The following is a 57,488-nucleotide window of genomic DNA, read 5'->3' as shown; positions in this document are numbered from 1 at the left end:
CCGGTGACAGGTTCTGATTGTCGCGCAGCTCCTTATTACAGAACTGCATCATGGAAGACTTGTAGTTGAGATACGACTTCTCCGATACCGCGAGGAAGCGAAGAATCATGCCGCGGTACACCATCCGGTTTCGGAAGTTTTCCTTGCGAACCAACTCGTGAAATACCGGTTCGTCAGCTAATTCGGCCAAGAGCTTAATATAAGCGCCGCGGTACACCGTGTTCCGAATCTCATCCTCGTTGAGCTTTGTAGAACCCGTGTTGAGGCGTTCGAAAATCTCAAACTTTATGTCTTCGTTCGACTCCTTCTTGATGATGATGGAGTGAATGGTGGTGGTACGAATCTTCGTCTGCAGCTCTCTAGAGAGCTGCGAAAAAGTAAGCCGGTTCAGCTCGGTGAGAACAGTTAGGCCGGTGAGTTTGAATTCATCACCGTTGGGATACTTGCCATCAACAAAGGATAGAAAGGAGGTAAGACGCTGCTGACCATCTATTACAGAATAAGTGCCATCGCGCTCCTGAGCAAGGTAAATAACCGGAATAGGCACGTCCATAAGCACGCTTTCAATTAAGCGACTAGAAATAGCAGCTGAGGCCACAAAATTGCGCTGGTACTCGGGTTGCAGCACAAGTTCTCCGTCTGCAGTCATGCTGGCAAACTCGCGGATGGAGAAGTCTTTGGCCTGCCAAATGATTTTGCGCTCATCGGCTTTTACATCCAAGACTTCGTGCTGACTTTCGTCCGCATTGGATTCGTCTTCGATAACGGAAGGGGCAATGTAAAGGTCCTGCATGAAGTGTTGGAAAACTGCTGTATTTATGGATTGCTAATGTATAGACAGCGGCTTGTTGCTGTCGGGCTTACTAAGCGGCTAAAAGCCGTTTTATGGTCTCTACAAAAGCATGCTTGAAGGAGTCATCCTTAGACAGCATCTTGTAGAGGTCTAGTTCTGTTCGACGCTGACTGTTGATTACCTCATCGAATATGCGGTCAAAGGTCATTTCTCGGGTTTGATTGTCTGGGTTGTCCTGAAATTTAGCCTTGAAGTCAGGGTGTGCCTGCATACCGCGGACGATATTCAGAAACTTGACCCGCTGGTCTTCAGGCGTGGCTTCCCAGCCTTGAAACCAACGCTCATTGAAAGCTTTGATTATCAAATCAAGCAAATCCTTCTCAGAGTCCGGATCATGGGCTCCGCGGGGGTTTGGGTTCTGCGGATCAAGTTCTGTTTCGGAATCGTCTAACCCAATGGCTGCATTAAGCTTAACTCGCTCTAAGCCATAAGTGGCTAGGTCAACCGAGTCCATCAGCGCATCCAGCGTGTCTTGGTTGGGGTCTTGAAGCTTAAGGCGAGGAATCAGGAACTTCAGGAACCAGAACAATTGCTCCCACTTGACCACGTTGAACGGCATAATGGAAGCCAGTTGTCCGTAAATCTTGACGAACTGCTTGGCCTTGATCTTGAAGTCAACTTTCTGATTCTCCTCTAAGCTGAGTTCATGGCTGAAACGGTCTTCTGCCAGCTGCAGAATAGGGCTTAGTTCGGTATCGGCATCTTTGCCCAAAAAGTACCTATCGGCAAAATCTACGACCTCATTCCACTCATAGACGCCCACGTCATCCAGGTTACTTTTCAGCTCGTGTAGAACGTTAACGTTTGTGGCCTGACTTAGAGTGGTGGCAGTATAGAAATCGTCAAATGACTTCTTGATGTCTTCAGTCGAATTCCAGAAATCAAGTACAAATAGATCCTCCGTTTTCTTACCCAGCTTGTTTGCCGACCGATTCAGACGGGAGAGGGCCTGAACGGCTAACACGCCCAACAGCTTTTTGTCCACGTACATAGCCGAGAGCTTGGGCTGGTCGAAACCCGTGAGGTATTTGTTGGCTACCACCAGCAGGCGGAACTCGTCGTGGTCGAAAAACCTGGCTATGCGGTCCGTTATATAGCCAGGGTCGGTGGGCTTGGCGGTATCCAGGCTTTCCGGGAAGTCGTTGAGCGAGTCTTCGGTGTGCTCAATGCCGTCCACTTTCTTTTTTCCGGAGAAGGCAATGGCAATCCGGAAAGGGTGGCCGCGGTGATGGAGTTGAGTGCGCAGGGCTTGATAGTACCGGATGGCCGCTTCAATGTTCTGGGTGACGACCATGCCTTTGGCTTTGCCCTTCAGCTTTTTGGTATTCACCACGCTGCTCAGAAAGTGGTCGAGCATTATCTCGGTCTTGGTAGCAATGGTTTCTGGATGACGCTCGACGAAGGCACGAAGCTTTTTCTGTGCCTTTGTAGTATCGAAGAGAGGGTTTTCCGCTATGGATTTTTGAATCTCGTAGTAGCTCTTGTAGGTAGTGTAGTTGGCCACTACATCAAGAATGAAGCCTTCCTCAATTGCTTGCTTCATCGAATACAAGTGGAACGGGCGGAATTTGCCGTCCTCGCCCTTTATACCGAATTTCTCGAGCGTGGCATTCTTGGGGGTAGCCGTAAAGGCCAAATAAGAGGCATTGCCCCGCATCTTGCGGGCTTGCATCGCGGACAAAATCAAGTCCTGAGGATCGGCGGCATCTGCATCTTCCTCACTGGCACTGCCCATTGCCTGGTTCATCTTATCGGCAGTGGAGCCACCCTGCGAGCTGTGGGCCTCATCGATGATGACGGCAAACCGCTTCTCGCTCAGGTCAGCAATACCGTCGACGATGAAGGGAAACTTCTGAATCGTGGTGATGATGATGCGCTTGCCCTGCTCCAGCGCATCCTTCAGCTCGCGGGACGAGTGCGCCGGAGCCACCACATTCTTGACCTCGGAGAAGTCTTTGATGTTTTCGCGCAGCTGCTTGTCGAGCAAGCGGCGGTCTGTGACTACTATCACCGAATCGAACAGTGGGTTGGCAACTCCCCTACCCCCGGCTACCTGCGTGTGCTGCGGGTAGGTTTCGATAAGCTGGTAAGCGGCCCAGGTAATGGAGTTGGACTTGCCCGAGCCCGCCGAATGCTGAATCAGGTAACGCTGTCCGACTCCGTGGTTGGATGCATGTTCGACCAGCTTCCTCACCACCTGCAACTGGTGGTAGCGGGGAAAATACAGGGTGCGCTTGCTGAGTTGATCGGTGTCGCGTCCGTCGAGTCGCACAAAATGCTGCAGGATGTTGGCCACGCTGTGGCGCGTCAGGACTTCCTCCCACAGATAGGTGGTGCGGTGGCCGAAGGGATGGGGTGGATTGCCTTTGCCGTGGTTGTACCCTTTATTGAATGGCAGGAAGAAGGTTTTGGCGCCGTCCAGGCGGGTCGTCATGTATACCTCATCCGTGTCCACGACGAAGTGCACCAGGCAGCGGCCAAACTGCAGCAGTGGTTGCTGCGCGTCGCGCTCGTACCGGTACTGGTTTTGCCCGTTCACCTTGGCGGTCTGACCCGTCCAGGCATTTTTGAGTTCCAGCGTGCTGAAGGGCAAGCCATTGACGAAGAGCACCAAGTCTATTTCCTCTCCCTTGTTGGCCAGACTGTAGCGCACTTGGCGCATGGCGCTGAACTCATTGGTGTTGAAGGAGTCCTTGATTTGCTGGCTGCTCGAGGCCAACGGAAGCGGGTAGAACAGGGTGAAGTGAGCATCGTCTACTTCCAAGCCCTTGCGCAGCACGCGCAGCAGCCCGTACTTCTTGATGAGCCGGTCCAGCCGTTCCAGTATTTTGAGCTTCCAGTCAGATTGCTGGCGAAGCTTGTCCAGTTCTTTGCCCTGTGTGGCCTCCAGAAAATGCCAGAAGCGCCGCTGGTCGATGGCATAGCGGGCATCGAAATCAGTTGCGAAGCCAATGTAATAGCCGTCACCCCCCCGGTATGCCTCAGTTTGCTCCTCTACCAAGGCCGGTAGAGCAGGATTGGCCAGTTCTTCCAGGCAGGTTCCGGTCAGCCGTTTCTGAATTGCGGCTTCTAATGCTTGTTCGTTAGTAAGGGTAGGCATATTATAACAGCGTTGTTAGTACGGCAAGTGAAATACCTTCTCCGGGCCTCTGAGCTAAAAGTAGGTCCTTCATAGCCTGGCCATGGGCCTTGATGGCCTCGACGTTCCAGTCACTATTCTCAGTGGTCAAATCCATCATCAGGCGCTGTTTGAGACTGTCGGACTTGACGTGGTTATAATGCTGTCTCTTGGCCCACGGCAAATGATTACGCAGGAGAGAGTTCTTGGCGGAGCTGATTAGACAGAGGTTGCCAAAGTGGTGCAAATACCGTCCATCCAGTTCCTCAGCGCCAACCGGATGCTGGGGGAAATAATGCTCAACCGAGCTGCGGAAAGTGAACTCGAAGACTTGCTTTTGGTCTCGCTTCCAGAGCAGAAAATCCAGGTAGTTGAAAACGAAATTCTCCACTCCCGTGCCCTGATGCAGCAGCTCCTCGTTCAGAGTTGGCTGCCGGTTCAATCCATAGGGCGTGAAAATCATTTCGTAATAGTCCTGCTTGGCATCCGTCAGGTAGCGGTTGAACAGGAAGCCGTTGGCCAGCCGCTGTAGGTAGTTACGGTACTGCTGGGCCGTGACCCGCTCCTGAGCAAACAGGTAGTTGAGCGCCCCGCTTAACCAGTGTTTATAAATCTGAGTGGGGTTCGACACATGGAACATGGCCAGCAGCATCAGCACCTCCCGGTTCAGGCCCGTTTCATCGTCGCCGAAGGTACCAGTATAGTACGCCGATGCCGACGAGCTCTTTTTCATTGCCTTCAGGCTCCAACCATCCCCTGTGTTGTCGTATTCGCGCTTCAGCACGAATGTGTCCAACAGATTGCGGCCGCGGAGTAGGTTGTAAGCAAAATCCCGAACGAATTTCTGCTGATCCGGAGCCTTGTTGAGTTGGGCATTAAACGCGTTCAGCAAATCCTTATCGTCCAGCCTGACTTGGCTTTGCACGTCAACAGCCTCATTTGTACGCCGCGCTTCATCGGCTACCTGTATCCGCAGGATGTGCAGCAGGAAATTAGGAAAGTTGATGACGGCCGTAAAACGCGAGGCGTCGTCGCTATCGGACTTCGCGGCGCTGTTTTGGAGCGCAGGTGTACGCTCACTAAGGATGGTGTCGAGGTCGTACTCGTCGAGGTGCGAACCAGGCACTTGGCCATTATGGAGTTTTTCAGCCACGTCAGCAAAGTCTTTAGCCCGCAGCAGGCTCCAATCCTCGCCGAAAAGCACGTTGCGCACATTGGGCTCGAACCCGTACTGTACGTAGCGCTCCATGTAGGAGCAGGCCTCCCAAATTCGGTTAAAGCAATGGCTGGCCTGATTGTCTTCTCGCAGCACATTGAGCAGCTGAGCCTTGAGCACTTCGTGTTTTTCGAGCTGCTCCCCCCGGCTGTTCATAATCTCGAAGTAGTGGTTCAAATCGGTGTCGGGGGGCACCGTCACGAACAGGATGGAAACGTTGTCGAGCAAGTAGCCAAAGAACTGGCTCACCGAAATTCCCTTTTCGGCTGGGAGATGGCGCAGACTTCGTATAGCCACTTCGTAGGCTTGCCTGATTTCGGTGTTATAGGTCTTGTCCGAAGAAAAGCGCAGGGAGCCTTCTTGGAAGAGTACGCGTAGCGTCTCCGTGGACGAGGGCCGGCTGTCGTATTGCAGGTTGAGCTGGAAGCGAGTTGTTAGCTGGTCCAGCTGCTGCTTCGACAATTTATCAGCGTATTCGCGCTTCAACGCGCACAATAGAATGTTGAGCGTGGTTAGCCTCTGCTGCCCGTCGATGGTTTCGCGCACGATGCCTTGTTCGCTCTCCCGCTCATAGGCAATGAGCGTCCCAATACGATACCGGGTATCTGGCTTATTGAGCGCGTAATCCGCAACGTCCTGAATTAGCTGGAGCACTTCCTGCTCCGTCCAAGCGTAGTTGCGCTGGTAGAGGGGGATGACGTAGTGGCCGGAGCCAAATAAGTCACGAATAGAATATTCTTCGGGAATACTAGCTGACTTCATAGTGCAATTGCTTGAATAGCTCTTTCAGACTTTCTACCCGGCTGGCAACTGCATTGACAACCGGAGGCAGTGGGGCAGCCAGCACCTCGTGCGGGGCCAGTGCTTCGCGGATGAGCTGGAACATCTGTACGCCTTGTAGGGCGTTATTATCGATGGAGGCCAAGCGCACAGACTGGAGTTCCAGACGCACCCGGTAGGCCCACACAAACAGCACCTCAATAGCGCGGCTCAGCTCGTGGTGGCCAAACCGGTCCACGTAATACAGCAACGCGCACTCGAAGAGCATGCGCACATACTGGTCGCCGGTACGGTGGTGGCCTTCGTACTGGTCGAGGGTGGTCAGAATCCGGTGGGCAGTGCTGGTTTCGGGGAGTTGGTCCCGGAGCTGTTTGAAGTGGCACAGGGCTGCTACCTGCGCCTGGTAGTGTGTCACCAGCTCGAAAAACCGCTGGCCGTCTACTACAGTCTGGTCGAGCTGGAAGGGGTAGGCCAGCTGCTGGCCGTCAATCTGCCGGTCGGGATGCTGGCGGTAGCCGGCTACGTACACGTCGGCCATGCGGTGCAGGCGTTCGTGGGGGTGGGTTTGCGGACCTTGCAGATTTACGCCTTTGAAGACGGCCACGTCGGCGCGGGTGAAGTCGCGGGCCGGGCGGCCTTTGGCCCAATTGCGAATGCGGAACAGGTAATCGTGAAACAGCCGGGCCAGGTCCTGCTGGTCGGCGTCTTGCCAGGGCTGCACGGTGGCCATGCGCACGGCCTCGGGCAGGTGCCCCATTTCGCGCAGGTGAAACGCCTTGAGCAGGTCGTGGGGGGCCAGCTCCTTGCCGCGGGCGTTCTGCGAATCGAAGAACTGGAAGGCTTCCGAGAGGTCGTCGATAACGACCAGCACCACCTCGCACCGCTCAAAAAAGAAGCGGGTGGTGGCCTCGTCGAAGGCGCCGATGCGGCGGCGAATTGCCTGGTAATTGCGGTGTAGGTTTTCCCGCGATACGGGGCCGGTGAAGCGCAGCTGGCTAAGGTCTGGTTTGAACGCCTGCGCATCACCCTCACAGCTGCGCAGTTCGTACAGCGCCCGGGCCACCAACCCCAACGTAACGGTGCGCTGCTGCCCGTCTACCAGGTTGAGCAGGCCGTCCTCGTCCTGGTGCAGCACCACGGTGCCCAAGCGGTAGGCCGATTTGCCCTTGTGTTGGAGCACGTCGTCCAGCAGCTGCCCCACGTGTTGCAGGCTCCACTTGTAGGGACGCTGATACAGGGGAATTCGCAAGTTGGGTTTGGCCAGCAACTGCCTCACCGAAATAATTTCGGCCACGGATTTACGCACCCGGCCAACCGCTGCCGCCGGTCTTTCCACTACGTCCATGTTGTTCATCTAGCACACCTTGATTTTGCCTGTCACGGCAGCGTTGATGAGAGTAGACTTGTATTCGCGGAGCTTTCCTATTTCTCTCTTCTTGCAGCTTATTGCAGCATTAATGCTATCAGATATAATGCCGATGTATGTCGTAATTTCAAACTGCTCTTGAATGGGAGGCATGGGAACAGTAGAGTCTTGAATAGTGCCTAGGTAAACACCAGGCTGAGCAGAAAAGCCAGCATTTAGCCAGAGATACTTTTGAAAACTCTCGCTTCTTATATAATTAAGAAGGAAAACAGGTAAAACACTTTTCTTCTCAACTCTAATAGTTGCTATGCTCCGCTGTGTAACAAACGGCTCATCAACAGACTCAACCACTGCTGCTTTCCCTAGAGTTGCACCTACAATTGCTAATTGAATATCATCTTCTCTAACCAAAAATTTGGAAGAAATTTCTTTGAAATGCCTTGCTGCAACCAAGCTATCATCTTCTCTAAATACAAATTTATTATCAACAATATTTCTAACACTTAGAAGTCTAAACCCCTCGTCGCTCCTTGGATAACTTCCATGAGTTCCATCATAAATAAACTCAGTTAAGTATTTCATTTTCACAGAACGCCAATGCGCCGGTATCTCCCCAATCCACTCTACCCCGCTGTCCTTCATCGGCACATCAGGGTTGAGGCCGCGCGTAACGGCCCGCTGGATGAGAATCTGCCGCCGCTCCTGCAACAGCTCAATTAGGCGCTCCTTTTGGGCAATGGCTTGGTCAATCTGGGCGGTTTTGCGGTCTAGGAAGTTGGCAATGGCTGTTTGCTCTTCAAGCGGGGGGGCTAGAAACTTCAACCTTTTGAAATCCTCATAGCTCAGATTTTGCCTCAAACCTGAACCAAGTGAATAAATCATTTTAGTTATATCCAGCGCATAAAGGAAATAGTGGTAATATCTACCTAAATAGCCCGCGTTTACTTTCATATTGATATAAGCGCTGGTTATTATGCCTTTATCCTTTGCTAAACCAACTCTTAGACTTGTCTTATCATTTTGCAAATCTGTCGGACGAATAATAATGTCGCCAGGATAAACCAACTGGTATGTTTCAAAAGATTCAGGCACTAAACCCACCAGCTTTTCTTCTGGCTTAATTACCACTTTCCCATAGCTCAAAGACAGAACGGTTTTCTCAACCATTCCTTTATTCTTTTCACAACGCTCGTTTGTAATTCTTGAACCAGGTAATAGAAGCCAATGTCCGGGAATTTCTCCTAGCCATTCTACTTCTGAGCTTTTATACACCTCGTACTTCTGAATCCCAATTTCAGTAACAGCAGATTCCATTAGACAAGCGTTAAAATATCGTGGATAAGCCCTTCGCTTTCCTGCTCCAACGCAAGAATTTCTTGAGTTACTAGCTCGATGTCGCGCAGGGGCTTGTGGCAGTAGAAATATTTATTAAAGGAAACCTCATAGCCGATTTTAGTAGTTTCCAGGTTAAGCCAGGCCTCCTCGACGTGGGGCCGCACCTCGCGCATGAAAAAGGAATATATCTCCTCTTTCAGCGGCACCGACTCGGTATCGCGCAGGTCCGATTCGCTTTCGTACTGCAGCCACTCTCCTTTGCGTCCGGTTGGGTAATAGCCAAAGTCCGGCAACTGGGCCTCGGTGCAGCCCAGGCGCTCGAGCAGTGTTTCCAGCTTGGGACCGTTCAGCTTGGCCGTTCCCTTCAACACTTTCTCCGCCGAGGCATCGTACCAGCTTACTGCATTGAGAATGGCGTTGCGGTCGGCGGCCGTTAGCTTGGAGCCCATGCCCATCAGAGCCTCGTGCACGGCGTCGGTGAACTTGTTGAAGTCGCGCCAGATATCGGTGCCTACGCGCTGCATCAGGCGGGTCGCCGTTTGCAGCAGCAGCAGCCCCCGGTTCCAGGTATCGGGGCTGCACAGGGCTTTGGCCTGCTTAGCGCTTAGGTTCAGCTCCTGCTGCTCACACCAGTGCAGCAGCTCCTTTTCGTGCTGGGCCAGCTCGGTGTACACGGCCTCGCCGTACTGGGCGTAGGCCCACTCCATCGGCTCGCGCAGGCCCTTGTCGAAGCGCAGGGTGGCAATGCGCTCCTCCGTGAACTGGGCCATCAGCCGCTTGGGCCGCTCCACGGTTACTTTGTAATAGCCAAAGTCGCGGTTGTCGAAGAGCTTGGCGGCAATGCCCTGGTCCTCGCCGGTGGTCGGGTTCACCTGCTTCTCCACGGCCTCCATCTGCTGGTGCACGCGCACGATTTCGCGGATGTCCTCGGGGGAGAACTCGCAGTTCTTGTTGCCCAGGTTTTTGCGCAGCTTGCGGTAGAGCAGGCTGGCGTCGATAAGCTGCACCTTACCGCGACGCTGGGCCGGCTTGTTGTTGCTCAGCAGCCAGATGTAGGTGGTGATGCCCGTGTTGTAGAACAGGTTGTTGGGCAGTTGGATGATGGCCTCAAGCCAGTCGTTTTCGATGAGGTAACGGCGGATGTTGCTCTCGCCCCCGCCCGCGTCGCCGGTGAAGAGCGAGGAGCCGTTGTGCACCGAGGCAATGCGCGAGCCCACAGGGCTCTGGTCCAGGGGCTTCATCTTGCTCACCATCTCCATCAGAAACAGCAGCTGGCCGTCGCTGGAGCGCGGGGTAGCATCCACCGTCTCTTCCTCGCCCCAGTAGTTGCGCAGCTTCACCACGAAGCGCGGGTCGATAACGTCCTTGCCGTCCTTAATGTATTTCAGCTCCGAAGCCCAGCTTTTGCCGTACGGGGGGTTGGAGAGCATGAAGTTGAACTGCTGCCCGGCAAACTCATTGGTAGCCAGCGTGGAGCCGACGCGGATGTTTTCAGGGTTGTTGCCCTTAATCATCATGTCGCTCTTGCAGATGGCGTAGGTCTCGTCGTTGATTTCCTTGCCAAACAAGTACACGTCGGAAGAGGCCTTGATGATGCCGTCCTCGTCTTTGACGAAGTTCTGCGATTCCGTGAGCATGCCCCCCGAGCCGCAAGCCGGGTCGTATATGGTGATGACTGACGGCAGCGTATCCTTGATGGGCTCAAACACCAAGTGCGTCATCAGGTCGATGACTTCGCGGGGGGTAAAATGTTCCCCGGCTTCCTCGTTATTGTCCTCATTGAAACGGCGAATCAGCTCCTCGAACACGTAGCCCATGCCCAGGTTGCTCAGGGCAGGCAGCTTGCGGCCGTCAGGGTCGCTTGCCTCGAAGGGCGTGAGGTTGATGTAGGGCGAGGTGAACTTCTCCAGCACGTCCAGCAACACGTCCTTGTTGGCCATATGGCGCACCTGGGCCTTGAGCTTGAACTTCTCGATAATCTCCTTGACGTTGCTGCTGAAGCCGTTCAGGTATTCCTCGAAGTTGGCCACCAGGATTTGCTGGTTGTTGGTGGCCGTGTTTTTCAGGCGTTGCAGCGTCCAGGGGCTGGTGTTGTAGAACACGTACCCAGAGGCCTGGCGCAGGCCAGCCTCATCCCACTCGGTTAGGCCGGCGTCATCCCGCTGGAAAGCCAGCTCTTCCATGACGGCGTCTTTGGTCGGTTCCAGCAGCGCATCGAGGCGGCGCAGCACCACCATGGGCAGGATTACATCACGGTACTTGCCGCGGACATAGACGTCGCGCAGGCAGTCGTCTGCTATAGACCAGATAAAGGAAACAAGCTTGTTATGGACGGCAGTATTCATCTAAAGCAAAGAGGAGAAGGAAATCAAAGGAAGTATGAGAGTATATCCTTGCAAGATAAGTTGGGCTATCTAAAAGACTGCAACTAATGTAGAGTTTGTGGACATTAAAGTCTGTAGCTGAGAAGATGTACTCAGAACAGATAAACCTGGGGCATTTCCCCTCGCCTATGTGGCTAGTTGTACATGTAGGAGGCAGCCAGCTCCATTCGGAGAATATTGGGTAACAAAAAAGACACTACAGCTTGTAGTGTCTTTTCTAGTTGGTGTAGAGAGGGTTTTCAGGGAAACGTTTCAGAGACGTAACCAACCGTTAACTACGCGTTACAATACCCGTTTCTGTAACGATACTAACCCTTATTCCAGCAGTCGTTCCCGCAGCTGCTTGCGCCATTTCTTCGTCAGATCGTACCGCGCTTTCTGACCAGTGAAGAAGTTGCTTTGGGCTTCCTGCTGAGTTTCGCGGAGTTCTTGCGCCACGTCCCACAGATCATTCAGGCGCTGACGAACAACGTTCTCCGGTTGGGCCAAACGCGGGTGCTGCTTATAGTCTTCCCGCGCATCAAGGACCACATCCAAGAGTTGCTGCAATTGCTTCACATGGAGGCGCTGGCCTTCGTATTCCAAAAATGGCTCGATGGCCTGCACATAATGCTCGTGCACCTCACGGCACAAGGCTTCTTCATGACGACGTTTTTGGTCGGCTTCCTGCGCTGCCTGTTCCGCCCGGTAGCGGGTCAGATAATCGTTTCCTGGATGGAAAGTCGAACTGACCGGCTGATAAGATACCACGGACAATGGCGGAGCGACGGGCGGGGCCGGCTCCTGCCACGGCAGCAGGCCGGTGACCGGGGCCGCTTTGGCGGAAGAGACGTCTTCAAAGTCCACGTCGATGGATTCTACCTGGCGCTGACGATGGGCGCGCACCCGGCAGGCTGCGCTGCAAAAGGTTTTGTCGGTACGGCCTGCAATCGGCTCACCGCAGACGCTGCATTCTTTTTCGGAGATGTTCATAGGGAAGAAAATCGGATTGAGATGGAATTGCCGGGAGCTATCGTCCTGACGAGAGTTGTGCGGCATTCTTCCCGTGTCAGCCGTGACACGCCCACAATAAGCTTCTAGTGGCCTTATGCCGGCTACTGGTGTCACGTGACGGTCAGACCACGCTACCCGACTAAAAGGCTGCTGGGAGGCACAGGAGCCGCCGTCACGGCTGGCACGGGAAGAAAGAGTAAAAAGGGTGGAATTAAGAAGTCGGACGGGAGGGCTTGTCCGTCCACTCGGCTTGCAGCCGCTCCTGCACCAGATAGCCCCCTACCCGGTGGTCGCTGCCAATACGCCGCTGCACCCGCGGCATTCCCAGGCGGGTCAGGGCCTCCCCCACCGCTTTGTCGCGCAGATTACGCGTGGTCAGGCTAGCCTGCAGGCGCTCCTTGATTTCGGCCAGGGTCAAAAAAACCTCGCCCGGCTCGAAACGCGCCGCCACCAGATCGTATTCCGGTGTATCGTGCTGGAACTTCCGGTTGCGTTCGTGCACCGTCAGCAGCTCTTCATCAGCAAACCAATACTGGAATCCGTTCTTCCAAAGCTGATAGGATTCGCGCCATACCGCGTCGATATCCACCAAGCGGGCCGCCTGAATGTCGATGGCTTCTACCTCGAACGGAAGAAACCGCCGCGAACCGGTCGGATCGGTGAGAAAATCGGCCCCGTTGACGCTACCCATAAAGGACGCCCGCCGTGGCAACTCGGCAATGATGCGCCCATAGGGCCGGCGGATCTTCACCGAAGGCTGGGTGATGAGCGTCTTGAGCGAGTTCTCGTCCTGCTTGTTGAGTGTGCGGAGCTGGTCATCAACATTGATAAAGAGATACTCCGCCAGCAGCAGCTGCGTATCCTTGCTTTCGACGTGCACCTTGCCCGTGAACAGGTACTGTTTCGCCAAGCTGGGTGGGCAGAGCAGTTCCAGCCACGTGGTTTTATACTGGCCCTGCCCACCAGTCAGCACCAGGCACGTATGGTTCTGACAGGCCTCTTCGGTCAATGCGTTGGCCACCACGGCCACCAGCCATTTGGTCAGATACAGCGCGAAAGTAACCGGATCGACCACCGTGACCGTGGCAGCCAGCCGCGTAATATAGCCCGTCACCAGCGGTGTCAGGCCCAGCCCGGTGAAATATTCCTGGATGGGATTGACGCGGGGCGTGAAGTCGGAGGCCAGCAACCGATACAGAGCATCGGTACCCAGGGGGCATTGCTGATGAGCCAGCTCCCGATGGAGGCTGTTCAGCTTATAATCATCCAGCGGTTGGTAGAGAACAGCGTTGCCCGCCGGGCGCCATTCCACTACCTCCTTCACTTCGTTATAGCGGAAGTCGTAGTGCTTGCGCAAGTAGACCTCGGTGGTGTGCAGCTTGGGATTACCCCCCGCCGGCTTTGCCGGCGAATCTGCTTGGGGAAGATTGACCTGTTTCACGCCGCCAGGTCTTCCAAGGGTACTTGGTAGTACAGCATGCCGAAATTCGGCCGCTTCTTCTCTGTCGCACCTTCTTTGAGAATGTATACAAGCACGCCATCAAGCTGCGGATCACCTTTCAGCGTCTGGGCTATGTCTTGCTCAAGCAGCCACCAAAACATCGGGCGCTGCTGGGAGGCCTCCACGGCGCTGTCCGGCAGCATCTCCTGCAATTCGGTCACCAAGCTGAAGATGACCTTTACTGCCCTGCGCAGATACACCTGCCGCTCTTTTGCGCGAGGCGATATCGAGCAGCCCGGTTTCATCGCGGTCCAGATTTCTACCTCCTGGCTGAGCCGGAAGATGAAAATCAACAATTCGGTGAACTTAGCCAGCATTGACCGTCCCTCCCTTCTGCTTAGCCGCATCCAGATAGGCGGCCAGTTCGCTACGCTTGTAGAGCACCCGTTTATCCGACGAGTTGTAGGCTGTGATGCGGCCCTCGCGGCGCAGCTTGTTCAGCGTCGGCTTGGAGAGGTGCATGAAGTCCAGCGCCTGCTGGGTGGTCATGTATTCTACTCCGCCTTGCTTGCCGCCAGCCTTAATAGCTTGCACGAAGGGGGAGAGCTTTTCATCCAAGAGGCTGTTGAACAGATCTTGGAATTGGGGCAGCGACAATACGATCAGTGTCGCTTCCTGCAGTGGTGGGGGATATTTCATTTGCCTTTCTTATTGGGTTAAGTGAAGACAAATATTTGCTCGGTGGGAAATGCGCGGGAGGTACGCCGTTCCCACAAAAGTTCAGGTTTTGCTATTTTTTACTAGCGTGCGCCAAACTATAGGCACCCGTATCGAGGAGCGGGCGGATACGATGAATAAACCTCAAGGCTTGTTCGAAATTCTCTTCAGTATAGATGAAGTCTTTCAACCTTTCACGTGAAGCTTCCGTGATATTCGAATCCAGACTACGTTTGATAGCGGACTTGTCACCTCCAATTTGGTCATAGATAAAGTCAACTTGTTCGAGGGTATCTGTCTGATTTAAGAGTTTGATTTCTTCGTATACAAACAACAACTTAAAGGCTAAGATTTTTTGCCTGATCGTGATGTGTCTTCCTTTTCCTTCTTTTTGGCTTCGGCTAAATATTGAGTGGATAGTTGTTTGCTATAAGATTCCAGCCAAGTAAGCGTTTCATACAGTACCTGCACGGTTTCTGCACTATCAGTTGAGCGTACTTTCGTAATGCTGTTCAACAATACCCGTCGCATGTACCCTTGGAAATCGGCTCTGGCACGGGTGGTATCTAGTTGACCAAGATGGAAAGTAATTAGTGTCTTATTGTACTCTGAGCAAGGTTTCAGCACAATTCCTGAACTGAAAGGTTCAGCCCCACCGGTTCGCAGCCGTTGGATAAAAAAGGCATCCCAAGTTTCCAAGGAAGCTGGAATAGGCTGCCCAGCCAAACCCACCTCGAAAATGCGAGGAAAAGCCAGTGGGTTCTTCAGACTCCCTACATCAATTGGCTTCAGGGGCCAAGTAAAAGACTCCCCCTTTTCACTTGCATCAGCAAAGGCTGTTAGCACGGATTGAGAGTATACAAACTTCTTTACCGCGGTTTCTAGGGTAAAAGCTGGGCGCTTTACCTTGTTGCTGGGCATATATTTAGGATAGTTTACTAAAATTGCCTCTTCCGGCAGTAAAAGTATCGTTTTACACAGTCAACTGCGGTCCCACATGCGGCCCCAGTAACAAAAAAACCTCGATTGCGGCTTGCAATCGAGGTTTTTGGTGATCCCGCTGGGATTCGAACCCAGGACCCGTACATTAAAAGTGTACTGCTCTACCAGCTGAGCTACAGAATCATTTCCCGCTCCGCGAAAGAATCGTTTTCGCTTTGTGGGGGTGCAAAAGTGCTATACTTGGCGGTTCTATCCAAATTTTTCCGCGCTTATATGTTGACGCTTTCCGGCAGTACGCACTTATCTCATTTATTTCCATCTAGATACCTTCCGAAAAAACTTCTCAACAAATGTCAGTAAGCCAGGCACGGGAGCTAGCGGAATAAGTAGGAGCTTTGCACCGCACTTTCCGCGGTCCGCCATGTACAAAGCCCTGCTTAAACCACTGCTTTTTCAACTGGACGCCGAGCAGGCCCACCACTTCGTCTTCGACAACCTCAAGCGCAGCTGCCGCCTGCCGGGCATGGCTGCCCTACTGCGGCAGCTCTACAGCTTTGAGCATCCACAGCTGGAGCGGGAAGTATTCGGACTAAAGTTTCGCAACCCGGTGGGGCTGGCCGCGGGCTTCGATAAGAATGCCGACCTGACCGATGAGCTGGCGGCGCTCGGCTTCGGCTTCGTTGAAATCGGGACGGTGACCCCGCGGGCCCAGCCGGGCAACCCCTCCCCGCGCCTGTTCCGCCTGCCCCAGGATGAGGCGCTCATCAACCGCATGGGCTTCAACAACGACGGTGCCGCCGCAGTAGCTCAGCGCCTGCGGCAGCGCCGTGCCCCATTGATTATCGGCGGCAACATCGGCAAGAATAAAGACACGCCCAACGACGCAGCGGCGGCCGACTACGTAGCCAGCTTCGAAGCGCTGTTTGACACGGTGGATTACTTCGTGGTCAACGTCAGCTCGCCCAATACGCCCAACCTGCGCGCCCTGCAGGAAAAAGAGCCCCTGATTCACTTGCTCCAGCAGGTGCAGGAGCACAACCTGGCCAAGCCCCGGCCCAAGCCCCTACTGCTCAAGATTGCGCCCGACCTGACCGACGGGCAGCTCGACGACATTCTGCTCATTGCCCGCGAAACCCAGCTCAGCGGCCTGGTAGCAACGAATACTACCATCGGTCGGGCCGACCTGCGCACGCCGGCAGCCACCGTGGCGGGTCTGGGCGCGGGCGGGCTCAGCGGCCGGCCGCTGCGCCAGCGGGCCACCGAGGTTATCCGCTACCTGCACCAGCGCACCGATGGCGGCCTGCCTATTATCGGGGTGGGTGGCATTGCGTCGGCGGCCGACGCGCTGGAAAAGCTGGCCGCCGGTGCCGCGCTGGTGCAGCTCTACACCGGCTTTATCTACGAAGGACCGGCACTGGTCAAGCGCATCAACCAGGCGCTGATACGGCCCTAGCGCCCCGCAGGCGGCGCCAGCTCGGGCTGAATGCGCACTTCCACCACGTCGGCGGGACGGTGGCCCTGGGCAAACTTGGCCTTGTAGCGCCGCTGTACCCAGATCAGGGCGGGCACCATGAGCAGGGTGGGCCACAGAAAGTTGAGCGGGAAGGGAATAAACGTGAGGCTGGTGGCCGAAAACGCCGATACCGCCGCAATGTAAGAGCCCACGAAGCCCGAAATATGGTTGTGCAGCCACTGCCCGGCGGGCCAGGGCGCAATGCGCCGAAAGCTGCGCAGCTGCCGCAGGGTAGTCATCAGCCCGATGCCGCCGAACACCACCGGCACCGGGTTTTGCCGCAGGTGCAGCAGCCCATATACCACGGTTCCGGCAAACACCACCGTGCCCAGGCCCACTCCCAGCCAGTCGGCCAGGGCGGGGCGGGCCTCCCCGCGGCCTAGGTGCTTGTGGTAGAGGGAACGGTAGCCAAACCACGCCAGATACAGGCTGAAAATGCCCGTAAGCAGCAAAAACGTGAGTCCATGGTAGACGGCCGACACGATGGCCGTGCTGCCGGCCACGACCATGGCCCAGAAGAAAATCCGGCCCCAGAGCCGGTGGGCTTCCCCGCCCTTGCGCACGTACAGCGCGGCGGGGGCCACGAAAAACCCAATGAAGCCGGCCGTAATGTGAATCCAGCGGTTGGCGAGCAGAAACGTTTCCATGGGGAGAGCAGCTAGATAGGGTCGTGAAGTAAGCACTTGGCCCGGCTCAGTGTCAACGAAACCTGCCCAACCGTCGCATTTGGCCGCTGAGCCGCCGGATTCCGTTCCTCAGCCCAACGCCCGCCTACAGCGTAGTGCCGATTTTAAGCTCTACTACGTCGGCGGCCCCGCGGTGCACTTTCAGGTCGAGGGCGCCCCAGAATCGGTCGGTGACGTGGTATTTCAGGCCCAGCCGCTCGTAGTAGAACTTGTTGGACTTGTAGGGATTGTAGACGTAGAAGCCCAAGTGCGACACGAAGGCCAGCCGGCCAAACAGCAGCTCGTGCCCCACAAATACGCCGGCCTTCTTCACGTCGGGGCGGTACTCGCCCGAGCGGGTGGTGTCCTGGAGCTGAGCCACCAGACTTCGGTCGTAAAAGCCTTCCAGGCCCAGCACGAGGTTGCTTTTGCGGTTCACGCGCCGCCCGCCCATTATCGACACCGAGTTAACGGCGTACTTACGACGGTCCGACTCATTGCGCTGCTTCCAACCGATACTGGTGCTCAGATCCAGAAAGTTGCGACCCAGGCCCACGCCCTCATTGGTGGCCGGGCTCGGCGAAAATGGCTGAAATGGGCGCTGCTGGTGATAGTTGAAGCCCACGAGCAGCGTAGGCAGGTTGATACCGAAATTGGGCTTGGTGGTGGCCCCATTGGAATAGTGGTTGAGCCCCAGGCCCAGCAACAAAGCCCAGTGCTCGGTCACGGCCACGTCGTATTCCACCCGGGTTTGCAGCATGGCATTCAGGCGGGAGCTGACAATGGTGTTCTTGTGGTTGGTTTCGAGGTCGAAGCGCACCGGGAAGTAGCCGATACCGGTGCCGATGCGGAAGTTAAGCTCGTGGCGGGCCGTGCGCAAAAAGCTCTTGTTGATATAGATGCTCGAGGCGTAGGAACGACCCAGCACTGGGTTGTGATAGTCGTAATAGACGAAGTTGACCCCGATTTTGGGATACTTATACCAGGCGTGCCAGGGCTCCGAGCCGTTGGTCTGCCGCTGCACGTTCAGCTCCACGCCCGTCGGGTGCGACACGGCCAAGTGCTTCACGGCCGGGGTGTGGGCAATGATAAAGCTGCCCTGGGCGTAGGCCCCGACAATCAGCGGCCCGGGCGCGGCGTGCTGCCCCAGCACCGGCAGGCTGAGCAGGCCGGCCAGAGCCGCCAGCGGAATACGAAAAGCACGAACGGCAACGAAGAGCATAAGGCGAAAATGCAGCGTCCCAAAAATAGTAAAACCCCCACTACCCGGCGGCGGAAACTTTCCTGTTTTCAACCTCTCGTAACCACTTACTACTGTTGGGCTTGCCTGGAAACCATCAGATTATCATCTAATTAATTCCGGACAAAATTGCTGCTCAACCGCAACCCTGACCGGCCACTTCTCAGTATTAGGCCCATAAACCAGCTTGAGTGTTGTTTCGACCGGAAGTAAAGCTGCCAAACCCACCCCCCCATTTCACTCTTGAATTTACTAGCCATGAAAAAGCTCGTTGTACTCACCTGTGCCCTAGCTACTGCTGGCATCGGCACCGCTAACGCCCAATTTGGCAATGGCACCCGCATCGGCGTGCGCGCTGGCGGTACGTATTCCACCATCGGCGGCAAGGACGCCAAAAACGTGGGCGGCCCCAACAGCGGCGCCGACATCAACTATATTCCCGGCTTCACGGCCGGTCTGTCGTTCCAGCTGCCCCTGAGCTCCGATGGCTTCTGGTCGCTGGCCCCCGAAATCCTCGTGGACCGCAAAGGCTTCAAGCGCTCCTTCACCGTGACGGACCGCGCTACGCTGACCGCCAACGGCCAGGACGCCACCGTGGATAAGTATCAGGTGGAAGGCAAGCGCATTCTGACCTACATCGACCTGCCGATTCCGGTACGGGCCAGCACGGGCGCTACGGGCCTGTACTTCGAGCTCGGTCCGCAGGTGGGCTACATGGCCCGCTCCAGCCAGGACCTGACCGTGACCACCAAGTACAACACGGCCAACGCTTCGAAGGACAAGTCGGTGACCAACACCACCGATGCCAAGGAAGACCTGTCCAGCTTCGACATCGGCGGCCTGGCCGGCCTGGGCTTCCAGACCGAAGGCGGCCTGAGCATCGGCCTGCGCTACACCCAGGGCCTGAAGTCGCTGTTCGACACCAAGGACGTCAGCGCCAAGAACGAGCCTAAGGCATTCAACCGCAGCTTTGCGCTGCAGCTGGGCTACTTGCTGCCCCTGGGCAAATAAGTTCCCCCAACTCCTTGAAAATGTGACAACCACCCCGGTTGTCACATTTTTTTTGTCCCTACCCCACCTGATTGGCCTGAAAATGGCGTTTAAACCTTACTGCCGGCCGCTCGGTACCGCGGCCGGCACCGTGCATTTCTCACCAACTGATTTTCGCACCATGAAAAAGACCTCCTTCCTGCTGGCCTCCTTGCTGGCCGCCGGCGCCCTGTTTTCAACCACGGCTCAGGCCCAGGTTCGCCTCGGTCTGCGGGCCGGCGCCAACTACTCCAACCTCGCCGGCAACCTCGAAAACGAGAACACCTACAACAACAAGTTTGGCTTTTTGGGCGGGGTAATGCTCAACGCCGATATCACCGGCGACGGTTTCTTCTCGGTACAGCCCGAAGTGCTGTTTTCGCAGAAGGGCTTCCAAAACAAGACCACCGAGTACAAGAACATCTTCGGTACGACTCAGTCGCGGGAGGGCAAGGTTAACTACAACTACCTCGACGTGCCGGTGCTGCTGAAAATCAACGCCAGCGGCTTCGTGTTTGAGGCCGGGCCGCAGTACTCCTACCTGCTCAACGTGAAGGACGAAACCACCGTGACGACCACCTCGGGCCTGACCGGCAACACGCGCACCTCGACCAGTCACAGTGAAAAGGACTTGAGCCAGCTCAACCGCAACGAGCTGGGCTACGTGGCCGGCGTGGGCTACCAAGCTGAAAACGGCGTGAGCCTGAACCTGCGCTACACCGGCGCCTTCAGCGACTTTGTGAAGAGCGACAACGGCACGTACTTCGACGGCGACCTGAAAAATGCCCGCAACGCGGCCGTGCAGCTGTCGCTGGGCTTCCTGATTCCTAACTAGCCCGCGGCCGCCGCTTTGTTCGGAAAGCCGCCGGAGCCGTAGGATTCCGGCGGCCTTTCAGTAGTTCACTTAAAACGGCTGTGTATGAAAAAGATCAGCATTCTTGCCGCCCTGCTGGGCGCGCTTTCCCTCACTGCCCAGGCTCAGATCAAGCTGGGCGTGAAGGCCGGCGGTAGCCTGACCAACTTCGCGGGCAAGCCTAACGGCAGCGGTTACCTGGTCGGGGCGCACGGGGGCCTGGTGTCCAATCTGCTGCTCAATGACTTCCTGTCCCTGCAGGGTGAAGCGCTGGTATCGATGAAGGGCGACGAATTCAAAAACGTGACCAACGCGCCCAAAACCCGCCTGCTCTACGCCGACGTGCCCCTGCTGCTGAAAGTGTACGCCGACGGGCTGTTCTTCGAGGGCGGACCGCAGGTAGGCTTCCTGCTCTCGGCCAAGCAGGGCAACGAAGGCAGCTCCACCGACCTCAACAAGCAGTTCCGCGCCGTCGACTTCGGCTATGTGGCCGGCCTGGGCTACCAGTGGACCAGCGGCCCCAACCTCGGGCTGCGCTACAACGGCAGTATCCTGACGGCCAACGACCCAGCCTACGCCGGCCCGTCCACGGGTCGCAACCAGGCCTTTCAGCTCTACGCCGGCTACATTTTCGGCGGCTGGTAGCAGCAAGTAAGCCACCGCAAAAAAGCCCGATTCCTGCGCAGGAACCGGGCTTTTTTACGTTACTTCGGCTACTCTTATCCTATTACTCTTACTCCTATTATGAAGAAGATTTACCTGACGCTGGCGGCATGTGTGTGCGCCACCGGGCTGGCGCAAGCCCAAAACACGGTTCAGGTCGGGGTTCGGGCCGGCGCCAACTGGGCTAACAACGATGCCACCCGCAAACAGTATTACACCAGGGAGGAAAGTGCTCCTCACCCGCAGCTAGGGTTTATGGGCGGTATTTTCGCGACGTATCAGCTTACTTCCTGGCTATCGGTGCAGCCCGAATTGCTGTACTCGCGCCAAGGCACCGCATTTTCCGGCTTTTACGGCGGCGGTGGCGGAGGGTCTAGCATTTTTTATGCACTTGACAAACACCGCATCAAGCTGGATTATCTGGAGCTGCCCGTGCTGGTGCAAGCAGGTGGCAAGCGGCTGTTTGGAGAGTTGGGAATGCAGGCTGGGTTCCTGGTGGGAACCCGCGACGAGGTAACCACCTATAGGGGCAGTAGCCCCTATAGCTACACGGAGTACAGTCCCGAAAGCTTCGAGCGGTGGCAGTGCAATGCTGTAGCGGGCCTGGGGGTAAAGCTGCCCCACAGTCTGGCCTTGACGGTGCGCTACAGTTACGGCCTGCGGCACGTCCTCAAACAGCTCACGGAGGAGCAATACAACTCCTACATCCCGGCGCGTAGGTATACCGACAAGGAAATGGGCCACAACCAAGTCATTCAGGCCAGCGTGAGCTATATTCTACCATTTGGCAACGAGTAGCTCACGCGCAAAAAAGCCCGGTTCCTGCGCAGGAACCGGGCTTTTTTGTTGCTCATCGAAATTACCCTAGCCTTTCATGGCCGCCGCGTAGTTGCGGTAGAAGTGCGGGATGGTTTCGATGCCCTTCAGGAAGTTGAATACGCCGTAGTGCTCGTTAGGCGAGTGGATGGCATCCGAGTCGAGGCCGAAGCCGAGCAGCACGGAGTCGAGGCCCAGCTCGGTTTTGAACATGGCCACGATGGGGATGGAGCCGCCGCCGCGGGTCGGGATGGGGCGCTTACCGAAGGTGGTTTCCATGGCGTCGGCCGCGGCCTTGTAGGCGACCGAATCAGTGGGCGTCACGACCGGCTCACCGCCGTGGTGGGGCGTTACTTTCACCGTCACGCCGCTGGGAGCAATGCTTTCGAAGTGCTTTTGGAACAGGGCCGTGATTTCGTCGGAGGTCTGGTGGGGCACCAGGCGCATCGAGATTTTGGCGTAGGCCTTGGAGGCAATGACGGTTTTGGCGCCCTCGCCGGTGTAGCCGCCCCAGATGCCGTTCACGTCGAGCGTGGGCCGGATGCTGGTGCGCTCCAGGGTGCTGTAGCCTTTCTCACCGTAGATGTCGGTCAGGCCGATGCTTTTCTTGAACTCCTCGTCGGAGTGCGGAGCCTTGGCCATTTCGGCGCGCTCCTCGGCCGAAAGCTCGTCCACGTTGTCGTAGAAGGCGGGGATGGTAATGTGATTGTTTTCGTCGTGCAGGGAGGCAATCATCTTGCAGAGCACGTTGATGGGGTTGGGCACGGCGCCGCCGTAAAGGCCGGAGTGCAAATCCCGGTTCGGGCCCGTTACTTCCACCTCGTGGTACGAGAGGCCGCGCAGCCCTACTTCGATGCTGGGCACGTCGTTGGCCAGAATGCCGGTGTCGGAAATTAAGATGACGTCGGCCTTGAGCTTTTCCTTGTTGGCCTTCACGAAGATGCCCAGGTTGCTGGAGCCTACTTCCTCCTCGCCCTCAAACATGAACTTCACGTTGCAGGGCATGCCGCCGTCCTGCATCAGCATTTCGAAGGCCTTTACGTGCATGTAGACCTGGCCTTTGTCGTCGCAGGCGCCGCGGGCGTAGATGTTGCCGTCCTTGATGACGGGCTCAAACGGCGGCGAGGTCCAGAGCTCGTAGGGGTCGGCGGGCTGCACGTCGTAGTGGCCGTAGACGAGCACCGTGGGCAGGCTGGGATCCACGATTTTGTCGCCGTAGACGATGGGGTTGCCGGCGGTCTGGCAGAGCTCCACGTTCTCCACCCCTACTTCTTCGAGGCGGGCTTTAAGGTAGTCGGCGGCCTTGAGCACGTCGGCGTGAAACTTCGGGTCGGCCGAAACGGACGGGATACGCAGCCAGTCGAGCAGCTCACTTAAGAAACGTTCCTGGTTGCTTTCGAGGTAAGAAGCCATGCGGCGGTGGGGTTAGGTGGAAATGCGGGGGTAAAAGTAGGCAGAAGCCGGGAGCCGACGGCTAGGCTATAACCAGAACGTCATGCAGAGCCGAAGGCGAAGCATGACGGTGGTTTTCCAGCCGGCTCTACTTGCCGCACACCGTGCGCAGCCAGGCTTTGGCGTCGTCGTCGTTGCCGAAGATGCGCACCTCGAAGCCCTTGAGCTGGGCGTAGAACTTGGCGGCCGAGGCGTCGGCCATGGAATCGGGCGTCGAAACCATGGCGAAGTGGCGCACGCCGGCGGCGGTAGCCTCCACGGCCCACACGTTGACGACCCAGTCGAGGGAATGGTCCCAGGGGCCGAGCACCTTGCGCGTGTCGTTGAGCACGCAGTTAAAGCCCGACTCGGCCACGGCCGCAATGTAGGCCGCTGCACCGGCCTTGATGCTGTCGGGAGTCAGATAGCCGGCCCAGTCGACCGAAATCCAGCGGTTGGCCTGGTCATCTTCGATGGTAATGTAGGGGCGGCCCAGGGAGCTTTGCAGTTCTTGTTTCATAAGGATAGGGCAACACCGCCACCAAGGGTCGGCAAAAGAGAAAAGTAATACCCGGGGCCAGGAGGCGGCGCTACGCCAACTGCTCGCGCAGCCAGCGCTTGGCCGCGGCCAGGGTACGATGGTAGGCGGGCTCAATCCGGTAGGTCGCGGCCTCGGTGGTGTGGGCCGTGTACTGCTGCACCGAAATCTGCCCGAACACGCTTTCCGGCGCCACAAAGCTGCAGTGCCGGATGCCGGCTGCGTAGGCCCGCGGGTTCCAGTCGTGGGCCAGCCACTCCTGCAGGGCGGGCGTGGTGGCCCCCACGTGGCGGGTGTCGGCCAGCCAGCCCAGGGGCTGGGTCCGCCGGGCTTCTTCTACGTACAGGGCCAGGCCGCGGTCCATCAACGACTGAAACTGTGCCTGGTTGGCGAAGCCGTGCCACTGCACGATCAGGCAGGGCACGTCCGGAGCCAGCAGCATGGAGCCGTAGGACTCAGCAATAAGGGTAATGTCAGTCATCAGCAAAAAAGAAGTATCAGCTTCCCAACAGCGCGAGCGGCTAATGGTTGGATTAAAGGTACCGCGTCCACCCCGCCGGCCCTAGCCCGACGGACACTAAAATGCCCCGGTGCCCGGCTAACCGGTCACCGGGGCACACTCCTTCCGGGCCCGGGGCCTTAGCCCGCCGGCTTGGGCGGTACCGGCCGGGCCGCCACCGCCGCCGGGTCGACCACGTACTCCCGGGCCTTGGCCGCGTCGGTAAGCTGCCACACCGAGGTGCCGGCGGCGCAGAGCTGCACCAGCTGCCGGTAGAGGCCGTTGGCAAACAGCAGCCGCGCCCGCGTGGCCCCGCTGCGGGTGTTTTCGGCCTCCTTGCGCTCGGCTAGGCCCTCCACAAACGCCTCGTTGTGCCCGGCTACCGCGTCGAGCATTGCCGCCGTCAGGCCCTGCTCGGCGTACTCGGCCAGGTACTTGCGGCCCTGCTTTACCAGCATGGTGGCGGCCAGGTGCAGCTTAGGCTCGGTAAGATCGGTCACGCTGCTCACGCCGAAGCGCTTGTAGCGGGCCGTGCGCGGCTCATCCTGCAGGGCAATGATGCTCAGTACCTGCTGCACACTGGTTTCCAGAGCTAGCACTACGGCGTCTTTCTCTTCGGTCACGGCGGCGCCTTCCTGCACTAGCACCGTGTCGGGCTCCATCTCGCCGAAGGCGGCAGTATCGGCTTTGAGCTTGGTGAGGTGGGCGGCGGTGATGCCCCGCCCGGCCAGCGCGGCCGCGTCGCGGGTGAGGGCGGATTGCAGGTCCAGGCAGCGCTGCCAGAGTTGGGCCTGGGTGAAGGGGTACTCGGCTACGGGGTTCTTGTCTTTCATAAAATGACGGATAATAAAAAAAGGGAAGGATATGCCGACTATCAGCTCGATATCGACTGCTACTAACCTAGTTCCCTCCCGCCGCCGCTCCTAAAAAGAAGGACCATCGCCCGGATTAGCAGGACCAACGCCCCGTTTGTTAGTCCGAAGCCCCAACCGGAACGGCTGATGCGCCAACCGGAACGACCGAAGAACCGCCCGGAGCAACCAAACCACCAACCGGAGCGCCCGAAGCACTGACCGGCCCCCCCGAAGCCTCAACCGGAACGACCGAAGAGGCAACCGGAACGACCGAAGCTCCAACCGGCAGCTAATTTCACCCCTTCGGGGGTAGCGGGCGGGGCCTGGGCCGGCTTTGGTGGGGTTTCGGGCCAGCCGGTTAGTGCTTCGGGCTACTCGACGCCCTCTCAGCATGCATCCTAAGGTTCTTATCAGCGGGTTTGGGTAGCCTAGTAGCATGAATCTACTGCTTGCTTTCAGTAGCTACGGGGGTAGTCAACGCGCTGATTGGTCGTCGGAGGAAGGCCACACAGCTATGCTAATTCTGGCAGCTTTAGGGGCACTCATCTTAGGGCTGTCGGTGCGGGAGTGGCATAAGCGCGGCCGGAAGAAGTAGCCCCGGCGGGGCAGCACGAAGACGCTGTTCGGCTGCATGAAATAGCCGCCCGAACGACGTAGAGACGCATACTTGCGTCTCGTCGTTGAACGAAACAAGCCAAATGGTGCGGCCGATGAGACGCAAGTATGCGTCTCTACCCATTTTGCTATCTCCTTTCCTCTTTCGCCAACACCTCCCCGGTTTTGCAGTCAATCGCACATACGAAGCCGGCGAAGTTCCATACGCGCAAGGGCTGCTCCGACTGAAACGAAACGTAGGCATCAACAGCACCTTGGTCGATATCCTCAGCCCGCCACAAAAATACCCCTTTGGCATCATAGGCGAATAGGTTGCGAGCCGGCTGTCCTAGTGGGAATTCCATCCAGTCGTAAATAACCAGCCGTGTAGAGCCTATCCATTGGGTGGCTATAACACGGTAGTTGGCTTCCGGATTAGTGGTTGAAGTAGGTAACATCCTACTTCCGCCCGAACATCGGTACCCGGCTCTCATTGCCGGCGCGCAGGCGGCCGATGTTGGCGCGGTGGGTGTAGATGAGCAGGGCGGCTAGTACGAAGCCGAAGTAAAGCAGCAGTGGGTTCTGGGGCCGGAAGGCGGGCAGCAGCTGGAGCAGGGCAAAAGCCACTCCGGCCGACATGGAAGCCAGCGACACGTAGCGGAACAAGACCAGCACCACCAGAAACACCAGGATGCAGACGCCCACCGTGGCCGGGGCAATGGCCAGCATCATGCCCAGCACCGTGGCCACCCCCTTGCCCCCGCGAAACTGGGCGAAGACAGGGTAGATGTGGCCCAGCACCGCCAGCACCCCGCAGGCCAGCTGGAAGTAAAGCAGCTGCCCGGGCTCGATGGCACCCTGGTGGAGCATCACCGTGGCCATCATGGTGGCGGCCCAGCCCTTGAGAATGTCGATGGCCATGACCACCGAGCCGGGCTTTTTGCCCAGCACCCGGAAGGTGTTGGTGGCGCCCGCGTTGCCGGAGCCGTGTTCCCGAATGTCGAGGCCGAAGAAGCGGCGGCCGACCCAGAGCGCCGTCGGGATGGAGCCGATAAGGTAGGCAGCAAGCAGCAGGACGAGAATCAGGGGCAGGTTCATGGAGGCGAGGTGGGGGAATGGGGAGTCGGCCAAAGATAACGGGCTTCTTTACTGTAGCGCGAACTTTGTAGTTCGCGCAGCTGAACGATACGACTGAAAAACTGTCGTTATGGTCCGCGAATTACAACCGCAGGACAGCGCAGCTAAAGTTCGCGCTACGGCAAAAAACAGCCCCGCGCCGGATAACCGGGCGGGGCTGTTACAAGCAGTGCGGAGCGGAATTAAGAATCGCCGAAGGGGTCGTCCTCCTTCTTCTTTTTCTTTTTCTCCTCTTCCTTTTTCAGCTTTTCGGCCTCCTTGGCCTTTTTCTCCTCCTCTTTCTTCAGGCGGTCGGCTTCCTTGGCCGCCGCCTTGGGGTCGACGGCCGCCGGCTCAGCGGGGGGAGTGGCCGGGGCTGGGGCCGGGGTGGTTTTCTCCACGGCGGCTTCCTCCTTTTTCTTCTTTTTGCTGGTATCCTCGGCCGGCGGGGCGGCGGGGGTATCAGCCGTGCTGAAGGGGTCGTTGGCGTCGTCCTTGCCCTTCTTCTTTTTCTTGCCCGTGTCCTCCACCGGGGCGGCATCGGCGGCGGGGGTGCTGTCCATGTCAAACTCGCTGCCCTTCTTCTTTTTCTTCTTCTTGTCGTCTTCGGCAAAGTCGATAGTGCCGGCCGGGCGGGAGGCCACGGGCTTCACCTTGCTGTTGTCGTTGAGGAAGTCCTTGCGGAAGTGGCGGGTGAAGTTCTCCTTCTCCTGGTCGTCGCCGAGGTAGAAGCCGTACTCGGTGGCCGTGTTGTAGTCACCCTTGGCCTTGTAGCCGATGATTTCGTCGAAGGAGCCGTGCTGGGCCTTGGCCAGCAGCACGTTGTTGGAGTAGCGGATGTGGTACCAGGTCTGGGGCTCGGCCTCGAGGTACATTTCGACCAGGTCACCGGTGGCTTCCTTCTTGATTTCGATGTAGCCATCAATCATGGCGTTGATGTCCTTCTTGCCCACGCTCACCAACCCGATTTTACCCACCGAGTACCAGGCATTGAACTTGGGGCTCCACTTCAGGTTCACCTGGCTCAGCACCAGCGTGTGCAAAAACTTCGGCGACACCTTCTGCAGGGCCGTGTAGCCGCCCTTGCGGTCGGAGTAGCTCTGCACGGCCTTGCTGCCGATAAACTCGCCCATCTTGTAGAGCTGGGCTTGGGAGCCGGTCAGCGCCTCGGGCAGACCGCGGGCGTTGGTGGCCATATCAGTGCCCATGGCTTCCACGGCCTTTTCGGGCATGTTGATGTCGAAGTTCAGGAAGGCGTCGAGCTTGTAGACGTTGCTGTCGGGCTTGGCGTAGCCCAGGCCGGCGGCGCTGAGGTTGTAGTCCTTGTTGGAGTTGATCAGGTTCAGCTTGCCGCGCAGGTTGATGGCGCCCGTGGAGTCGTCCAGGGTCAGCACGCTGCCCTCGTACACGTTCGGGTCCGAAAGGTCGTTGCGGCTGATGGCGTACTGGCGCTTCTTGGCGTCGTAGCTCAGCGTGCCGTCCACCTGAAACAGGTTCATGTCGGTAATACCGGGCTTGACGGCCACAAACAGCGGATACACCTTCATGGAGGCGTCGGACACGAACAGGCCCGTGACCATGGGCGTGCCATCCTCACTCTTGGGTTCCTGGAGCTTTATTCGAATGCCCTTGGGGTCGATACTGTCCTGCACGGCAAACCACTCGGCCGAAGTCGGGGCCTTGGCAAACTCCAGCCGGCTCTGCCCGTCGAAGGTGAAGCCGCGCTTCTGGGAGTTCAGGTTCACGGCCCCGCGGTAGGCAATGCGGGGCGCGAGGTGAAACTTGTCGGTGGCCTGAATGGAGGCCACGGCCGTGGTCGGCGGCGCAAACTCCACGTCGTCCTTTTTCTTCAGCAGCCCTTTGGCCGTGGCCTTACCGCCCTTGCCCGGCTTGCCGCCCAGCGCCGCGGCCGAGTCGACGGCAAAGGAGCTGAACTTGATGGCAAACGAGTCGGCGGCGGTTTTGTAGTTATACAGGGCGTTGCCGGTGAAGGCCGTGCGCGAGAGCACCTTGATTTCCCCTTTGTAGAGGTGGTGGAACTTGGCCAGGGAGTCCAGGGTGATGTTGGCGTTCTGGAAGGTGCGCATCTGGGCGTTGGCCAGCACGTACACCTTGTTGCTGTCGGGCTCAATCCAGGCGTCGGCGGAGGCAATGTAGGGCACGCCGCCGGCCACCAGGCGGTAGCGGCTCAGGTCGTACTGCCCGGTGCTGGCCCGGAACTTCAGGCCGTGCTGCTCGGGCTTAGTGGAGTAGAAGTACGAGCGCGAGGAGTCGGCGCCGGCGGCCACGCGCATCTGCACCATCTTCTTCTTGAAGTCCCACTTACCGCCGCTGAGGGTGGTTTTGTAGTCGGAATACGGCAGGTCGATGCTGGCCTTGCTGCCTTCCTCGCGGGCAAAGTCGGCGTAGCCCTGCTTGATGTTGTACTCAAACCCGACTTCGTTGGCCGTCAGCGCGGGCTTGTTGGCCTCGGCCGACTTAATGCTCAGCGTCGACTTCTTGCCCGAGTAGCTGGTGGGCTTGAACGCAAACGAACGGGAACGGATAAACGACTGCGGGCCGTCCATGCGGCCGTCGCCGTAGAGGCCGCCGGGCGTCAGGATGGTGGTGCCGCGGAAGCTGTATTCGCCGTTGTAGTACTTCATGGCCTGGGCGTCCTTGGAGGTGCTCAGGTACATCGAGTCCTGTTTCACGGCCCACTTCATCTGGTAGCCCGGCAGCAGCGTGACCTTGGCAAATTCGACCCCATTGAGCGGGCCCTGACCAATGGTGGCCGTTTTGCCCACCGTCACGAGGGAGTCGCGGTAGAAGATAAACTGGTCGCTCAGGAACTCGCCGGTCAGGTAATTCACCTTGCCCACGCCCTGAATACCGCGGTTGCTCATGGTCACCTTGTTGTACAGCTTGCCCTTGCCCCCGTAGATCGGGAAGCCCTCCTTGGGCACGTCGTAGACGAAGCCCAGGGAGCCGTCGTCCTGCAAACTCAGCTTGGTTTTGAAGCTCGGCATGATGCCACCCGACACGAACGTGCCCTTGAAGCCCACGGCCGAGCGGTTCTTGTTGTTGAGCGAGTCGAGCTTGAAGGGCGGAATGTCGAAGTACACGGCCGTGTCGTAGGCGCCGCCGAGTACTTCGGGCTTGTTGAAGAACACGTAGGCCCCGGTGCTGGCGTCGAACGAGGGGTACGCGCCGAGCTTCTTGCGGCCCGACTTGTTGTTGGGCGCGTTGATGTAGAGGCGGCCGGCGGAGGTCTTGTTCTTGTTGGTCAGGGCGAAGTCGGTGTCCTTGCGGGCCTTCATCACCGAGCCCTTCGAGCCCTTGCCTTTTACAATGATGGAGTCAATCTTGACCAGGTCCACGTAGAAGCCATCGTAGTCGAACTTGAACTCCTTGCCCTTGAAGATAAAGGCCGAGGCCACCACGGTGCCGTTGAAGAGCACGCCGCGGTTTTTCTGAATGCGGATGGTGCTCGAGTCCGGCTTCACGAACACCGTCACGGAGTCGTCGGAGAAGTTGAAGCGGTCCACGCCGCGCACAATCAGGTCGTTGCTGGTCAGGTTGAGCGTGGCGTTCTTACCGTTCGGCGACAAGGATTTAATGGCAATGTGGTCGTAGTCCTTCTTGCCGCGCGACGAATTCACGTAGTGACCCGCCTTGGGCAGCAGCGTAATCTGCTCGGTCTGGGGGTTCCACTTCACGTAGCCATCCCGGGCCAGGCCGGCCACGGCGGAGCGCACGTTGTCTTCCTTGAGCTTGAGGTGGCCGGCCACGTCCTGCACGGTGAAGGTTTTCACGTTGCCGTTGGCCTGGCTGTAGCCCACCACCATCTGCAGCGGGTGCAGCTTGTTGATGGACTTGATCTGCTGGTAGCGGGTGTTGGTGTAGAATTCCTTGGACTCGAAGTTCGCCGTCACCTGGTTTTTGGCCGTCAGAATCGAGAACTGGATGTCGGGCGTGCGCAAAGGCCACGTGAGCATCTCGGTCTGGATTTCCATCTGGTGGTAGGAGTCGGCGTAGGGCGTGGTCTTATACAGACCTTCCTCGCGGGCCAATTGCAGCACCTGGCGGGTTTTGGAGAACTTGAGCTTCACCCCGGGGTGGGTGAGCGAGTCGGTTTTATCCTGGAAGATGGTCACCGCCGCCCGGTTGGCCGTAATCAGCGAGTCGCCGAGCACGTAAGCGCTCGACGAGGCCCGGAACTTGGGCTTGCCGTCAATTTCGACGATGATGCGCGAGAGGCTGCCGTCGAGCGAGGCCGACAGCGTGCGGGACCCGGCCAGGGAGAAGCCGCCGTAGTAGCGGATGTTGTCGCCGATGTTCTTGACGCGGGCGTCGTTGGTGAGCGAAATAAACCGCGGGTAGCCGGAGTCGACGGCGCCGGGCTTTTTCTTCACGCTCTTGTAGGCAAAAGCGCCCTGAATCGGGGCTTCCAGCACCGCCGGATACGTCAGCGTCATGGGCTGAGCCGTCAGTTCGGCCTTGGTGAAGTCGAAGTCAAAGTTGGTGAAGTCGGCCGTCACCAGGTTCTGCTTGATGGACCACACGTACTGCCCGCCTTGGCCCACGAAACGGCTGGTGCCGGGCACCACGGCCCCGCTCACCTTCCGAATGAAGATGGAGTCACCGGCGGTGGCCATGAACAGGTCGGCGTCCTTGATCAGCAACACCGGCCCGCGGGTGGGCGGGGCCACGTAGGTATCGTAGGTGTACGACGGCGCGGGCTCAGGTTCGGGCTCCGGCTCCTTCACGGGGGCGGCGGTCTTGGTACCGGGCGCAGTTTTTACGGGTGCTTTGGCCGCGGCCGGCTTTTTCTTGGGCGTGCCCCAGCCATCGTCATTGCCCCAGCCGCTGCTGCCGCTGCCCCAGTCGTCGGCCGTATCCCAGCCGCTGCTGACCTTTTTCTTCGGGGCGGGCTTGGGCTTGGCGGGCGTCGTGGTGGTTTTAATCGGGGCGCCGGTCGTGACGGGCGTCGACACCGGGGAGGGCGCGGCGGGCTTTGGTGCGGGGGGCGCCGGCTGGGGCATGTCGGTTTCGTTGTAGGCGAAGCTGAAGGTGCCCCCAATCACGCGCAGCTTGTTGTAGCGCGAGCTATACAGGTATTTGGTATCCAGAAACTGGGCCGAGGTCTGCAGAAACTTCTGGGTGGCCGGCACCTGCTCCCGCTCCAGGGTTTTGGTCACCACGTCCAGAAACTCGTCCATCTGCTTGTCGGAGAAGTTCTGCACCGAGGCCCCGGCCGTCACGGCGTTGTAGAGAGCCTCGAAGTCGGGCCGGGGTTTGAAGCGCCGGGCCAGCATCTGCTGGCTCAACGCCACAATGCGCCCCTGCTGGGTGGCCGTGAGCTTGTTGCTGGCCCAGAGCTGCTGGAGCTTGGCCCCGCTGGCCTTGGCGGCCGCGTTGTTGGTGGTAGCCATCATCGACTGCACGTCGATAATAAACTGCCCGGGCTCGGTGGCAAGCTTACCCGTGAATTTGGGCAGCGCCGGCGCGGCGGGCGCCGCCGGGGGCTGCTTGCCAGGATTCTTCTGGGCCCACGCGGGAGCACTGAGTCCCAGTACCAGCGCGCAGAGCCACCCAAAAACAAATTGCTTCATACTTTTTTCCGTCAAGCCCTACTCGGACGGCTACAATTTCGTGAAAATCGCCGAAACCCAGTTATTCTTGGTTCGGTGCGACTGATAAGCCAATGCATGCTTGGCTGCTTCGGCCTCAATCTTGGATAAGTCCTCTTGGTAGAAGCCGCTGAACAGGATCGGGCGGCCCTTGGGCAGCAGGGCGGCGTAGGCGTGCATATCCTCCAGCAGCACGTTGCGGTTGATATTAGCCAGGATAATATCAAAGGGCGCCTCGCCCTCCAGCACTTCCACGCCCCCGAGGCGACACTCGATGTTGGTGCAATTATTCTCGGCCGCGTTGTCGGCCGCGTTTTCCACGGTCCAGGGCTCCACGTCCACGGCCAGCACTTCTTGGGCGCCCAGGTGCACGGCCATGATGGCCAGAATGCCGGTGCCGCAGCCCATGTCGAGCACGCGCTTGCCCTGGTGGTCGATGCCGAGCTGGTTTTCAATCATCAGGGCGGTGGTTTCGTGGTGGCCGGTGCCGAAGGACATGCGCGGCATAATCACGATTTCGTATTCCAGGCCCTCGGGCTTCGCGTGAAACGGGGCCCGCACCGACACCCGGTCGGCAATGATGAGGGGCTGGAAGTTTTTCTCCCACTCGGCGTTCCAGTTCTGACGCGTAATCACGCGGTGGTCGTAGCCCAGCTCGCCCTGGCCCTCGTAGCGGCTCATGATTTCCGACACGGCGTCGTTGTCGAAGTCGCCTTCGCCGATGTAGGCGCAGAAGCCCTCGTCGTTGTCTTCAAAGGTATCGTAGCCAACCTGGCTGAGTTCGGCTACCAGGATATCGGCCAATTCGCGGGGGGCCTGTACGCGTACTTCTACAAAATCCATCAGGGCAAAAATTTAAGTCGGCGGAATGAACCCGCAAGTTCGCACGAATTCACCTGAATCCGGCTTTTGGCCCCGGCGTCCGATCCGGGCTATACCGACGGCACCAAAACGCCCATAGAAAAAGCCGCCCCGGGCAGGAGCGGCTTTTCCAAGCGGCCGGGCTGAAAGCCCAACCCGGGCGGCAGCCGGGAAGTTCAGCGCCGCTACCGGGTGCGGCAGCCGGCATAAGAACGCACGGTAGTGTAATGAATGCTGAAGTCGGCCAGGGCCCGGTTTTCGGTCACGAACAGCACGTAGTCGGCGAAGTTGGGCCCGGTGGCCAGGTACCAGAACCCGGCTTTGTCGGCGAAAAGCTTGTTGTCTTCCCGGTACACCATCACGTCGGCAAAGGCTTCCTCGGGCTCCAGATACACCGTGGCGAAGCAGAAGCCGCGCCGGCTGGGGTTTGTTTCCAGAAACACCGAGCCGTAGATCCGGCAGGGCTCGATGGAACCCAGCGCCGGGGACACGGGCGCAGCGGCCACAAACGGCACGCGGGGCTGGGGCTGAACCGGATTCAGCGCCAGCAGGCCGGCAACGAGGAAATCAGCAAGCATAGGTCAGAGCGTAGATAGGAGAACTTAGAGCTTAGAGACAAGCGCAGGCAAAGAGTCGGCCATTTAGCCGTTAGAACCACCCGACCGGCAATCTAAGTTCTAAGCTCTCGTACTCTAAGCTCTATAAGCTAGAACGACTTGATGATTTCGGTGAAGTCGCGCGACTTGAGCGAGGCGCCGCCAATGAGGCCGCCGTCGACGTCGGGCTGGCTGAACAGCTCCCGGGCATTCTGGGCGTTGGCCGAGCCGCCGTAGAGGATGGTCGTGTTCTGGGCGGCTTCGGCGTCGTAGGCGCGGGCAATCTGCTCCCGGATGAAGGCGTGCACTTCCTGGGCCTGGGCGCTGGTTGCGGTTTTGCCGGTCCCGATGGCCCAGATGGGCTCGTAGGCCACGGTTACCTGGTCAAACTCCTCGTTAGAGAGGTGAAACAGGCCGTCCTTGAGCTGCTTTTCGAGGTAGGCAAAAGTCTCGTCGGCCTCCCGGGTTTCCAGGCTCTCGCCCACGCAGAAGATGGGCTTCAGGCCGGCGCCGAGGGCGGCCTTGAGCTTCTGGCTCAGCAGCTCGTCGGTTTCGCCGAAGTACTGGCGCCGCTCGGAGTGGCCCAGAATCACGTACTCCACCCCTACCGACTGCAGCATCTTGGCCGACACCTCGCCGGTATAGGCCCCGCTTTCCTTCTGGTGGCAGTTCTGGGCCCCCAGGTGGATGTTGCCGCCTTGCGGGAGCAGCTTGCCGATGGAATGCAGGAACGGAAACGGCGGGCAAATCACGACTTCCGCGGTGGAGCCCGTGGCTTCGTCGGCTACCATGTTGGTGATTTCGGACACCAGCGCCAGACCATCCTGGTAGGTCATGTTCATTTTCCAGTTGCCGGCGACGAGGTTCTTGCGCATAAGTAAGGAGTTGGGGAAGGGAATACGTTGACTGCCGCAAAGAAACGACAATTCGCCCAAGGGGCCCGCGGCCTACTGCGCCGCCCGGAGGCGGTGGGGGCGCAGACTCAGCGCCACGCCACCCACCGCCACCACGCCCGCGCCAATCAGGGCCGTCAGGGCCAGTTCGGGGTAGTCGCCGCCGCGCTGGGCCACCCAGATGGCCACCAGCGCCCAGGCTACCACCAGCGGATACACCAGGCTGCGAAACACAGTGCTGATAACCAGCCCCAGGACCACGACCACCGCCAGCAGCACAAACGTGAGCAGCACCGACGCGTTGTCGGGCGTCTGCCAGCCCAGCACCCACAGCCCGATGGTAACGTTTATCACCGTGGCCACCGAAATCCAGCCCAGGTACAGGGCAAACGGAATGCTGGTCCAGCGCGGGGCCAGGGCCGCCCGCACCCGGCGGCGCACCCGCCCGAAGGCTACGATAAGCGCACCCAGAATCAGCAGCATTACCAGCACGCTCACCGCCATCAGCTCGTAGGCAAACAGCACCACCCAGGCCGCCGTAGCTACGCTGGCTACGGTCAGGGGCTTGGCCACAGCATCGGGGAGCTGCAGGCTGCGCTGGGCCGGCAGCAGCTGCCAGACGACGTAAATAGTAAGGGACAGAAAAATCAGGCCCCAGATGCTGAAAGCGTAGCCGGCCGGGGTCAGCAGCGTGGGGTAGCGGGCCGACACGGCGCCCATCGTCTGGCCGTTGAAGGGGTGAGTATTCGACCAGTAGTTCAGGGCAATATTGCCGATAACGGCCAAGGCGGCCAGCCAGCGCCACAGGCGGCGGGTAACGCTGACAGCGGAGGATACGACTGGCGGAGCGGTAATTTCCATTGGAAGAGTGGGTGGGAAAGGAGGTGTTGGTTAGGCAGCAAAGTATTTCTCCACCAGCTCGTCGGTCAGCTCCCGGGAGCCGGGCTGGCCGTTTTGGGCGGGCGGAAAGGCATTGCGGCAGAAGCCCCGCTGCCGCTGGAAGTCGTAGAGGGCGTGGCAGTAGCCGCCGATGATGAGCACGGCCGTAGTCTGGGGCTCATCCCAGAAAATCTGGGCCGTCACCGGCTCGTCCCGGTCGGCCACGTCGGCCACGTTGTAGATGTGCAGCGCGTCCAGGATTTCAGATTCTTCGGCGTCGCGCACGGCATAGAGGTAGCCGGTGGTGCCGTCGTCCTCGAACATCACCTGAAACTCGTGGTTGGCGGCCACGCTGCTGAGCAGGAAGTTATCGGCACCCGCCTCGGGCACGCCCACCTGAAACTGTTCTTCGGCTCCTAGAATCATGAGTACAATAAAAAAGGAGCCGCCCTTTGGTTGGGCAGCTCCTCGGTTTTACGGGTAATCGGGCGCGAAGATGCTAGAGCTTCTCGGCCAGGAACCGGGCGGTATGGTTCGAGTCCTTGAGCTTGACCATTTCCTCGGGCGTGCCTTCAAACAGCAGGTGGCCGCCGTTGATGCCGCCCTCGGGACCGAGGTCAATCAGCCAGTCGGCGCACTTGATGATGTCCATGTTGTGCTCGATGATAAGCACCGAGTTGCCCTGCTCAATCAGCGCATTAAGAGCCGTGAGCAGCTTGTTGATGTCGTGGAAGTGCAGGCCGGTGCTAGGCTCGTCGAAGATGAACAGGATCTTGTCCTGCTGGAGCGTGGCGCCCTTGGTCAGGAACGAAGCCAGCTTCACGCGCTGGGCCTCCCCGCCCGAGAGCGTATTGGCCGATTGCCCGAGCCGGATGTAGCCCAGGCCCACGTCGTCGAGGGGCTTGAGGCGCTCTGCCACCTTGGGCTGGCCCTTGAAGAACTCCACGGCGTCGGCGACGGTCATTTCCAGCACGTCGTCGATGCCCAGGTCCTGGAATTTGACGTCCAGAATGTCCTGCTTGAACTTACGCCCCCCGCAGCTTTCGCAGGTCAGGTAAATATCGGCCATGAATTGCATCTCAATCTTGACCTGCCCTTCGCCCTGGCAGACCTCGCAGCGGCCACCTTCAATGTTAAAGCTGAAGTGCGACGGTTTCAGGCCCCGCGCCTTGGCCAGTGGCTGGTCCGAAAACAGCGTGCGGATGGCGTCGTAGGCCTTCACGTACGTTACCGGATTCGAGCGGCTGCTCTTGCCGATGGGGTTCTGATCCACGAACTCGACGTGGCTTACCTGGCCCTGCACGCCCATCAGACGGTCAAACTTACCGGTGGCTTCGCCGGCCCCGCCGCCGAGCTGCTTGGCCACGGCCGGGGCCAGAATGCGCTTCACCAGGGTAGATTTGCCCGAGCCCGACACGCCCGTTACCACCGTCATCACGCCCAGCGGAAACTTCACGCTCACGTTTTTCAGGTTGTTTTCGCGGGCGCCGGTTACTTCCAGTGCGTTGCGCCAGGGCCGACGGCTCTTGGGCACCTTCACCTCCATCTTGCCGCTCAGATACTGGCCGGTGTAGGTTTTGGTGTCTTTGAGAATCTCGGGGTAAGTGCCCTGGAACATCAGGTTGCCGCCCCCGGAGCCGGCCTCGGGCCCGATGTCGATAATCTGGTCGGCTTCCTCCATCATCTTTTCCTCGTGCTCCACCACGATGACCGTGTTGCCGAGCTTCTGCAGGGAGCGGAGCACGCCGATAAGCTGCTCGGCATCCTTGGGGTGCAGGCCGATGCTGGGCTCGTCGAGAATGTACATGGAACCCACCAGCGCCGAGCCCAGGGACGTAGCCAACGAAATGCGCTGACTCTCCCCGCCCGAGAGCGTGCTGCTCAAGCGGTTCAACGTCAGGTAGCCGAGGCCCACGCGGTGGAGGTAGCCCAGGCGGTTGGTGATTTCGGTGCTCAGGCGCTCGGCAATCTTGGCGTCGTGCTCGTTGAGGTTGAGTTGCTCAAAGTATTCCAACGCCTTGCTGACCGGCAATAGCACGAGGTCGGTAATGCTCTGCCCGTCGATTTTCACGTATTGGGCATCCTTGCGCAGGCGGGTGCCGCGGCAGTCGGGACAGGTAGTGCGGCCCCGGTAGCGGCTTTGCAGCACCCGGTACTGAATTTTGTGGGTCTGGGTGCTCACCCACTTAAAGTAGTCGTCAAGGCCCTCGAAGTACTTGTTGCCCTTCCACAGCAAAGTCCGCTCGGCCTCGGTCAGCTCGTTGTAAGGGCGGTGAATGGGGAAATCGAAGCGGATGCCGTTTTTGAGCAGGGGCTTGAGCCATTCGCTCTGCTTGTCGGTGCGCCAGGGGGCAATGGCGCCCTCGTACACGGTCAGGCTCTTGTCCGGAATGACCAGGTCCTCGTCAATGCCCAGCACCGAGCCGAACCCTTCGCAGGTCTGGCAGGCGCCGTAGGGGTTATTAAAGGAGAAGAAGTTCACGTTGGGCTCCTCGAACACGATGCCGTCGAGCTCAAACCGGTCGGAGAAGGTGCGCGTCTCGTTGTCGAGGCGGACCAGGCAGGTGCCGTGGCCCTCGAAAAACGCCGTCTGCACCGAATCCGACAGGCGGAACATCAAGTCCTCGTTGCCGGTCCGAATCACGGCCCGGTCAATCATGATGTAGACCTCGCCCTTCACCTCGGGCTTGCCTTCGCCGATGAGGTCCTCAATAAACGCGGTTTCGTCGCCGTTGACGACCACCCGGCTGTAGCCCTTTTGCAGGAGCAAATCCAGCTCCTTGCTCATCGGCCGGCCATCTTCCGACGGCATAAGCGGAGCCAGCAGCATGGCTTTCGAGCCGTCGGGCAGCTTGAAGAGAAAGTCCACCACGTCGGCCACGGTGTCCTTGCGCACCTGCTCCCCGCTCACGGGCGAGAACGTGCGGCCCACCCGGGCGAAGAGCAGCTTGAGGTAGTCGTAGATTTCGGTGCTGGTGCCGACCGTGGAGCGGTTGTTCTTGATGCTGACCTTCTGCTCGATGGCAATGGCCGGCGAGATGCCGCGGATGTAGTCCACGTCGGGCTTGTCCATGCGGCCCAGAAACTGCCGGGCGTAGGAGCTCAGGCTTTCCACGTACATGCGCTGGCCCTCGGCGTAGAGCGTGTCGAAGGCCAACGACGACTTGCCCGAGCCCGACAAGCCCGTGACGACGATAAACTTGTTGCGCGGCAATGCCACGCTGAGGTTTTTGAGGTTGTGCACCCGGGCATTCTTGATCAGAATGAACTGCCGCGGGTCGAGCTGGTCAATCGGGTCGGCCGCGGGGGCGGCTACTTGCAAAGATTTTGGGGCCATAGAAGTAGGAAACACGGCATAGGACCGGGAAGGTTTCCGCCGGGGCAATTAGACCTACGAAGGTACGGCTTTGCCGGGCGCAGTGGTAGGGTGGAAGCAGATTCGGCCCCAGAAAGCCGGCTGATGGCCTTCCTGATTTATTTCTGCCTGCCAAACCAACAACTGCAAAGCCTGAACTCATAATAGGAATAGTGCTATGTAGCCGGGTGGGCAAGGTTTTTGTTAATTTTGGTACTTTCCGCCCCTTTGCGCCTGATTCAATCCATACCTGCCCGTACTTTACTGTACTTTATGAAGAACCGTTTACACTCCGCGTTGGTACTCATCTTGTTAATATGCTTCCCGCTGCTGAGCTCGGCCACTCGGGTAGCCGCCGGCTCTTCCCTGCTGGGCGGCCAATGGAAAGGGCAGCTGGCAGTACCCGGGGGCAGCCTGGGCCTGATTATCACCATCGTGCCGCTGACCAACGGCTCCTACTACGCCGCCCTCGACGTACCGCAGCAGAAAATCAGCCGTATGCCGGTGGAGGTGATTCAGAAGGACAACGAAGTAACGCTCAGTATCGAGCAGGCCGGCAGCCGCTTCGTGGGCAAGCTGCGCCCCGATACCGGCGCCCTGAACGGCACCTGGACTCAGCCCGGCCTGACGGCGCCCCTGGTGCTGGTGCGCTCCAACGTGGCCGTCACCACCGCACCCAAGTTCAAGGTGGCCCCGCCCTACCGCCTCGACGACGTGATTGTACCCAACAAAGTGGCCAAGCTGCGCCTGGGCGCCACGCTCACCATGCCCCAGGGCAGCGGCCCTTTTCCGGCCGTGGTGCTCGTATCGGACTCCGGCCCCCAGGACCGCGACGCCGAGCAGGAGGAATACCGCATGTTCGGCCAGCTGGCCGACTACCTGAGCCGCCACGGCATCGCCGTGCTGCGCTACGACGACCGGGGCATGGGCAAATCCACGGGCGTGTACTCTTCGGCCACCACTGCCGACCTCGTTACGGACGCCCAGGCCGCCATGGGCTACCTGCGCGCCCACTACCGGGTTAATAAAACCCAGGTTGGCATCATTGGGCACGGCGAGGGTGCCAATATTGCGCTGCTGGCCGCCAGTCAGCCCAAAGCGCCCGACTTCGTGGTTTCGCTGGCCGGCTACGGCCTCACAGGCCGGGAAGTGCTCCAGCGCCAGCAGGTCGAAATCATGCGCCTGATTGGCGCCAAGCCGGCCCAGGTGGATGCCGCCCTCAAGATGGACGACCGGTTGGTGGAAGTGGTGCGCCAGACGCCCGACGACGCCCTAGCCCGCGCCAAAGTCGGGGTGCTGCTGCGCCAGAGCAATGCCAACATCGACCCCGCCATGGCCCGGGCCCGGGCCGTGCAGCTGACCTCGCCCTGGTACCGCTACTTCCTCGACTTTGACCCGAAAAGCAACATGGCCGGCATCAAGTGCCCGGTGCTGGCCCTCAACGGTACCGCCGACCTGGAAGTGACGGCCACCAAGAATCTGACGGCCCTGCAAAAAGGCCTCAAGGCCAGTGGCAACCGCAAGGTGACGGTGCAGAAGCTCACCGGCGTCAACCACCTGTTCCAGTCCGACCCAGCGCAGTGGCCGGTGTTTGAAGGCGAGCAAAAAGCGGCGTTTTCGCCCGAGGCCCTCAAGGTGATGCACGGCTGGATTGCCCAGCAGGTAGTTATCATCAAGCCCGCCGCCGTGCCCATCACCACCAAGCGCGCCGCCCCGGCCGCCGTGAAGTCCGCCGCCGGCAAGAAGGCCCGGGGTTAATAAACCGTGTGCCACGAAATGCCCCGGCTTTGGCGACTCCTGCGGGAGGCCAAAGCCGGGGCTTTGTTATTGGGTTGCATCAAAAAACCGGCTGTCTGTCGGCTGAGCCAATAATTTACGCCACCGACTTCTTCTCCGGCGTCAGGTCCAGCACCCGCAGCTTGTCGGCCCGCCAGGTGGTAATGGCCACTACCACGATGGTCATCAGCCCACCGAACACCACGGAGGGTACCACGCCCATGAACTTGGCCATGGCCCCCGATTCGAAAGCCCCGATTTCGTTGCTGGAGCCGATAAAGATGTTGTTGACGGCCGACACCCGGCCCTTCATGTATTCCGGGGTGAAGGTGTGGATGAGCGTGGAGCGTACAATCACCGAGACGGAATCGAAAACTCCGGTCAGAAACAGCAAAAACAGGGACAGGTAGAAGTCGGTGGAGAGGGCGAAGGCAATGGTAGCCGCTCCGAAGCCGGCCACGGCCCAGAGCAGCTTGCGGCCCGCGTTGCGCCAGAGCGGGAAGTAGGTCAGCAGCACGGCCATCAGCACCGAGCCCACGGCCGGGGCAGCTTCCAGATGGCCCAGCCCGGCGGCTCCTACGTGCAGGATGTCCACGGCAAACACCGGCAGCAGGGCCACGGCGCCCCCAAAAAGCACGGCAAACATATCCAGGGCCAGGGCGGCCAGTACGAGCTGATTGCTGAAAATAAACTGCAGGCCGCTGAATACGCTTTCCTTCAGCCCCAGCTTTTCGCCTTCCCGCGCCGGCAGGGGCCGCGAGGCAATACCCGCAAACTGCAGCAGCGCCAGCAGCAGCCCCGGCCGCCACGGCGTAGGAATTGGCCACGTCGAGGTGGGCCACCAGGTAGCCGCCCACCGCCGGCCCCAGCACCGACGAAGCCTGGTAGGTGGTGCTGTTCCAGGTAATGGCATTCGACAGCTTTTCCCGGTCGGGCAGCAGCTGGGGCATAAACGAAAACAGCGCGGGCCCCAGAAAGCCCCGGGCAATGCCGCTGATAAAGATGACCACGTAGAGCGGCAGCGTGTAAAACGAGCCCCGGGCCAGCAGCGGCAGCCCCAGCGGGGAGGCCAGCGCCCACAGCGCCCCGGCGCAGAGCAGCAGCACGGCCACGGCAGCAACGATGATGTTCTTGCGGCGCACCGAATCGGCCAGGTGGCCCGCGTACAACGACACGCCGATGCTGGGCAGGGCCTCGGCCAGCCCGATAAAGCCCAGTGCCAGCGGGTCGCCGGTGAGCTTGAAAATCTGCCAGCTTACCACCAGCCCCTGCACCCGGGTGGCCACCGTAAAGCAAACCCGGGCCGAAATCAGGCGGCGGAAGTCAGCCACCCGCAGGGCAGCGTACGGATCATGACGAACGGAATCAGCTGCGGGCATACGGTAGCGGGCCAGGTGGAAGCAGGTCAAAGGTAGGGTAAACCCGCGCCGGGGCCTATAGTTCGCCGGGTGGCAGGATTGTGGCCGGGGTGGCGCGCTTTTGCTTTGCCGGCCTGCCCCGCGGGCCAGCGGGATTGGCTGGCGGCCGAACCTAAGTTTTTCCTATCTTCCCTGCTCACTGCCCGCCATGCCCGTGCCCCCTACCCTCGTTGCCGATTTCGTGGAGCTGACCTACCGGGCTGATGTCGGGACCCTGCTCGCCCGCTGGCTGCGGCCGGTGGCTCCGCCGGAGGTGGAGCAGGGCTACGAAGGCACGCTGAGCGCCGCCCTCGTACACCGCTCCCGCTACTGGCTGCTCGATCTGCGCCGCCGGGGCCCGATCAGCGAGGACTGCACGTATTGGGTACTGGACAACTTTCTGCCCCGCCTGGCTCCCCAGCTCGGCGGCCGCATCTACGTGGCTTTCCTGATGACGCCCGGCCATCTGAGCACCGTGGATCAGGAAAACGGGGCGCCGCTGGTTTCCAGTGCCGCCTGCCACGTGCGCCTGTTCAGCGACGAAGGCAACGCCACCGAATGGCTCCTGCGTCGGCAGCGCCACGAGGGCGAAGCGTAACCCTGCGCGCGTGAACCCCGTCAGTAAGGAAGTCGGCCGCTACCCAGTGGCTCAGTACCGAACCTAATTGCCCGCTACTTACCCGCTACTTATGCGCTTCTTTCCTCTCGTTAGCTGTGTCTTGGGTGTTGTGCTGCTGGCGACGCTGGCCACGCCCTCCGTTGCCCAAACCACGCCCTCGGCGCCGGCGCGCCCTGCCATGAAGGATGGCGTTTACCGCAAAGGCGGCCTGACGATGCGCCTGCAGGCCGGGCAGTCGAGCCGGCTGTCGGCCCCCGTCACCATGGACAACGGCCTGACCATCCGGCCCGACGGCATCATGGTGGGCAAGGACGGCACCCGGCAGATGCTCGAAGAAGGCAAAGCTGTGAATCTGCAGGGGCAGATTGTGAACCTGACCGACGATATGATGTCGGCGCCGGCCATTGAGCAGCGCGCCCGGCAGGTGGCCGGCGTCACCGAAACCAAGGTTTCCATGCCGGCTCCCGGACCGTTGCCCGCTCGCCTCACGGCCGAGTTAAACCGTACGGAGCGTCGTTTGGCTTTGCTCCAGCAGCTCACCGATAAGCTGGCCGAGCGCGCCAGCTTGGCCGTAGGGCAAAATGCCGCCGCCGCTACGCTCGATACCCAGATTCGGGAGCTCGACGCCCAACTCAAATAACCTAAACATCTTTTCCTTGCAGGAAGCCCGCTCCGGCGGGCTTTTTTGCGGGCAGGCCTTTGGGGCGGCCCGCCGGGCTTTGCTTGGCTATGGAGGCCGGGAGTAGCACACCAAAGAATCAAGTATGGGACTTATTCAATACTGGGTTTTAAAAATGTGCAATTATTTTTCTGATTTGGGGGCGCGGCCATTGTGTTTAGCATTCCAGTTCTCTACATTTGATTTTCACAAACTCCCCCGTTCTTAGCGGGTTCCCCCCTCTCATCGGCAACTGCACCCTATGGCATAAAGCTCTACTTCCCTTTAACTAGTAGTCTTTATGGAAACCATGCAGCCGAGCGACTCCGCTCTGATTTCGCTCTATATTGCCGGCAAGGAAGACGCCTTCGCCACCTTGCTCGAGCGCCACAAAAGCCGTGTTTTTACTACCATTATGCTCATCGTGCGCGATGAGGATGTAGCCGACGATCTGCTGCAGGATACCTTTATCAAGGCTATTCACACCATGAAAGGCGGGCGCTACAACGAGGAAGGGAAGTTTTCTTCCTGGATCTGCCGCATTGCGCACAACCTGGCCATCGATTTTTTCCGCCGCGAAAAACGTAGCCCGCTTTTGAACCTGGATACAACAAGTCACGCGTTTAATTCGTTGTCACTGGCAGAAGAGGGGGCCGATGTATCCATCTCCCGGGAGGAAACCTACGCCCGTCTTCGTGAACTGATTCAGGACCTGCCGGCGGCGCAGAAAGAGGTGCTCGTGATGCGTCACTACGGCGACATGAGCTTCCAGGAAATTGCCGACGCAACGGGGGTCAGTATTAACACTGCCTTGGGGCGCATGCGCTACGCCCTGATCAACCTGCGGAAGAAGATGGCCGCACAACCCGTTTTCTATGATCAAAACCTTTACCCACGAGAAGCTCCTGCGGTACGTGTACAACGAATTGCCGGCTAAGGAGCACCGCGAAGTAGAGCAGGCCCTGCTCCACGACGCTGAACTAGCTACCATTTGTGCCGACCTGCTGCTGGCCCAGCGCTGCCTCGACGGGCTGCAACGCCAGCCCCGGCAACAAACTACCGACTCGATTTTACAGTACTCGCGCACCTTCCTCAAGGCGGGCTAACGAACTAGAGGGAAAACATAAACGGAGCGGATGAGGTGTGAAAGAGCTGCTGAACCAGCATCTTTGTCGCCTCATCCGCTCCGTTTTCTTTTTTCCTCCTCTGTATGCGTAAGCCCGAGCGGTTCCGCCTCTTCCTGAATTACTTCACCACCCACTTTCCCGAGCCCAAAACGGAGTTGCACTACGGCAACCCCTACGAGCTCATTGTGGCCGTGGTGCTCAGCGCCCAGTGCACCGACAAGCGCGTCAACCAAATCATGCCGGCTCTGCTGGCCCAGTTCCCGACTCCAGCCCACCTGGCCCTGGCCACAGCCGAGGAGATATTCCCGTTTATCCGCAGCGTTTCGTACCCCAATCACAAGGCCAGGCACCTAGCCGGCCTGGGCCGTATCCTGACCACCGAGTTTGGCTCCGAAGTGCCCAGCACCGTGGAAGAACTCCAGCGCCTGCCCGGGGTAGGGCGCAAAACGGCCCACGTTATCCTGTCCGTTATCTACAACCAGCCTACGATGGCCGTGGACACGCACGTGTTCCGGGTGTCGCACCGGCTGGGGCTGGCCAGCCTGAAAGCCACTACTCCGCTGGCCGTGGAGAAAGAGCTCATGCGCTACCTTCCCGAAGCCCAGGTGCCCAAGGCTCACCACTGGCTGATCCTGCACGGCCGCTACATCTGCGTAGCCCGGCAGCCCAAGTGCACTATCTGCCCCCTGAAAGATTTCTGCAAGTACTACGCCCAGCATTTTGGCAAACCCGCTTCAGAGGCTCAAAAGCGTGATTCTGCGTCGGCATTAGGTAGCGGCAATTCATCCAATGGCACAACATAGTATAAAACCAGTCATAGCCGGCACATAACCTCAATTCTGGGTGGCAGCGGCTTCCAATACCCGTTGCACAGTAGCGGCAATCTGTTGACGGTCGAAATACTGGCGGGCGGCGTGCTGGCCGTTTTGCCCGGCTTCCCGCAGCTTCGCGGGGTCTTGCAGCAGTTCCGCCAGCGTATTTGCCAGCGCTGCCGCTTCCCCAGCCGGCGTGTACCAGCCGCAGCTGTACTGCTCCACCCAGTCCTTGGTCCAGCCCTGATTGGTGACGACAACCGGCGTACCCACGGCCAGGCTGTCGTAGAACTTGGCTGGCGAGTTGGCGTCCAGCACCGACAGGTTCAGGAACGACACCACCGAAATATCCGCCAGCCGAAACCAGGTGAACACGGCGTGCCGGGGTTGAGGCGGCACCAGCCGAATACTCGCACACCGGGCGGCCGCGGCGCGCACCTGCGGCTCGTGAAAGCCCAGCCCCATAAACAGCCACACGGTTTCGGGTTGCTGTTCGGCCAGCAGTTCAGCGGCAGCTAGCAAGGTCGGAATGTCGTTGGCCCGGCCGAAAGTGCCGGCGTAGAGCACCACCTGTTTCCCGGTTAGCCCGAGTTCCTGGCGCAGGATTTCCGTGGCGGCCTCCGTAGCCAGCGCGGCTAGGTCGAGGTCGGTGCCGTTGAGCACGGTGGTCACTTTGTCGGGCGCCACGCCCTGGTCGAGCACGTAGCGCGTCATGTCGGGAGAAAGCGGCAGAATGTGCCGGGCGCTGCGGTAGAGGCTTTTTTCGAGGGCAAACAGCCGCTGCTGGGCAAACCGGGTCGGGACGGCGCCCATGGCAATGGGAAATGAAGGCCACAGGTCCTGCACCTCAAACACCCACGGTACCTGCCGACGCCGCGCTACCTGGGCCGCGGCCCAGGCAGCCGTGAGCGGGGTCGAAATGCCCCAGATAACGTCGGGTTTTTCCAGGCGCAGCCCTTCCCGCACGGCGTAGGCCGCGTATTGCCCAAACGACAGTACCCGCCGGGCCACGCCCATCCGATTCTGGTAGGGCACGTCGGCCGCCCGCATTTCCACTCCGGCCGGCAGCCACGGATACTCCCGGGTCAGGCGCTGGGTCTCCCAGGTGCGGGTCGTAATCAGCGTGACGCGGTGGGTGCGGGCCAGGTGCGCCAGCAACGAATAGTGCCGGCTTGTTGCGGGACAGTCGGGATTCGTGTGATACTGGCTGAAAACGGCAATGTGCACGGCGGGAAATAAAGGAAGGCTACCTATTGAATTCACGGCCGGGGCTGGCGGGTATCACGGACGGCTTTGTTATATCCCCTTCGGCATTGCGCCTTACTTCCGCACCGGCCGGTAGCGGGATTGGCTCAGGATGCGTTGGGGGTCTTTTTCGGCCATGAGCTGGGCTAGCGTCACGTTGGGGTGCTGACTCATGTACTTGCGCACAATCTGCCAGCCCACCCAGGCGCCCACCCGGCCGGGGCAGTTCTGCCCGATTTCGGGCACGTTGGGCCGCTCCCCCATGTATTTCTGGATGGTGAACGGAGCCGTGCTGTAAAGCAGATTCTTCTCGATGAAGTGCGCCCAGATCTTGCTTTCGTTGAACTGCACGCCCGCCATTTCCGCGCCCGTAAAGCCCACCAGCAGCGTATCGGCGGTGCAGGGCAGTACCTTTTCGGCAAAGTAAAGTGACTTGCCAAACTGCACCATTTCGCCCAGCATGCTCGGGTTAGTCCCCTCGCGCTGGTTGTATTTGCTGCTGACGGCCAGTGCGGCCGTGGGCAGCAGGTAAGGCGGGGCGTAGCGGCGCAGAATGTAGTTGGGCATATTATTAGGCCGGTAGCTGGCCTTGGGCCCGGCGAAGAAGTCGAGGCTGAGCACCATCAGGCTGTCATTGACGAACAGGTCGTGGCTGAAGCCGCTGACGAAGGTCTTGACGGGCGGCACCCGGAAGGCGGGGAAATAGTAGCGCACGTGCTGAAACATGCGCTGCAGACCCGGCTCGAGCGTCGCGTCGGGGAAGGCCGCCGCCGACTCCCGCCCCAGCTTCTGCAGTTCCTTGTTAGTCGACAGATGAACCAGGTACTGAGCCAGGGCTTCGTCGGAGGGAAACTGCTTGCGCTGCAGAAACTGGTTGGCAAACAGCGGGTGCTGCTGCACGAAGCGCTGGGCGTCGGCAGCGGTGCGAATCTCGAAGAAGGGCTTTTCCAGGCGCTCCAACTGCACGGGCGCCTGCACGCGGGCTACTTCCGGGTTCAGTTCGCACTGGGAGGAATCCTTGCTGCAGCTCGCCACAAAAAGCAGCGCGGCGCCGAGCACGGCAGTCAGGAAGGGGCGCATGGGGGCAGGGTTGTAGGTCACGCTTCTATATTTGGGCGAAAATAGCCTAAATCGAAACGCCAAGCGGCGTGCTTTCGTCTAAAGCCTAACTTCCTATTTCTTTTTCCATGAAAAAACCGCTTCTCGCCCTGCTACTGCTGGGTATGTCCGCCGGGGCCGCTTCCGCGCAGGTTGAAATTGGCCTCAAACTCTCGCCGTCGGTTACCCACCTGCGGGCGGATTCGCCTACTGGACAGAACTTTCAGAGCGAAAAAAGCAAGGTCAGCCTCGGCGGCGGCCTGGTGGTCGACTACTTCTTCGGCCAGAACTACGCCTTCAGCACCGGCCTGTTCCTGACCGGCAAGGGCGGCACCATTGCTTACCTCGATCAAACCAGCCCCACCAATACGGCCTTGGTGGTCCGTAAGCAGAAAATTGGGCTGCAATACCTGGAAATCCCGGTGACGGTGAAGCTCTTCACCAACGACATTGCCACCGACACCAAGCTTTACTTCCAGCTCGGCGGTTCCGTCGGCGGCCTCATCGGTGGCCGCATCGACGGCGGCAAGCGCATTACCGACCCCTCCACGGGGCAGGAAACCGAAGCCGTGAAGCACTTCATCATTCCTGATGCCGCCGCCCTGATCGGGGCCGGGGTGGAATACCAGTTGGGGCAGAATACGAAAGTATTCACGGGCCTCTCCTACCACCGCGGCCTGGTTAACATCGACAAGTACTTCGACAAATCCCGCGGCTTTCAGTCGGCTAGCCTCAAAAACGACGAGGTGGCCCTGGATCTGGGCTTGAAGTTCTAGCCCTCTTTACCGCCCCACGAAAAAGCCCCGCCGCTCATCTCGAGCAGCGGGGCTTTCTTCTTATCAGGAGGGCTTTTCGCAGAAAAAACCGTCAATCAGTACTCATTAGTCCGTCAGCTCCTCGACCTCACGGTCCTGGAGGCGGCTCATGGCGGCGGCGGGGGACTGCAATTCGATTTCCTCGCCCCGTTCATCCTCGATGCGGTAGTCGGTGAGGCCCAAAGACGTGTCTTTCATGACCTTCACCCACTTGTAATACTTCAGATACCACTTCATCTGCTTCGACACCAATCCCTTGGTGTAATAAGCGTGCAGGAAGGGGTGCACATACAACGAAATACCCGACTGGTTCTGGGTGACCAGCAGGTCTTCAATGCTGTTGTCGATTTCGTCCGTTACGAGGATAGAGGCCGAAATCTTGCCCGTACCGCCGCAGGTGGGGCACACTTCGCCGGTCACGATGTTCTCGGCCGGCCGTACGCGCTGCCGCGTAATCTGCAGCAGCCCGAACTTGGTGATGGGCAATATGGTGAAGCGCGCTTTGTCGTGCTTCATCACGTCGCGCACGGCATCCTCTACTTTCTTACGACTCTCGGCACTTTTCATGTCGATAAAATCGACCACGATGATGCCGCCCATGTCGCGCAGACGGAGCTGCCGGGCTACCTCTTTGGCCGCCAGCATATTGATCATGAGAGCCGTAGCCTCCTGGTCACTTTCCTGGTTGCTCTTGTTGCCGGAGTTCACATCGATGACGTGCAAAGCCTCGGTGTGCTCAATGACAAGGTAGCCGCCGCCGGGCACGGTCACGGTTTTGCCAAACAGCGTTTTGAGCTGCTTTTCCAAACCAACGTGCTCAAACACCTTCACCTTGCCGGTGTGGAGCTTGAGCAGACCGAGCTTGTCGGGCGCAATCTTCTGGAGGTAGCTGCGCATTTCCTCGTACATCGGCGCCGAATCCACGGTAATGGAGTCGAAGCTTTCGTTGAGCAAGTCGCGCAGCATGGAGCTGGAGCGGCCCAGCTCGCCCAGTACCTTGTCGTTCGGCTTGGCCGTGCGCAGGGTCTGGAAGAGCGTTTCCCAGTTGGCCGTCATGCTTTGCATATCCTTGTCGAGCTCGGCCACCTCCCGGCCTTCGGCCACGGTGCGGATGATGACGCCGAAATTGTCGGGCTTGATGGAGGCAATGAGGCGCTTGAGCCGCTCCCGCTCCGTCTTGCTGACAATCTTCTTGGATACGCTGATCGTGTTGGAAAACGGCACGAGTACCAGGTAGCGGCCAGCCATGGAGATGTCCATGCTCAGGCGCGGGCCCTTGGTCGAAATCGGCTCCTTCACAATCTGAACCAGCAGCTGCTGGCCCTTTTTGAACACATCGGCCGCTTTGCCGACTTTGTCGAGCGTGCCTTCAAACTGGAAGGTTTTGAGCGCGCCCGTGGTAATTTTCTGCGATTGTACGCCCTTGCTCCACTTCATCATCGAGGGGAATTGCTCCCCCAAGTCGCCGTAGTGCAGGAAGGCGTCTTTTTGATACCCGATGTCGATGAACGCGGCGTTCAGACCGGGCATAACTTTCTTGACCGTCCCCAGGAAAATGTCGCCAACCGAATAGTTGGTGTCGTTGCGGTCGAAATGGTATTCGATGAGCCGCTTATCCTGGAGCAGGGCAATCCGTTCTCCGTCCTGAGTAGAATTAATGACTAATTCGTTACTCAATGGGTCAGTTGGTTAAGTGAATACACCGTGGCGGCTTGCCTACGCCCCCGAAACCCGCAAAGGGAAGCCGGTGCGCACGGCACCAGCTTCCCTTCCAAGGCCACGGGGAAAGCGAAAAACCAGCCACTCTCAGAGTACTTACGTGAGAGATAGGACGAACTAGCGGCCGAAGCCCCAAGTCCGACAGCAAACCCCGGAAGGCTTACTTCTTCTTGTGACGGTTCTTGCGCAGACGCTTCTTCCGTTTGTGAGTGGCAATCTTATGACGCTTTCTCTTTTTACCGCAGGGCATGATGAGGAGGTTAGGGGTTGTAAAAAAGGGTTTCTACTTCAACTGAGCGAGTTGCTCATCCACCGACGCTACCAGCGCCGGGTCTGAGCTCAAGCTTTTGGCTTTCTGGAAAGCCGCCCGGGCTTCTTCCTTGGCGCCGGTTTTGGCCAAGGAGACGCCCAGGTAAAACTGACCGTTGATGTTCTCGGGGTTGACTTTCGTCAGCTCCTTGAACCGTTCCACGGCCTTATCGTTCTGGTTGCTCTGAATCGAGAGCAGGCCCAGGTTATACAGAGCATTTTCGTTGCGCGGGTCGGCCACGAGGACTTCGCGTAGCAACGTAACGCCCTGCACGGGGTTGTCGCTGGCCATGTAGGCCATGCCCAGGTTGGTTTTGGCGTCGAGGTTTTCGGGGTTGTTTTTCAACACCTTCTCGTAGAGCTCCCGGGTTTTGGCGGCCAGCATTTTCTGCCGTTCCTCCGTAGCCGCGAAGCTAAACGCCTCGAAGTACGAGTCGGCCGCCCGTTTCCAGGTTTGCTCCCCGGGACGGGCTACGGCCAGTTGTTCGTAGTAGTAGCCCGCGCTGTCGAAGCGCTCCACGGCCCGGTACTTGGCCGCCAGATCCGACGCCACGCGCAGCTTGGCCATCGGGTCGCGCTCGGCCGAATACTTGGCCAGAAGCGTGCTGATTTCCTTGCGCTGCTCGGCCGTCATGCTCATGTGCGGCTGTTCGGCCGTGGCCCCGGCGGGAGCAGCGGAGCCATCCACGGAAGCCGTGGACGGAGCCGCCGCGCCGTTGTCGCGGTTGGCGGTGCGGGCGGCCTGCTGGCTCATCTCGCTTTTACCTTCCTTGGGCTTCACGATTCCTTTGGGCAGCACAAACAAACCGGCCACCAGCGCTAGCGCGACGACCACAAGAATAAGCTGATGCGAGGAATTACGAGATGCCATAGGGAAAAAGCAGGCCGCCGGGCTCCGAGGTCGGACACCCGGCGGCGCGCCGCAATGTTACGAAGAAAGGAGCTTAGGCCTGGGCCAGCTCTTTAATCTTCTTGCTGTTTTTGATCTTGCCGATGAACGTTTTCGACGGCTTGAAGCTCGGAATGAAGTGCTCGTCGATGATGATCGACGTATTTTTGGAGATGTTACGGGCGACTTTTTTTGCCCGCTTCTTGTTAACGAAGCTCCCGAAGCCGCGCACGTAGATGTTGTTGCCGTCGGCCATCGAATCTTTTACCACTTTGAAGAAGGCTTCAACGGTAGCCGATACGTCTGCTTTCTCAATGCCGGTCTTGTCGGCGATTTCGGCGATTACTTCTGCTTTAGTCACGCTGGTAAGTGTACTAGGGTGTGAAAAATGGGTACTGGGCAAAAACGCCCCAATTCAAGACGTAAGCCCTTGCCCGGTAAGCTGTTGTTTACGAATTGGGGCCACAAAGGTACCCGTACTTTTTGGTTTTACAATACTTTTCCCACTTTCCATTCCCATTGCCGCTACATCGGCAAACCTCTATCTTCCAAGCCCTTGACCCGCCCAAGTACCCCGACTGCCGCCCCCTATTTTGCCCCTGCCCTCTTGGAATGGTACCCGCGGCACCGCCGCGACCTGCCCTGGCGCCACACCCGCGACCCGTACGCTATCTGGCTGTCGGAAGTGATTCTGCAGCAGACCCGCGTCAAGCAGGGTCTGCCCTACTACCTGGATTTTATCACGACTTACCCCACGGTGCAGGACCTAGCCGCGGCGCCCGAAGACGAGGTTCTGCGTCATTGGCAGGGACTTGGCTACTATTCCCGGGCCCGCAACATGCACCACACCGCCCAGCAGGTGGTGGGCGAGTACGGCGGACAGTTCCCGACCACCTATGCCGAGCTGCTTAAGCTGCGCGGCGTGGGCCAGTACACGGCGGCCGCCATTGCCTCGTTTGCGTTCGGGGAGAAAGTGGCCGTGCTCGATGGCAACGTGTACCGGGTGCTGGCCCGGGTGTTTGGCATTGCCTCCGACATTGCCGCTCCCAGCTCCCGCAAGGAGTTTCAGACCCTGGCCGACGCCCTAATTCCGGCCGCCGCCCCCGACGAGTTCAATCAGGCCATTATGGAGTTTGGGGCTATTCAGTGCACCCCACTCAAGCCCGACTGCCTGTTTTGCCCCCTGCAGCACCACTGCTTCGCGTTCCAGAACGGGCTGGTGCACGAGCTGCCGGTGAAAAGCAAGGCCAAGGCCGCCCGGACCCGCTATTTCCACTACTTGGTGCTGCGCCACGGCGAGACGGTGTACATGAAAAAGCGCGGGGCCAAGGACATCTGGCAGGGCCTTTATGATTTCGCCCTAACCGAAACGGAGGCGGCTGAGCTGCCCGCCCCAAGCTTGGTGGCTGCCGTGGAGGCCCTGGGTGGGCAGCTGGCCACCGACCAGGCCGAGGAGCCCGTACTGGCCCTGCGGCACGTGCTGAGCCATCAGAAGGTGGAGGCCCGGTTTCATTCGCTCTGGCTGCAGCAGCCCCTCGATGCGGGCGGGCTGGCGCAGTCGGGCCTGGCCGCCTTCACGGCCGCCGAAACCCACGAGCTGCCCAAGCCAATACTGATTGCTAATTTCCTTGACAAAACCTGGAAATAAAAACTAAAAAATTTGGATATGGCGTAAACATGCATTATCTTTAATACAAGAAAACAGTTCATATCTATTCTTTCTAACGCCTTAACAATCAGATCATGGCAGGCATTAACAAAGTAATTCTGGTGGGCCACTTGGGCAAAGACCCGGAGGTTCGTCATTTGGAAAGCGGCGCCAGCGTGGCCAACTTCACCCTGGCCACCAACGACTACTACAAGGACAAGAGCGGTGCCCGCGTCGAGCGGACCGAGTGGCATAACATCACGGCCTGGCGCGGCCTGGCCGAAGTGGCCGAGAAATATCTCAAGAAGGGCCACCAGATTTATGTGGAAGGTAAAATCCGCACCCGGCAGTACCAGGATAAGGACAATCAGACCCGCTACATCACCGAAATCGTGGCCGACGAAATCACGATGCTCGGGGGGCGGCCTCACGGGGACAACCAGCAAAGTCAGCCGGCGGCAGTGGAAGCTCAGACCTTCCGTCAGGAGCCGGAAATCGACCAGCTGCCGTTTTAGGGTTCAAGCTCCATTTTGTTTCGTGAAAGGCCCCGGCACGTTGCCGGGGCTTTTTTCGTTGCTCCGTAGCAGCCCTTCCGCTGCTGCGCCGGGGCCCGAGCCGGGACGGGCTCACCACTGCCCATTTCCGGCTACCTTTGACTGCTCAACCCGCATTGTGTAAAATGCCTGCTTTCCGACTTCTGCGCGCCCTGGGTTTCCTGCTGGGCCTGGCTTTCTTTACTCCTGGCTGCTCCGCCCCCGGCGACTTTACGCCCAAGCCCAAAGGCTACAACCGCATTGACCTGCCCCCGCACGCCTACCAGCAACTGGCCCCGGGGCACCCTTACACGTTTCAGTACTCACGCTACGCCAAAGTGCGGCGCGACTCCTCCTACATGGCTCAGCCGCACTGGATCAACGTGATTTACCCGCAGCTCCACGCTAACGTGCAGATAACATACATGGACGTGAAGCACGACCCGAAGGTGTTCAATAAGCTTATGGAAGACGCCCGCAAGCTCACGGCCAAGCACCAGATCAAGGCCACGGCCATCGACGAAAGTGTGATAAAAACCCCGAATGGAATGCGGGTGGCCATTTTTGAGTTGTCCGGGGAAGTACCGAGCCAGTTTCAGTTCTACACCACCGACAGCACCAAGCACTTTTTCCGCGGCGCCCTGTACTTCCCAACCGCCACGGCCAACGACTCCCTGGCCCCGGTTATCGACTACGTCAAAAAGGATATCGTGCAGATGCTCAACACCCTGAAATACCAGTAGGCTGCTTCTTTTCCGGAAGCAACCCGCCTCAGCCCAGCGGCTCTGGCGCGGGTGGCGCACCGGACGGAGCGTGTCACATGACGCTAGATGAGCTTTTTCAACACCAAAATTGAGAACCTGCGGGGCGTGGGGTCCCAGCGTGCGACGCTGCTGCAAAAGGAGCTGAATATCTTCACCTACGGCGACCTGATTCAACGCTACCCCTTCCGCTACCTCGACCGCACCCAGTTCTACAACATCGTCGATTTGCACGACGACCTGCCTTACGTGCAGGTCAAGGGCATATTGCGCAACCGTGAAGTGGTGGGGGAAGGGCCCAAGCAGCGCATGGTGGCCAAAGTCTCCGACGGCAGCGCGGAGCTGGAGCTAGTCTGGTTTAAGGGCGTGAAGTGGCTGCAGAGCGTGGTCAAAAACCACCAGGAGTACATCGTGTTTGGCAAGCCGACCATGTTCAACGGCAAGCCTCAGATGGCCCACCCCGAGCTGGAGGAAGTGACCGAGGCCAAGCCGGGCCAGAGCTTTTTGCAGCCGGTCTACAATACCACCGAAAAGCTCAAGAACTACCACCGCATCGACAGCAAGGCCATTGCGCGCATGGTTTCCGACCTGCTCAAAATTGCGCTGCCGCACGTGCAGGAGTCGTTGTCGCCGGAGCTGGTGCAGCGCTACGGGCTGATGAGCAAGGCCGAGGCCTACCAGCAGATTCACTTCCCCCAGACGCCTGAGCTGCTGCAGGCGGCCCGGTTTCGGCTTAAGTTTGAGGAGCTGTTCTACGTCCAGCTCAAGCTGCTGCGACAGAAGGACCAACGCAAAGTGACCCTGGCCGGGCAAATTTTCAAGGAGGTGCCTACGCTGGTGCACTTCTACAAGAACGTGCTGACCTTCGACCTCACCGGAGCCCAGAAGCGCGTGATTCACGACATCTACAAGGATTTCTGCGCCGGCAAGCAGATGAACCGCCTCCTGCAAGGCGACGTGGGCTCGGGCAAAACCATCGTGGCCTTTATCAGCATGCTCATGGCCGCCGACAACGGGGCCCAGAGCTGCCTGATGGCGCCCACCGAAATCCTGGCCGACCAGCACTACCAGGGCCTAAAGGTGTACGCCGACCTGCTGGGCCTCAAGCTGGGCAAGCTCACCGGCAGCACCCGCACCTCAGATCGGCGCGTGTTGCACGAGCAGCTCCGCTCGGGCGAGATGCACATGCTCGTGGGCACTCACGCCCTGCTCGAAGACGTGGTGCAGTTTCACAATCTGGGCCTGACTATCATGGACGAGCAGCACCGCTTCGGCGTGGCCCAGCGGTCCAAGCTCTGGCAGAAAAACCCGCACGTGATACCCCACGTGCTAGTCATGACGGCCACGCCCATCCCGCGTACCCTGGCCATGACGCTCTACGGCGACCTGGATGTGTCGGTCATCGATGAGCTGCCGGCCGGCCGTAAGCCCATCGTAACCGTGCACCGCTACGATGCCAATCGGCTCAAGGTGTTCCAGTTTCTGCGCGACCAGGTGAACCTGGGCCGGCAGGTTTACATCGTGTACCCGCTCATCGAGGAGTCGGAGACGATGGACTACAAGGACCTCACCGACGGCTACGAAAGCGTGGCCCGGGCTTTTCCGGAGTTTCAGATCAGCATCGTGCACGGGCGCATGAAGGCCGAGCAGAAGGACTTCGAGATGCAGCGCTTCGTGAACCGGGAAACCCAGATTATGGTGGCTACCACCGTCATTGAGGTGGGCGTGAACGTGCCGAATGCCTCGGTAATGATTATTGAAAGTGCCGAGCGGTTTGGCCTCTCGCAACTTCACCAGCTGCGGGGCCGGGTGGGCCGGGGCGCCGAGCAGAGCTACTGCATCCTGATGACGGGCTACAAGCTCAGCAAGGATAGTCGCATCCGTCTCGAAACAATGGTGCGGACCAACAACGGCTTCGAAATTGCCGACATCGACCTGAAGCTGCGCGGCCCCGGCGACCTGATGGGCACCCAGCAGAGCGGCGTGCTTGACCTGCTTATTGCTGATTTGGCCAAAGACGGCCGCATCCTGACCGAGTCGCGGGCGGCGGCCCAGGAACTGCTCAACGACGACCCAGGTCTGGCCAAGCCCGAGAACCTGAATATCCGGCGACACATTGCCTCGCTGCCCGCGACGGCCGTCAACTGGAGCCGGATCAGCTAGGCGGCCGCGGCGGCTCCGAAACTATTGGGCACAAAAAAGGCGACTGTGGGAATAGTCGCCTGCCGGATGGGTTATTCTACTGAAACGGTTGTTCGGGTGGTGGGAGCCGTGGCTTGCCAAAGGCGGCTGCCACTACCGGCCGAAACCGGCTCCGGGCTTGTCTGTCGAGCAAAAAACGAAGCATTTTGCACCGGCGTCTCGGGATGCACCACCTTGGCGGCAGCAGCTGAGGCAACTGGCTCTTTAGCAAGGCGGCCAACGACAATAAGGGCAAAAAGCAGGACGAAACGTAAGGAAGATTTCATAGCAGAAACGAAATAGTGAGCGGCGCGGGTCAGCACAAAGTTAAGGCCAATAATGCGGTAAAGGCCCGAAAAAGAGAATTTTAACAAGAATCTGTTCAAATACTCGTACTCTTAAGCGGCTGGCTACGGTCGGGGGCAGCTCCTTCGTCAGCATATATACAATATAATTATTATACAATACACTGACTTTCGGCGACCTTCAATTTTTTCTCAAAGGAAGCGGATCAGGGCCATAACGGCGGCCACGCCAACGTTAAGGAAGCATGAACAAATCATTACCCGGGAGCCGTTTGTCCCCGGGGAGCGGGGCATTTACGGTCATCGGCCCGTAATGGATACCTTTGGAGAGTACATTTTTTCTGCTTTCGTCACTTTTCTAACTTAACTAGCTTTTTCCGTGCGCCTTACAAATCTGCTTGCGACCAGCTTTTTGTGCCTTGGCCTGTCGAGCCACGCCCTGAT

Annotated in this window: 48 protein-coding genes, 1 tRNA gene and 1 pseudogene (2 of these 50 running past the window's edge); 17 read left to right on the top strand and 33 right to left on the bottom strand. The window is 59.0% G+C overall.

Going from position 1 to position 57,488, the window contains the following annotated elements:
- From EWM57_RS02455 to EWM57_RS02400, 12 genes are all read right to left on the bottom strand, one after another.
- On the bottom strand, window positions 1-793 hold the 5' portion of the coding sequence (locus EWM57_RS02455) for a GmrSD restriction endonuclease domain-containing protein (RefSeq protein WP_129919535.1). Its footprint begins 569 nt before the window's first position; 793 of the gene's 1,362 nt are visible here — the first part of the coding sequence; its start codon is at window positions 791-793; its stop codon lies off the left edge, out of view.
- 70 nt (window positions 794-863) lie between these two features.
- Complete coding sequence (locus EWM57_RS02450) at window positions 864-3,953, bottom strand: type I restriction endonuclease subunit R (RefSeq protein WP_129919534.1); 3,090 nt, start codon at window positions 3,951-3,953, stop codon at window positions 864-866.
- A 1-nt stretch (window position 3,954) separates the two neighbouring features.
- Window positions 3,955-5,949 carry a DUF262 domain-containing protein gene (locus EWM57_RS02445; RefSeq protein ID WP_129919533.1) on the bottom strand — a complete coding sequence of 665 codons (1,995 nt, stop codon included), beginning with the start codon at window positions 5,947-5,949 and terminating at the stop codon, window positions 3,955-3,957.
- Complete coding sequence (locus EWM57_RS02440; protein WP_129919532.1) at window positions 5,936-7,321, bottom strand: DUF262 domain-containing protein; 1,386 nt, start codon at window positions 7,319-7,321, stop codon at window positions 5,936-5,938. The genes EWM57_RS02445 and EWM57_RS02440 overlap by 14 nt, the downstream gene beginning before the upstream one ends.
- Window positions 7,322-8,647, bottom strand: coding sequence for a restriction endonuclease subunit S (locus EWM57_RS02435; RefSeq protein WP_129919531.1), 1,326 nt, complete (start codon window positions 8,645-8,647; stop codon window positions 7,322-7,324).
- The gene (locus tag EWM57_RS02430; RefSeq protein WP_129919530.1) at window positions 8,647-11,013 is read right to left on the bottom strand and encodes a type I restriction-modification system subunit M; all 2,367 of its coding nucleotides are present in this window, start codon (window positions 11,011-11,013) and stop codon (window positions 8,647-8,649) included. The genes EWM57_RS02435 and EWM57_RS02430 overlap by 1 nt, the downstream gene beginning before the upstream one ends.
- Before the next feature lie 354 nt (window positions 11,014-11,367).
- Window positions 11,368-12,024 carry a hypothetical protein gene (locus tag EWM57_RS02425; protein ID WP_129919529.1) on the bottom strand — a complete coding sequence of 219 codons (657 nt, stop codon included), beginning with the start codon at window positions 12,022-12,024 and terminating at the stop codon, window positions 11,368-11,370.
- Window positions 12,025-12,256: 232 nt separating this feature from the next.
- A complete protein-coding gene (locus tag EWM57_RS02420) occupies window positions 12,257-13,486 on the bottom strand; it encodes a VapE domain-containing protein (RefSeq protein ID WP_207218259.1) in 1,230 nt (409 codons plus the stop codon).
- Window positions 13,483-13,863 (bottom strand): hypothetical protein, encoded by a 381-nt coding sequence (locus tag EWM57_RS02415; RefSeq protein ID WP_129919528.1) that lies wholly within the window; start codon window positions 13,861-13,863, stop codon window positions 13,483-13,485. The genes EWM57_RS02420 and EWM57_RS02415 overlap by 4 nt, the downstream gene beginning before the upstream one ends.
- A complete protein-coding gene (locus EWM57_RS02410) occupies window positions 13,853-14,185 on the bottom strand; it encodes a helix-turn-helix domain-containing protein (RefSeq protein WP_129919527.1) in 333 nt (110 codons plus the stop codon). Before EWM57_RS02410 ends, EWM57_RS02415 begins: the two co-directional genes overlap by 11 nt.
- Before the next feature lie 363 nt (window positions 14,186-14,548).
- Window positions 14,549-15,124 carry a hypothetical protein gene (locus tag EWM57_RS02405; RefSeq protein WP_129919526.1) on the bottom strand — a complete coding sequence of 192 codons (576 nt, stop codon included), beginning with the start codon at window positions 15,122-15,124 and terminating at the stop codon, window positions 14,549-14,551.
- Between the two features lie 128 nt (window positions 15,125-15,252).
- Window positions 15,253-15,328 (bottom strand) — tRNA-Lys (locus EWM57_RS02400).
- Window positions 15,329-15,566: 238 nt separating this feature from the next.
- Here EWM57_RS02400 and EWM57_RS02395 point away from each other — a divergent pair.
- Window positions 15,567-16,598 (top strand): quinone-dependent dihydroorotate dehydrogenase, encoded by a 1,032-nt coding sequence (locus EWM57_RS02395; protein WP_129919525.1) that lies wholly within the window; start codon window positions 15,567-15,569, stop codon window positions 16,596-16,598.
- Here the strand turns inward: EWM57_RS02395 and EWM57_RS02390 are convergent.
- Both EWM57_RS02390 and EWM57_RS02385 read right to left on the bottom strand, forming a co-directional pair.
- The gene (locus EWM57_RS02390) at window positions 16,595-17,305 is read right to left on the bottom strand and encodes a DUF2306 domain-containing protein (RefSeq protein ID WP_129919524.1); all 711 of its coding nucleotides are present in this window, start codon (window positions 17,303-17,305) and stop codon (window positions 16,595-16,597) included. The genes EWM57_RS02395 and EWM57_RS02390 overlap by 4 nt on opposite strands.
- Window positions 17,306-17,429: 124 nt before the next feature.
- A complete protein-coding gene (locus tag EWM57_RS02385; protein WP_129919523.1) occupies window positions 17,430-18,545 on the bottom strand; it encodes an acyloxyacyl hydrolase in 1,116 nt (371 codons plus the stop codon).
- A 276-nt stretch (window positions 18,546-18,821) separates the two neighbouring features.
- Here EWM57_RS02385 and EWM57_RS02380 point away from each other — a divergent pair, with 276 nt between their 5' ends.
- The 4 genes from EWM57_RS02380 to EWM57_RS02365 all read left to right on the top strand — a co-directional run bounded on the left by EWM57_RS02380 (window position 18,822) and on the right by EWM57_RS02365 (window position 21,906).
- Entirely contained in the window at window positions 18,822-19,574 is a 753-nt protein-coding gene (locus tag EWM57_RS02380; protein ID WP_129919522.1) for a porin family protein, read from the top strand.
- A 160-nt stretch (window positions 19,575-19,734) separates the two neighbouring features.
- Complete coding sequence (locus EWM57_RS02375; protein WP_129919521.1) at window positions 19,735-20,427, top strand: porin family protein; 693 nt, start codon at window positions 19,735-19,737, stop codon at window positions 20,425-20,427.
- Between the two features lie 84 nt (window positions 20,428-20,511).
- On the top strand, window positions 20,512-21,090 hold the full coding sequence (locus EWM57_RS02370) for a porin family protein (RefSeq protein WP_129919520.1): 579 nt from the start codon (window positions 20,512-20,514) through the stop codon (window positions 21,088-21,090).
- 99 nt (window positions 21,091-21,189) lie between these two features.
- The gene (locus EWM57_RS02365; protein WP_129919519.1) at window positions 21,190-21,906 is read left to right on the top strand and encodes a porin family protein; all 717 of its coding nucleotides are present in this window, start codon (window positions 21,190-21,192) and stop codon (window positions 21,904-21,906) included.
- A 66-nt stretch (window positions 21,907-21,972) separates the two neighbouring features.
- Here the strand turns inward: EWM57_RS02365 and EWM57_RS02360 are convergent, their stop codons facing one another.
- The 12 genes from EWM57_RS02360 to uvrA all read right to left on the bottom strand — a co-directional run bounded on the left by EWM57_RS02360 (window position 21,973) and on the right by uvrA (window position 39,134).
- Complete coding sequence (locus tag EWM57_RS02360) at window positions 21,973-23,337, bottom strand: dipeptidase (protein ID WP_129919518.1); 1,365 nt, start codon at window positions 23,335-23,337, stop codon at window positions 21,973-21,975.
- Between the two features lie 127 nt (window positions 23,338-23,464).
- Entirely contained in the window at window positions 23,465-23,875 is a 411-nt protein-coding gene (locus EWM57_RS02355; protein WP_129919517.1) for an STAS/SEC14 domain-containing protein, read from the bottom strand.
- A 70-nt stretch (window positions 23,876-23,945) separates the two neighbouring features.
- Entirely contained in the window at window positions 23,946-24,374 is a 429-nt protein-coding gene (locus tag EWM57_RS02350; RefSeq protein WP_129919516.1) for a hypothetical protein, read from the bottom strand.
- Window positions 24,375-24,532: 158 nt separating this feature from the next.
- Entirely contained in the window at window positions 24,533-25,225 is a 693-nt protein-coding gene (locus EWM57_RS02345; RefSeq protein ID WP_129919515.1) for a hypothetical protein, read from the bottom strand.
- Window positions 25,226-26,299: 1,074 nt separating this feature from the next.
- Window positions 26,300-26,971 (bottom strand): glycerol-3-phosphate 1-O-acyltransferase PlsY, encoded by a 672-nt coding sequence (gene plsY, locus EWM57_RS02340; protein WP_317128151.1) that lies wholly within the window; start codon window positions 26,969-26,971, stop codon window positions 26,300-26,302.
- Between the two features lie 188 nt (window positions 26,972-27,159).
- Window positions 27,160-32,550, bottom strand: coding sequence for a hypothetical protein (locus EWM57_RS02335; protein WP_129919514.1), 5,391 nt, complete (start codon window positions 32,548-32,550; stop codon window positions 27,160-27,162).
- 30 nt (window positions 32,551-32,580) lie between these two features.
- Window positions 32,581-33,411, bottom strand: a complete 831-nt coding sequence (gene prmA, locus EWM57_RS02330) for a 50S ribosomal protein L11 methyltransferase (protein ID WP_129919513.1) — start codon at window positions 33,409-33,411, stop codon at window positions 32,581-32,583.
- Window positions 33,412-33,614: 203 nt separating this feature from the next.
- Entirely contained in the window at window positions 33,615-34,007 is a 393-nt protein-coding gene (locus EWM57_RS02325; RefSeq protein WP_242509960.1) for a DUF6150 family protein, read from the bottom strand.
- A 128-nt stretch (window positions 34,008-34,135) separates the two neighbouring features.
- Window positions 34,136-34,900 carry a triose-phosphate isomerase gene (tpiA, locus tag EWM57_RS02320; protein ID WP_129919512.1) on the bottom strand — a complete coding sequence of 255 codons (765 nt, stop codon included), beginning with the start codon at window positions 34,898-34,900 and terminating at the stop codon, window positions 34,136-34,138.
- Window positions 34,901-34,972: 72 nt separating this feature from the next.
- Window positions 34,973-35,779, bottom strand: a complete 807-nt coding sequence (locus tag EWM57_RS02315) for a tryptophan-rich sensory protein (protein ID WP_129919511.1) — start codon at window positions 35,777-35,779, stop codon at window positions 34,973-34,975.
- A gap of 30 nt (window positions 35,780-35,809) precedes the next feature.
- The gene (locus EWM57_RS02310; RefSeq protein ID WP_129919510.1) at window positions 35,810-36,223 is read right to left on the bottom strand and encodes a DUF2251 domain-containing protein; all 414 of its coding nucleotides are present in this window, start codon (window positions 36,221-36,223) and stop codon (window positions 35,810-35,812) included.
- A 73-nt stretch (window positions 36,224-36,296) separates the two neighbouring features.
- The gene (gene uvrA, locus EWM57_RS02305) at window positions 36,297-39,134 is read right to left on the bottom strand and encodes an excinuclease ABC subunit UvrA (protein ID WP_129919509.1); all 2,838 of its coding nucleotides are present in this window, start codon (window positions 39,132-39,134) and stop codon (window positions 36,297-36,299) included.
- Window positions 39,135-39,425: 291 nt separating this feature from the next.
- Here uvrA and EWM57_RS02300 point away from each other — a divergent pair, with 291 nt between their 5' ends.
- A complete protein-coding gene (locus EWM57_RS02300) occupies window positions 39,426-40,910 on the top strand; it encodes an alpha/beta hydrolase family protein (RefSeq protein WP_129919508.1) in 1,485 nt (494 codons plus the stop codon).
- 115 nt (window positions 40,911-41,025) lie between these two features.
- On the opposite strand, the pseudogene EWM57_RS21820 reads toward EWM57_RS02300, so the two are convergent.
- Window positions 41,026-42,307 (bottom strand): annotated as a pseudogene (locus tag EWM57_RS21820) (MFS transporter).
- Between the two features lie 193 nt (window positions 42,308-42,500).
- Here EWM57_RS21820 and EWM57_RS02290 point away from each other — a divergent pair.
- The 5 genes from EWM57_RS02290 (at window position 42,501) to nth (ending at window position 45,532) form a co-directional block, all read left to right on the top strand.
- Window positions 42,501-42,923, top strand: coding sequence for a hypothetical protein (locus EWM57_RS02290; protein WP_165370382.1), 423 nt, complete (start codon window positions 42,501-42,503; stop codon window positions 42,921-42,923).
- Window positions 42,924-43,014: 91 nt separating this feature from the next.
- A complete protein-coding gene (locus EWM57_RS02285; RefSeq protein WP_129919506.1) occupies window positions 43,015-43,584 on the top strand; it encodes a DUF6799 domain-containing protein in 570 nt (189 codons plus the stop codon).
- Between the two features lie 319 nt (window positions 43,585-43,903).
- Window positions 43,904-44,539, top strand: coding sequence for an RNA polymerase sigma factor (locus EWM57_RS02280; RefSeq protein ID WP_129919505.1), 636 nt, complete (start codon window positions 43,904-43,906; stop codon window positions 44,537-44,539).
- Window positions 44,478-44,708, top strand: a complete 231-nt coding sequence (locus tag EWM57_RS02275; protein ID WP_129919504.1) for a hypothetical protein — start codon at window positions 44,478-44,480, stop codon at window positions 44,706-44,708. The genes EWM57_RS02280 and EWM57_RS02275 overlap by 62 nt, the downstream gene beginning before the upstream one ends.
- A gap of 104 nt (window positions 44,709-44,812) precedes the next feature.
- Entirely contained in the window at window positions 44,813-45,532 is a 720-nt protein-coding gene (nth, locus tag EWM57_RS02270; protein WP_129919503.1) for an endonuclease III, read from the top strand.
- 30 nt (window positions 45,533-45,562) lie between these two features.
- On the opposite strand, the gene EWM57_RS02265 is transcribed toward nth, so the two are convergent.
- Window positions 45,563-46,768: a glycosyltransferase family 4 protein gene (locus EWM57_RS02265; protein WP_129919502.1), complete on the bottom strand. Its 1,206-nt coding sequence runs from the start codon at window positions 46,766-46,768 to the stop codon at window positions 45,563-45,565.
- A 93-nt stretch (window positions 46,769-46,861) separates the two neighbouring features.
- Entirely contained in the window at window positions 46,862-47,866 is a 1,005-nt protein-coding gene (gene gldB / locus EWM57_RS02260; protein ID WP_129919501.1) for a gliding motility lipoprotein GldB, read from the bottom strand.
- 107 nt (window positions 47,867-47,973) lie between these two features.
- Here gldB and EWM57_RS02255 point away from each other — a divergent pair, with 107 nt between their 5' ends.
- A complete protein-coding gene (locus EWM57_RS02255; RefSeq protein WP_129919500.1) occupies window positions 47,974-48,660 on the top strand; it encodes a porin family protein in 687 nt (228 codons plus the stop codon).
- 105 nt (window positions 48,661-48,765) lie between these two features.
- Here EWM57_RS02255 and EWM57_RS02250 read toward each other — a convergent pair whose 3' ends face one another.
- The 3 genes from EWM57_RS02250 to EWM57_RS02240 all read right to left on the bottom strand — a co-directional run bounded on the left by EWM57_RS02250 (window position 48,766) and on the right by EWM57_RS02240 (window position 51,977).
- Entirely contained in the window at window positions 48,766-50,376 is a 1,611-nt protein-coding gene (locus EWM57_RS02250) for an Rne/Rng family ribonuclease (RefSeq protein WP_165370381.1), read from the bottom strand.
- Between the two features lie 325 nt (window positions 50,377-50,701).
- On the bottom strand, window positions 50,702-51,598 hold the full coding sequence (locus EWM57_RS02245; protein WP_242509959.1) for a tetratricopeptide repeat protein: 897 nt from the start codon (window positions 51,596-51,598) through the stop codon (window positions 50,702-50,704).
- Window positions 51,599-51,671: 73 nt separating this feature from the next.
- On the bottom strand, window positions 51,672-51,977 hold the full coding sequence (locus EWM57_RS02240; protein WP_073104742.1) for an HU family DNA-binding protein: 306 nt from the start codon (window positions 51,975-51,977) through the stop codon (window positions 51,672-51,674).
- A gap of 246 nt (window positions 51,978-52,223) precedes the next feature.
- Here EWM57_RS02240 and mutY point away from each other — a divergent pair, with 246 nt between their 5' ends.
- From mutY to recG, 4 genes are all read left to right on the top strand, one after another.
- Window positions 52,224-53,264: an A/G-specific adenine glycosylase gene (gene mutY / locus EWM57_RS02235; RefSeq protein ID WP_242509958.1), complete on the top strand. Its 1,041-nt coding sequence runs from the start codon at window positions 52,224-52,226 to the stop codon at window positions 53,262-53,264.
- Between the two features lie 95 nt (window positions 53,265-53,359).
- The gene (locus tag EWM57_RS02230; protein WP_129919498.1) at window positions 53,360-53,779 is read left to right on the top strand and encodes a single-stranded DNA-binding protein; all 420 of its coding nucleotides are present in this window, start codon (window positions 53,360-53,362) and stop codon (window positions 53,777-53,779) included.
- Window positions 53,780-53,943: 164 nt separating this feature from the next.
- Window positions 53,944-54,540: a gliding motility lipoprotein GldD gene (gene gldD, locus EWM57_RS02225; protein ID WP_129919497.1), complete on the top strand. Its 597-nt coding sequence runs from the start codon at window positions 53,944-53,946 to the stop codon at window positions 54,538-54,540.
- Between the two features lie 87 nt (window positions 54,541-54,627).
- Entirely contained in the window at window positions 54,628-56,721 is a 2,094-nt protein-coding gene (gene recG, locus EWM57_RS02220; RefSeq protein ID WP_129919496.1) for an ATP-dependent DNA helicase RecG, read from the top strand.
- A 71-nt stretch (window positions 56,722-56,792) separates the two neighbouring features.
- Here the strand turns inward: recG and EWM57_RS02215 are convergent, their stop codons facing one another.
- Complete coding sequence (locus EWM57_RS02215) at window positions 56,793-57,113, bottom strand: hypothetical protein (protein ID WP_129919495.1); 321 nt, start codon at window positions 57,111-57,113, stop codon at window positions 56,793-56,795.
- Window positions 57,114-57,423: 310 nt separating this feature from the next.
- Here EWM57_RS02215 and EWM57_RS02210 point away from each other — a divergent pair, with 310 nt between their 5' ends.
- Window positions 57,424-57,488, top strand: the 5' end (the start) of a protein-coding gene (locus tag EWM57_RS02210; protein ID WP_129919494.1) for a hypothetical protein. Its footprint extends 1,387 nt past the window's final position; the window shows 65 of its 1,452 coding nt (coding positions 1-65); its start codon is at window positions 57,424-57,426; its stop codon lies off the right edge, out of view.

Source organism: Hymenobacter persicinus (genome assembly GCF_004167665.1).
Lineage (GTDB): Bacteria > Bacteroidota > Bacteroidia > Cytophagales > Hymenobacteraceae > Hymenobacter > Hymenobacter persicinus.
The sequence above is the reverse complement of the archived record's forward strand: the minus strand, read 5'-3'. Positions and strand labels throughout refer to the sequence as shown.

What these genes read in the sequence shown, in the direction of transcription:
- EWM57_RS02450 (WP_129919534.1), bottom strand. Translation starts at nt 3,953, where the DNA reads ATGCCTACCCTTACTAACGAACAAGCATTAGAAGCCGCAATTCAGAAA.
- EWM57_RS02445 (WP_129919533.1), bottom strand. Translation starts at nt 5,949, where the DNA reads ATGAAGTCAGCTAGTATTCCCGAAGAATATTCTATTCGTGACTTATTT.
- EWM57_RS02440 (WP_129919532.1), bottom strand. Translation starts at nt 7,321, where the DNA reads ATGAACAACATGGACGTAGTGGAAAGACCGGCGGCAGCGGTTGGCCGG.
- EWM57_RS02435 (WP_129919531.1), bottom strand. Translation starts at nt 8,647, where the DNA reads ATGGAATCTGCTGTTACTGAAATTGGGATTCAGAAGTACGAGGTGTAT.
- EWM57_RS02430 (WP_129919530.1), bottom strand. Translation starts at nt 11,013, where the DNA reads ATGAATACTGCCGTCCATAACAAGCTTGTTTCCTTTATCTGGTCTATA.
- EWM57_RS02425 (WP_129919529.1), bottom strand. Translation starts at nt 12,024, where the DNA reads ATGAACATCTCCGAAAAAGAATGCAGCGTCTGCGGTGAGCCGATTGCA.
- EWM57_RS02415 (WP_129919528.1), bottom strand. Translation starts at nt 13,863, where the DNA reads ATGCTGGCTAAGTTCACCGAATTGTTGATTTTCATCTTCCGGCTCAGC.
- EWM57_RS02410 (WP_129919527.1), bottom strand. Translation starts at nt 14,185, where the DNA reads ATGAAATATCCCCCACCACTGCAGGAAGCGACACTGATCGTATTGTCG.
- EWM57_RS02405 (WP_129919526.1), bottom strand. Translation starts at nt 15,124, where the DNA reads ATGCCCAGCAACAAGGTAAAGCGCCCAGCTTTTACCCTAGAAACCGCG.
- EWM57_RS02395 (WP_129919525.1), top strand. Translation starts at nt 15,567, where the DNA reads ATGTACAAAGCCCTGCTTAAACCACTGCTTTTTCAACTGGACGCCGAG.
- EWM57_RS02390 (WP_129919524.1), bottom strand. Translation starts at nt 17,305, where the DNA reads ATGGAAACGTTTCTGCTCGCCAACCGCTGGATTCACATTACGGCCGGC.
- EWM57_RS02385 (WP_129919523.1), bottom strand. Translation starts at nt 18,545, where the DNA reads ATGCTCTTCGTTGCCGTTCGTGCTTTTCGTATTCCGCTGGCGGCTCTG.
- EWM57_RS02380 (WP_129919522.1), top strand. Translation starts at nt 18,822, where the DNA reads ATGAAAAAGCTCGTTGTACTCACCTGTGCCCTAGCTACTGCTGGCATC.
- EWM57_RS02375 (WP_129919521.1), top strand. Translation starts at nt 19,735, where the DNA reads ATGAAAAAGACCTCCTTCCTGCTGGCCTCCTTGCTGGCCGCCGGCGCC.
- EWM57_RS02370 (WP_129919520.1), top strand. Translation starts at nt 20,512, where the DNA reads ATGAAAAAGATCAGCATTCTTGCCGCCCTGCTGGGCGCGCTTTCCCTC.
- EWM57_RS02365 (WP_129919519.1), top strand. Translation starts at nt 21,190, where the DNA reads ATGAAGAAGATTTACCTGACGCTGGCGGCATGTGTGTGCGCCACCGGG.
- EWM57_RS02360 (WP_129919518.1), bottom strand. Translation starts at nt 23,337, where the DNA reads ATGGCTTCTTACCTCGAAAGCAACCAGGAACGTTTCTTAAGTGAGCTG.
- EWM57_RS02355 (WP_129919517.1), bottom strand. Translation starts at nt 23,875, where the DNA reads ATGAAACAAGAACTGCAAAGCTCCCTGGGCCGCCCCTACATTACCATC.
- EWM57_RS02350 (WP_129919516.1), bottom strand. Translation starts at nt 24,374, where the DNA reads ATGACTGACATTACCCTTATTGCTGAGTCCTACGGCTCCATGCTGCTG.
- EWM57_RS02345 (WP_129919515.1), bottom strand. Translation starts at nt 25,225, where the DNA reads ATGAAAGACAAGAACCCCGTAGCCGAGTACCCCTTCACCCAGGCCCAA.
- EWM57_RS02335 (WP_129919514.1), bottom strand. Translation starts at nt 32,550, where the DNA reads ATGAAGCAATTTGTTTTTGGGTGGCTCTGCGCGCTGGTACTGGGACTC.
- prmA (WP_129919513.1), bottom strand. Translation starts at nt 33,411, where the DNA reads ATGGATTTTGTAGAAGTACGCGTACAGGCCCCCCGCGAATTGGCCGAT.
- EWM57_RS02325 (WP_242509960.1), bottom strand. Translation starts at nt 34,007, where the DNA reads ATGCTTGCTGATTTCCTCGTTGCCGGCCTGCTGGCGCTGAATCCGGTT.
- tpiA (WP_129919512.1), bottom strand. Translation starts at nt 34,900, where the DNA reads ATGCGCAAGAACCTCGTCGCCGGCAACTGGAAAATGAACATGACCTAC.
- EWM57_RS02315 (WP_129919511.1), bottom strand. Translation starts at nt 35,779, where the DNA reads ATGGAAATTACCGCTCCGCCAGTCGTATCCTCCGCTGTCAGCGTTACC.
- EWM57_RS02310 (WP_129919510.1), bottom strand. Translation starts at nt 36,223, where the DNA reads ATGATTCTAGGAGCCGAAGAACAGTTTCAGGTGGGCGTGCCCGAGGCG.
- uvrA (WP_129919509.1), bottom strand. Translation starts at nt 39,134, where the DNA reads ATGGCCCCAAAATCTTTGCAAGTAGCCGCCCCCGCGGCCGACCCGATT.
- EWM57_RS02300 (WP_129919508.1), top strand. Translation starts at nt 39,426, where the DNA reads ATGAAGAACCGTTTACACTCCGCGTTGGTACTCATCTTGTTAATATGC.
- EWM57_RS02285 (WP_129919506.1), top strand. Translation starts at nt 43,015, where the DNA reads ATGCGCTTCTTTCCTCTCGTTAGCTGTGTCTTGGGTGTTGTGCTGCTG.
- EWM57_RS02280 (WP_129919505.1), top strand. Translation starts at nt 43,904, where the DNA reads ATGGAAACCATGCAGCCGAGCGACTCCGCTCTGATTTCGCTCTATATT.
- EWM57_RS02275 (WP_129919504.1), top strand. Translation starts at nt 44,478, where the DNA reads ATGATCAAAACCTTTACCCACGAGAAGCTCCTGCGGTACGTGTACAAC.
- nth (WP_129919503.1), top strand. Translation starts at nt 44,813, where the DNA reads ATGCGTAAGCCCGAGCGGTTCCGCCTCTTCCTGAATTACTTCACCACC.
- gldB (WP_129919501.1), bottom strand. Translation starts at nt 47,866, where the DNA reads ATGCGCCCCTTCCTGACTGCCGTGCTCGGCGCCGCGCTGCTTTTTGTG.
- EWM57_RS02255 (WP_129919500.1), top strand. Translation starts at nt 47,974, where the DNA reads ATGAAAAAACCGCTTCTCGCCCTGCTACTGCTGGGTATGTCCGCCGGG.
- EWM57_RS02245 (WP_242509959.1), bottom strand. Translation starts at nt 51,598, where the DNA reads ATGGCATCTCGTAATTCCTCGCATCAGCTTATTCTTGTGGTCGTCGCG.
- EWM57_RS02230 (WP_129919498.1), top strand. Translation starts at nt 53,360, where the DNA reads ATGGCAGGCATTAACAAAGTAATTCTGGTGGGCCACTTGGGCAAAGAC.
- gldD (WP_129919497.1), top strand. Translation starts at nt 53,944, where the DNA reads ATGCCTGCTTTCCGACTTCTGCGCGCCCTGGGTTTCCTGCTGGGCCTG.
- recG (WP_129919496.1), top strand. Translation starts at nt 54,628, where the DNA reads ATGAGCTTTTTCAACACCAAAATTGAGAACCTGCGGGGCGTGGGGTCC.